Annotated in this window: 56 protein-coding genes (2 of these 56 running past the window's edge); 40 read left to right on the top strand and 16 right to left on the bottom strand. The window is 70.9% G+C overall.

Going from position 1 to position 54637, the window contains the following annotated elements; translation table 11 throughout:
- Together D7D94_RS14295 and D7D94_RS11370 are read left to right on the top strand one after the other, a co-directional pair.
- A protein-coding gene (locus D7D94_RS14295; RefSeq protein WP_173024315.1) for a hypothetical protein crosses the window boundary here: on the top strand, nt 1-517 show its 3' portion. 425 nt of this gene lie to the left of the window's left edge; the window shows 517 of its 942 coding nt (coding positions 426-942); the start codon falls outside the window, past its left edge; it ends in the stop codon at nt 515-517.
- Nucleotides 474-869 carry a hypothetical protein gene (locus tag D7D94_RS11370; protein ID WP_156242712.1) on the top strand — a complete coding sequence of 132 codons (396 nt, stop codon included), beginning with the start codon at nt 474-476 and terminating at the stop codon, nt 867-869. The genes D7D94_RS14295 and D7D94_RS11370 overlap by 44 nt, the downstream gene beginning before the upstream one ends.
- A 247-nt stretch (nt 870-1116) precedes the next feature.
- On the opposite strand, the gene D7D94_RS11375 is transcribed toward D7D94_RS11370, so the two are convergent.
- From D7D94_RS11375 to D7D94_RS11390, 4 genes are all read right to left on the bottom strand, one after another.
- Nucleotides 1117-2781 (bottom strand): thiamine pyrophosphate-binding protein, encoded by a 1665-nt coding sequence (locus D7D94_RS11375; protein WP_156242713.1) that lies wholly within the window; start codon nt 2779-2781, stop codon nt 1117-1119.
- On the bottom strand, nt 2778-3575 hold the full coding sequence (locus D7D94_RS11380) for a cyclase family protein (RefSeq protein WP_156242714.1): 798 nt from the start codon (nt 3573-3575) through the stop codon (nt 2778-2780). The genes D7D94_RS11375 and D7D94_RS11380 overlap by 4 nt, the downstream gene beginning before the upstream one ends.
- 106 nt (nt 3576-3681) lie before the next feature.
- Nucleotides 3682-4146, bottom strand: a complete 465-nt coding sequence (locus D7D94_RS11385) for a hypothetical protein (protein ID WP_156242715.1) — start codon at nt 4144-4146, stop codon at nt 3682-3684.
- A 21-nt stretch (nt 4147-4167) separates the two neighbouring features.
- On the bottom strand, nt 4168-4338 hold the full coding sequence (locus tag D7D94_RS11390; RefSeq protein WP_156242716.1) for a hypothetical protein: 171 nt from the start codon (nt 4336-4338) through the stop codon (nt 4168-4170).
- Between the two features lie 362 nt (nt 4339-4700).
- On the opposite strand from D7D94_RS11390, the gene D7D94_RS11395 reads away from it, so the two are divergent.
- From D7D94_RS11395 to D7D94_RS11475, 17 genes are all read left to right on the top strand, one after another.
- A complete protein-coding gene (locus D7D94_RS11395) occupies nt 4701-6398 on the top strand; it encodes an ABC transporter substrate-binding protein (RefSeq protein ID WP_246171781.1) in 1698 nt (565 codons plus the stop codon).
- Between the two features lies 1 nt (nt 6399).
- Complete coding sequence (locus tag D7D94_RS11400; RefSeq protein ID WP_156242717.1) at nt 6400-7371, top strand: ABC transporter permease; 972 nt, start codon at nt 6400-6402, stop codon at nt 7369-7371.
- Nucleotides 7368-8366 (top strand): ABC transporter permease, encoded by a 999-nt coding sequence (locus tag D7D94_RS11405; RefSeq protein ID WP_246171782.1) that lies wholly within the window; start codon nt 7368-7370, stop codon nt 8364-8366. The genes D7D94_RS11400 and D7D94_RS11405 overlap by 4 nt, the downstream gene beginning before the upstream one ends.
- On the top strand, nt 8363-9229 hold the full coding sequence (locus D7D94_RS11410) for an ABC transporter ATP-binding protein (protein WP_156242718.1): 867 nt from the start codon (nt 8363-8365) through the stop codon (nt 9227-9229). Before D7D94_RS11405 ends, D7D94_RS11410 begins: the two co-directional genes overlap by 4 nt.
- Nucleotides 9226-10125, top strand: coding sequence for an ATP-binding cassette domain-containing protein (locus tag D7D94_RS11415; RefSeq protein WP_156242719.1), 900 nt, complete (start codon nt 9226-9228; stop codon nt 10123-10125). The genes D7D94_RS11410 and D7D94_RS11415 overlap by 4 nt, the downstream gene beginning before the upstream one ends.
- Nucleotides 10122-11408 (top strand): alpha/beta fold hydrolase, encoded by a 1287-nt coding sequence (locus D7D94_RS11420; protein ID WP_156242720.1) that lies wholly within the window; start codon nt 10122-10124, stop codon nt 11406-11408. The genes D7D94_RS11415 and D7D94_RS11420 overlap by 4 nt, the downstream gene beginning before the upstream one ends.
- Nucleotides 11405-12835 (top strand): aminopeptidase P family protein, encoded by a 1431-nt coding sequence (locus tag D7D94_RS11425; RefSeq protein ID WP_156242721.1) that lies wholly within the window; start codon nt 11405-11407, stop codon nt 12833-12835. Before D7D94_RS11420 ends, D7D94_RS11425 begins: the two co-directional genes overlap by 4 nt.
- Complete coding sequence (locus D7D94_RS11430) at nt 12832-15588, top strand: beta-L-arabinofuranosidase domain-containing protein (protein WP_246171783.1); 2757 nt, start codon at nt 12832-12834, stop codon at nt 15586-15588. Before D7D94_RS11425 ends, D7D94_RS11430 begins: the two co-directional genes overlap by 4 nt.
- Nucleotides 15589-15679: 91 nt before the next feature.
- The gene (locus tag D7D94_RS11435; RefSeq protein ID WP_156242722.1) at nt 15680-16588 is read left to right on the top strand and encodes a dihydrodipicolinate synthase family protein; all 909 of its coding nucleotides are present in this window, start codon (nt 15680-15682) and stop codon (nt 16586-16588) included.
- Between the two features lie 26 nt (nt 16589-16614).
- Nucleotides 16615-17616 (top strand): proline racemase family protein, encoded by a 1002-nt coding sequence (locus D7D94_RS11440; protein WP_156242723.1) that lies wholly within the window; start codon nt 16615-16617, stop codon nt 17614-17616.
- The gene (locus tag D7D94_RS11445) at nt 17613-18596 is read left to right on the top strand and encodes an ornithine cyclodeaminase family protein (protein WP_156242724.1); all 984 of its coding nucleotides are present in this window, start codon (nt 17613-17615) and stop codon (nt 18594-18596) included. Before D7D94_RS11440 ends, D7D94_RS11445 begins: the two co-directional genes overlap by 4 nt.
- Nucleotides 18593-19300: a GntR family transcriptional regulator gene (locus D7D94_RS11450; RefSeq protein WP_246171784.1), complete on the top strand. Its 708-nt coding sequence runs from the start codon at nt 18593-18595 to the stop codon at nt 19298-19300. The genes D7D94_RS11445 and D7D94_RS11450 overlap by 4 nt, the downstream gene beginning before the upstream one ends.
- Nucleotides 19297-20463 (top strand): NAD(P)/FAD-dependent oxidoreductase, encoded by a 1167-nt coding sequence (locus D7D94_RS11455; protein ID WP_281349289.1) that lies wholly within the window; start codon nt 19297-19299, stop codon nt 20461-20463. The genes D7D94_RS11450 and D7D94_RS11455 overlap by 4 nt, the downstream gene beginning before the upstream one ends.
- Nucleotides 20460-20759 carry a (2Fe-2S)-binding protein gene (locus tag D7D94_RS11460; RefSeq protein ID WP_156242726.1) on the top strand — a complete coding sequence of 100 codons (300 nt, stop codon included), beginning with the start codon at nt 20460-20462 and terminating at the stop codon, nt 20757-20759. Before D7D94_RS11455 ends, D7D94_RS11460 begins: the two co-directional genes overlap by 4 nt.
- Nucleotides 20756-22237, top strand: a complete 1482-nt coding sequence (locus D7D94_RS14535) for an NAD(P)/FAD-dependent oxidoreductase (RefSeq protein ID WP_156242727.1) — start codon at nt 20756-20758, stop codon at nt 22235-22237. Before D7D94_RS11460 ends, D7D94_RS14535 begins: the two co-directional genes overlap by 4 nt.
- Nucleotides 22234-23685, top strand: a complete 1452-nt coding sequence (locus tag D7D94_RS11470) for an aldehyde dehydrogenase (NADP(+)) (RefSeq protein WP_156242728.1) — start codon at nt 22234-22236, stop codon at nt 23683-23685. Before D7D94_RS14535 ends, D7D94_RS11470 begins: the two co-directional genes overlap by 4 nt.
- Nucleotides 23682-24740, top strand: a complete 1059-nt coding sequence (locus tag D7D94_RS11475) for an aminotransferase class V-fold PLP-dependent enzyme (RefSeq protein ID WP_156242729.1) — start codon at nt 23682-23684, stop codon at nt 24738-24740. The genes D7D94_RS11470 and D7D94_RS11475 overlap by 4 nt, the downstream gene beginning before the upstream one ends.
- 104 nt (nt 24741-24844) lie before the next feature.
- Here the strand turns inward: D7D94_RS11475 and D7D94_RS11480 are convergent, their stop codons facing one another.
- The 3 genes from D7D94_RS11480 to D7D94_RS11490 are packed head-to-tail and all read right to left on the bottom strand — an operon-like array spanning nt 24845 to nt 25830.
- Nucleotides 24845-25018, bottom strand: coding sequence for a hypothetical protein (locus D7D94_RS11480; RefSeq protein ID WP_156242730.1), 174 nt, complete (start codon nt 25016-25018; stop codon nt 24845-24847).
- 57 nt (nt 25019-25075) lie between these two features.
- Nucleotides 25076-25579: a 2'-5' RNA ligase family protein gene (locus D7D94_RS11485; RefSeq protein ID WP_156242731.1), complete on the bottom strand. Its 504-nt coding sequence runs from the start codon at nt 25577-25579 to the stop codon at nt 25076-25078.
- Nucleotides 25580-25599: 20 nt separating this feature from the next.
- Complete coding sequence (locus D7D94_RS11490; RefSeq protein WP_156242732.1) at nt 25600-25830, bottom strand: hypothetical protein; 231 nt, start codon at nt 25828-25830, stop codon at nt 25600-25602.
- Between the two features lie 222 nt (nt 25831-26052).
- Here D7D94_RS11490 and D7D94_RS11495 point away from each other — a divergent pair, with 222 nt between their 5' ends.
- Nucleotides 26053-27090, top strand: a complete 1038-nt coding sequence (locus D7D94_RS11495; protein WP_156242733.1) for a hypothetical protein — start codon at nt 26053-26055, stop codon at nt 27088-27090.
- A 21-nt stretch (nt 27091-27111) separates the two neighbouring features.
- Here D7D94_RS11495 and D7D94_RS11500 read toward each other — a convergent pair whose 3' ends face one another.
- Nucleotides 27112-28485 carry a plasmid pRiA4b ORF-3 family protein gene (locus D7D94_RS11500; protein ID WP_156242734.1) on the bottom strand — a complete coding sequence of 458 codons (1374 nt, stop codon included), beginning with the start codon at nt 28483-28485 and terminating at the stop codon, nt 27112-27114.
- Nucleotides 28486-28641: 156 nt separating this feature from the next.
- Here D7D94_RS11500 and D7D94_RS11505 point away from each other — a divergent pair, with 156 nt between their 5' ends.
- The 4 genes from D7D94_RS11505 to D7D94_RS11520 all read left to right on the top strand — a co-directional run bounded on the left by D7D94_RS11505 (nt 28642) and on the right by D7D94_RS11520 (nt 33099).
- On the top strand, nt 28642-29361 hold the full coding sequence (locus D7D94_RS11505) for a GNAT family N-acetyltransferase (RefSeq protein ID WP_156242735.1): 720 nt from the start codon (nt 28642-28644) through the stop codon (nt 29359-29361).
- A 60-nt stretch (nt 29362-29421) separates the two neighbouring features.
- A complete protein-coding gene (locus D7D94_RS11510) occupies nt 29422-30753 on the top strand; it encodes a GAF domain-containing protein (protein ID WP_156242736.1) in 1332 nt (443 codons plus the stop codon).
- A gap of 257 nt (nt 30754-31010) precedes the next feature.
- Nucleotides 31011-32558: an acetaldehyde dehydrogenase ExaC gene (gene exaC, locus D7D94_RS11515; protein ID WP_156242737.1), complete on the top strand. Its 1548-nt coding sequence runs from the start codon at nt 31011-31013 to the stop codon at nt 32556-32558.
- 148 nt (nt 32559-32706) lie between these two features.
- Nucleotides 32707-33099, top strand: a complete 393-nt coding sequence (locus D7D94_RS11520) for a DUF779 domain-containing protein (protein ID WP_156242738.1) — start codon at nt 32707-32709, stop codon at nt 33097-33099.
- Between the two features lie 343 nt (nt 33100-33442).
- Here D7D94_RS11520 and D7D94_RS11525 read toward each other — a convergent pair whose 3' ends face one another.
- Both D7D94_RS11525 and D7D94_RS11530 read right to left on the bottom strand, forming a co-directional pair.
- Entirely contained in the window at nt 33443-33979 is a 537-nt protein-coding gene (locus tag D7D94_RS11525; RefSeq protein WP_246171785.1) for a hypothetical protein, read from the bottom strand.
- 11 nt (nt 33980-33990) lie between these two features.
- On the bottom strand, nt 33991-35139 hold the full coding sequence (locus D7D94_RS11530; RefSeq protein ID WP_156242740.1) for a zinc-dependent alcohol dehydrogenase: 1149 nt from the start codon (nt 35137-35139) through the stop codon (nt 33991-33993).
- 154 nt (nt 35140-35293) lie between these two features.
- On the opposite strand from D7D94_RS11530, the gene D7D94_RS11535 reads away from it, so the two are divergent.
- Complete coding sequence (locus D7D94_RS11535) at nt 35294-35761, top strand: DUF2243 domain-containing protein (RefSeq protein ID WP_156242741.1); 468 nt, start codon at nt 35294-35296, stop codon at nt 35759-35761.
- Nucleotides 35758-36591, top strand: a complete 834-nt coding sequence (locus tag D7D94_RS11540) for a cytochrome c oxidase assembly protein (protein WP_156242742.1) — start codon at nt 35758-35760, stop codon at nt 36589-36591. The genes D7D94_RS11535 and D7D94_RS11540 overlap by 4 nt, the downstream gene beginning before the upstream one ends.
- 8 nt (nt 36592-36599) lie before the next feature.
- Here the strand turns inward: D7D94_RS11540 and D7D94_RS11545 are convergent, their stop codons facing one another.
- Nucleotides 36600-37700: a hypothetical protein gene (locus D7D94_RS11545; protein ID WP_156242743.1), complete on the bottom strand. Its 1101-nt coding sequence runs from the start codon at nt 37698-37700 to the stop codon at nt 36600-36602.
- A gap of 77 nt (nt 37701-37777) precedes the next feature.
- Here D7D94_RS11545 and D7D94_RS11550 point away from each other — a divergent pair, with 77 nt between their 5' ends.
- From D7D94_RS11550 to D7D94_RS11595, 10 genes are all read left to right on the top strand, one after another.
- A complete protein-coding gene (locus D7D94_RS11550; protein ID WP_156242744.1) occupies nt 37778-38497 on the top strand; it encodes a tyrosine-protein phosphatase in 720 nt (239 codons plus the stop codon).
- A gap of 113 nt (nt 38498-38610) precedes the next feature.
- Nucleotides 38611-39519: a cation diffusion facilitator family transporter gene (locus tag D7D94_RS11555; RefSeq protein ID WP_156242745.1), complete on the top strand. Its 909-nt coding sequence runs from the start codon at nt 38611-38613 to the stop codon at nt 39517-39519.
- Nucleotides 39520-39693: 174 nt separating this feature from the next.
- Nucleotides 39694-40056 carry a 30S ribosomal protein S6 gene (gene rpsF, locus D7D94_RS11560; protein WP_156242746.1) on the top strand — a complete coding sequence of 121 codons (363 nt, stop codon included), beginning with the start codon at nt 39694-39696 and terminating at the stop codon, nt 40054-40056.
- 6 nt (nt 40057-40062) lie between these two features.
- Nucleotides 40063-40629 (top strand): single-stranded DNA-binding protein, encoded by a 567-nt coding sequence (locus D7D94_RS11565; RefSeq protein ID WP_156242747.1) that lies wholly within the window; start codon nt 40063-40065, stop codon nt 40627-40629.
- A gap of 31 nt (nt 40630-40660) precedes the next feature.
- Nucleotides 40661-40915, top strand: coding sequence for a 30S ribosomal protein S18 (gene rpsR / locus D7D94_RS11570; protein ID WP_029146075.1), 255 nt, complete (start codon nt 40661-40663; stop codon nt 40913-40915).
- 9 nt (nt 40916-40924) lie between these two features.
- Nucleotides 40925-41380, top strand: a complete 456-nt coding sequence (gene rplI, locus D7D94_RS11575) for a 50S ribosomal protein L9 (protein ID WP_156242748.1) — start codon at nt 40925-40927, stop codon at nt 41378-41380.
- A gap of 418 nt (nt 41381-41798) precedes the next feature.
- On the top strand, nt 41799-43181 hold the full coding sequence (dnaB, locus tag D7D94_RS11580; RefSeq protein ID WP_156242749.1) for a replicative DNA helicase: 1383 nt from the start codon (nt 41799-41801) through the stop codon (nt 43179-43181).
- Between the two features lie 522 nt (nt 43182-43703).
- Nucleotides 43704-44717 carry a TerC family protein gene (locus tag D7D94_RS11585; RefSeq protein WP_156242750.1) on the top strand — a complete coding sequence of 338 codons (1014 nt, stop codon included), beginning with the start codon at nt 43704-43706 and terminating at the stop codon, nt 44715-44717.
- 97 nt (nt 44718-44814) lie between these two features.
- Entirely contained in the window at nt 44815-46110 is a 1296-nt protein-coding gene (locus tag D7D94_RS11590; protein ID WP_156242751.1) for a hemolysin family protein, read from the top strand.
- Between the two features lie 37 nt (nt 46111-46147).
- Nucleotides 46148-46987, top strand: coding sequence for a hypothetical protein (locus D7D94_RS11595; RefSeq protein ID WP_156242752.1), 840 nt, complete (start codon nt 46148-46150; stop codon nt 46985-46987).
- 20 nt (nt 46988-47007) lie between these two features.
- Here the strand turns inward: D7D94_RS11595 and D7D94_RS11600 are convergent, their stop codons facing one another.
- The gene (locus D7D94_RS11600) at nt 47008-47532 is read right to left on the bottom strand and encodes a hypothetical protein (RefSeq protein WP_156242753.1); all 525 of its coding nucleotides are present in this window, start codon (nt 47530-47532) and stop codon (nt 47008-47010) included.
- A gap of 89 nt (nt 47533-47621) precedes the next feature.
- Nucleotides 47622-48320, bottom strand: coding sequence for a fasciclin domain-containing protein (locus D7D94_RS11605; protein ID WP_156242754.1), 699 nt, complete (start codon nt 48318-48320; stop codon nt 47622-47624).
- 162 nt (nt 48321-48482) lie between these two features.
- Between D7D94_RS11605 and sigK the strand changes: the two genes are divergently transcribed.
- Together sigK and D7D94_RS11615 are read left to right on the top strand one after the other, a co-directional pair.
- Nucleotides 48483-49085: an ECF RNA polymerase sigma factor SigK gene (sigK, locus tag D7D94_RS11610; RefSeq protein ID WP_173024316.1), complete on the top strand. Its 603-nt coding sequence runs from the start codon at nt 48483-48485 to the stop codon at nt 49083-49085.
- Entirely contained in the window at nt 49082-49870 is a 789-nt protein-coding gene (locus D7D94_RS11615) for an anti-sigma factor (RefSeq protein ID WP_156242755.1), read from the top strand. The genes sigK and D7D94_RS11615 overlap by 4 nt, the downstream gene beginning before the upstream one ends.
- Before the next feature lie 70 nt (nt 49871-49940).
- Here D7D94_RS11615 and D7D94_RS11620 read toward each other — a convergent pair whose 3' ends face one another.
- Nucleotides 49941-51656 (bottom strand): cytochrome c biogenesis protein DipZ, encoded by a 1716-nt coding sequence (locus tag D7D94_RS11620; protein WP_156242756.1) that lies wholly within the window; start codon nt 51654-51656, stop codon nt 49941-49943.
- A 125-nt stretch (nt 51657-51781) separates the two neighbouring features.
- Here D7D94_RS11620 and D7D94_RS11625 point away from each other — a divergent pair, with 125 nt between their 5' ends.
- Nucleotides 51782-52798 carry a class I mannose-6-phosphate isomerase gene (locus tag D7D94_RS11625; protein WP_156242757.1) on the top strand — a complete coding sequence of 339 codons (1017 nt, stop codon included), beginning with the start codon at nt 51782-51784 and terminating at the stop codon, nt 52796-52798.
- An 18-nt stretch (nt 52799-52816) separates the two neighbouring features.
- Here the strand turns inward: D7D94_RS11625 and D7D94_RS11630 are convergent, their stop codons facing one another.
- Entirely contained in the window at nt 52817-53434 is a 618-nt protein-coding gene (locus tag D7D94_RS11630) for a TetR/AcrR family transcriptional regulator (RefSeq protein WP_173024317.1), read from the bottom strand.
- 57 nt (nt 53435-53491) lie between these two features.
- Here D7D94_RS11630 and D7D94_RS11635 point away from each other — a divergent pair, with 57 nt between their 5' ends.
- Nucleotides 53492-53812, top strand: coding sequence for a DUF952 domain-containing protein (locus D7D94_RS11635; RefSeq protein WP_156242759.1), 321 nt, complete (start codon nt 53492-53494; stop codon nt 53810-53812).
- 65 nt (nt 53813-53877) lie between these two features.
- On the opposite strand, the gene D7D94_RS11640 is transcribed toward D7D94_RS11635, so the two are convergent.
- Nucleotides 53878-54637, bottom strand: the 3' end of a protein-coding gene (locus D7D94_RS11640; RefSeq protein ID WP_173024318.1) for an HNH endonuclease signature motif containing protein. 869 nt of this gene lie beyond the right edge of the window; 760 of the gene's 1629 nt are visible here — the last part of the coding sequence; its start codon lies beyond the right edge, outside the window — the gene reads right to left on this strand; it ends in the stop codon at nt 53878-53880.

Below are 54637 nucleotides of genomic sequence, written 5' to 3' on the forward strand. Positions count from 1 at the left end.
TCGGAGAAACGGCGCATTGCGCATCACGGGTGACGCTCCTACGATCACGCGCATGATCATAAAACCGTCGGGCGACACGAACAGCTCGGGCTTCACTAGGGATGAGCTCACCTCCCTGGAGGAACAAGAAAAGATGAGCGACCTCGCTGACGAGGAGCTTCAGATGTTCCGCCGTGAGCGTATGTGGATTACTAGTGGTACCGTCGCCGTCGTCTCGATTTTCGCCGTTATCGCCTGCATGTGGGGAGTTCTTGAAGTTCTGCTCGAGACTGCCCTCCCAGTTTCCTCGACGGAGGCTTTGGTTGCTCTCCTCCTTGGATTAGTTCTCGGCGGGATCTTTCGCTCTATGTTGCTGGCCAACCTTGCGAGGCGAGAAGACCGTCTTGCAGACCAGCTGGAGCGCCAAATGCGCGAGCTGAGGCGTATTCGACTTACTCGCTCTCACGAGCATTCCATGCCGGAGGGCCAGCCCGATGGGCGAGCAGAAGACGGGCGGTGGGGCGATGACACGCCGTGAGGAAGTCGCCCGTTTGCAAGAGGCGGCAGCTGCTCGACGCGCGGCAGAATTGGCTGAGGTGCGAGCGGAAGCGCGCGCCAACCGAAGGTCCGCTTCGGTGACGGCGATCGTGGTCGCCGCCATCGGCGCAGTGCCCCTGCTGGTAGGCGTGATCCCGCAACTTGTCACTCCGTCGCTCACCACGACTTACGACTGTATGGAGACGTACGAAGACGTGATCGAAATTTACGAGAAGCACAGGATGATAGTGACCCTGCCCGAATCGCATCCGGAAGAACAGTCGTGCGATACCAGTGGTCGTTTTGAGGAGCTTCCTCAGCTCGAGCCTCTTGCACCCGATTCGACTGACTGAGCAGGCACGACTGCTACTCCTTGATCCCCCTGACTCATCACGCCGACGCGGTGCTAGCTCGTCGCGGATTATGAGTCTCGGCGGAGCGTTATTCTCGGCGATTGAGTGGGGAAAAACGAGCACGCTGGCGTGATCTACGCGAAGGACGGGGAACAAATCTGCGTTCCCTTCGAAGGAACTGCGGCCGAGCCCAGTGTTGTGAAGCGGCCTCCAAAGGGGGATTGATCCCCATCGGATGACGGCTGCCTCAGTGCACGGCGAAGGCCTCCTGCAGCCACCAGGATCCGCCATCCGAGATGATCTTCGCGTCGATGACGAGCGGCGCCGACGGCCCTGACGCGACCCACTCGGCGACCGCGTCGAGGTCGTCGACCGTCTGCACGGTCAAGCCCGTCGCTCCGTACCCGCGGGCGATGGCGGCGAAGTCCGTGTCGGGGAACTCGACCGTCGCGAGGTCCGCATCGGCGCCGAAGTGGTGGATCTCCGCGCCGTATGCGGCGTCGTTGTAGACGATGACGACGAGCGGCAGCCCGAGCCGGCAGGCGGTCTCGAACTCGCTCATCGCCATCAGCAGGCCGCCGTCGCCGGTGCCGAGCACGGCCATCCGGTCGGGTCGGGCGAGCGCGGCGCCGATCGCGGTCGAGAGCCCGAGCCCGATGGACTGGAACGCCTGCGTCATGCAGTACCCGAACTCGTCGGGCACCTCGAGGTACTGGCTCGGGTAGCCCATGAAGTTGCCCGAGTCGATCGACACGATCCGCTCGCGCGGCAGCAGGTCATCCAGCCGTGCGGTGAGCACGCGCGGGTCGATGCGAGCGGATGTCGACAGATCGTCGATCGGAACGTCGCGCCACCGCGACGCGGTCGCGATCCGTGCGGCGACCTCCTCGGTGCGGTAGCCGGTGCGGCGGGCGGTGCCGCGGGCGCGCAGCTCGGCGGTGAGCGCGCGGCCGGTCGCCGTCGAGTCGCCCAGCACTCCGAGCGTGATCGGGCGGATGGCCCCGAGCGCGCCGGGCTCGACGTCGACCTGCACGAGAGCGGCGGATGGCCCGATGAGGGTTCCGCGGCGAGTGGTCCAGTTGTTGAGGGCGGAGCCGAATGCGATCACGAGGTCGGCGTCCTGCAGCAGCTCGGCGGTGAGGGGCGAGGAGAATCCGCCGGAGATGCCGAGGTCGAACGGGTCGCCCGCGAAGAGGCCCTTCGCGACCGCGCCGACGGCGAGGAGCGCACCGGCCTCGAGCCCGAGCTCGCGCAGCTCGGCGCCGGCGGAGCGTCCGCCGCGTCCGGCGAGGATGACCGGGCGCTCCGACCGCTCGACGAGATCCGCGAGCACCGACACCGCGGTGGCATCGGGCGCGACGGGCAGGGGAGCGTCCGCGTGCAGCGGCGCCTCGAGCAGCTCGGCCGGAACCCGCCGCGCCTGGATGTCGATGGGCAGGCTGAGGACGACCGTGCGCCGCTCGTCACGGGCCGTCCGGAACGCACGGACGACATCCCGGAGCGCCGTCTCGGCCGAGTGGACGCGCTCGGCGACCGCTCCTACGCTGCGGGCGAGTCCATCCTGATCCATCGCGAAGTTGTTCGTGACGTCGCCCGTGCTGGCCTCCGCCGCGAGCACGAGGAGTGGCGTGCGGCTCTTCGCCGCCTCGGCGATGCCGGTCGTCGCGTTCGTCAGCCCGCACCCCTGATGCACGGTGACGGCGGCGACCGTCGACGACATCCGCGCGAAGGCGTCGGCGGCGGTCGCGGCGGCCATCTCGTGGCGCATCGCGGTGAACGGAACGCCCGCGTCGCGGAGTGCGTTCGTCACGTGGAAGTTGCCGCTGCCCACGACGCCGAACACGCGGCCGACGCCGAGCCGGGCGAGCGTGCGCCCGACGAGCTCGGCGACCGTGACGTCGCCGGCTGTCACCGGGCGGCCGCGGCCGCGGCGGCGTCCTCGACGAGAGCCCACACGCGGGCCGGGCTGCCGGTGCCGCCGACGATCGGCAGCGGCGAGACGATGAGCACCGCGCCGGTCGGCGGCAGCTCGGCGAGGTTCTGCAGCGACGTGATGCCGTACTTGTCGTTGCCGAGCAGGTGGTAGTGGGCGGGGAAGGGCGGGTCGAGCTCCGCGCCGCGGCCCGCGTCGATGCCGACGGTCTCCACGCCGAAGCCCGAGATCGGGCGCTCGGTCGCGAGCCACTCCGCCGCCCGCGCGGTGATGCCCGGCGTGTGCGAGCCGGTGTCGTCCGCGTTCAGGAACGCCTCCTGCGAATCGGCGTACTGATCCCATCCGGTGCGGAACAGCAGCCATCCGTTCTCGGGCAGGCGACCGTGCTCGGCCTCCCACGCCTCGATGTCGGCGATGTCGAGGAGGTAGTCCGGGTCGGCCTCGGCCTCGGCGCGCTTGTCGATCACGACGGCGGGCCCGATGAGCCGCGCGGGCGGGATCTGCGACACGTCGTGCCCCTCGCGGCCTGAGATCCAGTGCACGGGAGCGTCGATGTGCGTGCCGATGTGCTCGCCGGTGGTGACGTTGTGGTGCTTCCAGAACGGGCCCGGCTCGTCGTACGCGCTCACCTGCTCGAGGCGGAAGTCGACGAGGTTCGCGAACGGCTCCGGCAGGCGCAGGGTCGGCGTCTCGGCCGAGAGCGGGTTCGTGAGGTCGATGAAGCGGATGGCGCCGCCCGCGAGAGCGGACGTCAGCGAGTCGAGCAGGGACAAGGGATGCTCCTTCCGGGCCGCGTCGTCGCGGCGATGCAGCAGTGCTGCGTCCAGTGAAGCGCATCCGCGCGGGGGAGCGGAAACCGGGGCGTCGCCTGGCGCGCGTTCAGCTCGACGGCAGGCGCTCGAGGATGTGCTCGGGCTCGCGCAGCATCGCGCGCGCGGCGGCGGTGCGGTGGAGGTACTCGACCGTGCGCTTCATGAGGTCGGCGCTCCGGCGGCTGTAGCCGACGACGTGGTGCGAGCCGACCTCCCACTCGTGCTCGACGCCCGGCACGCGGACCGTGACGTAGAAGGGGCGCACCTCGGGCGGATCGATGATGCTCACGAAGACGCCGGAGAGCAGCGGCATCACGACATCCCCAACAGCCGGCACACGCCATCCGGTCGTCGGGATGTCGAGCTCGATGCTGCGCACGTCATGCCAGGCGGCCGACGCGCTCTCGCGGCCGTCCTTCATGTAGCTGAGGCGATCGGGGCGCAGCAGCACGTGGGTGCCGCCGACATCCCCGAGAGCGAGGCCCTGGCCGTCCACCGGGGTCATGCCGGCGCGGTGTCGTCGCTTGGTCATCCCCCGATTGTCGCGGATGGCTCAGGCCGGCTCGTCGGGAGCGATGCCCATCCCGTCGAGGTGCGCCTGGCTGTCGTCGACGGACTCGGCGGAGGCCTCGTTCGTGCCGTTCGACGCCTCCTCCAGGTCGCTCGGCTGTCCGTCGTGGCTTGTGAGGGACTTGCTGTGCTCGTCTTTGTCGTCGTGGCTCATGGCACCATCCGATCGCGGCTGGGCCCTGGTGTCACCGCCCTTGACAGGGTCGTGCGGCGTGGCGCTGGGCACTCGGGAGGAGAAGTGCACGGCGAAGGAGGAACTGCGCGGAATTCATCCTCCCGAGCGCACATCCCCTCCCGGATGCCGGCCGTCGGCTCCCAGGCGTCGGCCGTCAGCCCGCGCCCGCCCATGTTGCGCGCGCGTTACATCTGGGGCGCGGCTCGTGACGTTCTCGTTTCCCTGCTTCCGACGCGCCAAGAGGTCCGCTAGAAAGAGTGCAGTTGTACATTGCACTCGCGTATTGCTCGCTGTAGTCTCCCCATCATGCGATGGGGCACAAGGAAGGTAGGACCGACGCTGTGACTACGAAGATGAGGAAGGGCGCGCTCGCGCTGGGCGTGATCGGCGCTCTGCTTCTCACCGGCTGCGCCGGTGGCGGCGGTGGCGAAGAGCCGGCCGCCAACCAGGAGACGACGGGGCCCCAGTCCGGCGGCACCGTGCACATGCTGCAGAACGCGGACTTCTCGTACCTCGACCCCGCGCGGGGCTGGGACGGCGGCGTCAACGCGTTCTACCGCCTGCTCTACCGCGGGCTCACGATGCAGACCTCGGGTGACGCCGAAGACCCGAACGCGATCGTCCCCGACATGGCGACGGGGCTGGGCGAGGCGTCCGATGACGGCCTGACCTGGACCTACACGCTGAAGGACGGACTCAAGTTCGACAACGGCGACCCGATCACCTCGGCCGAGGTGAAGTTCGGCATCTCGCGTGCCTGGGACCCCGACATCGGCATCGGCTCGCCGTACCTGAAGATGGTCATCGACGCTCCGGAGGACTACCAGGGCCCGTACGTCTCCGGTGACCTCCCGACGATCGAGACGCCGGACGAGAAGACCATCGTCTTCCACCTGAAGGCGCCGTTCCCCGAGTTCGACAACGTGCTCTCGCAGGCCAACGCCGTGCCGTTCCCGGAGGGCACCGGCGCGGGCGACGAGTTCATCAGCGACGTGATCGCCTCGGGCCCGTACACGCTCGACAGCTACACGCCGGGCAGCTCGATCCGCCTCGTGCGCAACGAGAACTGGGACCCCGAGACCGACGAGGTGCGCAAGGCGTACCCCGACGCGTGGGAGTTCGAGATCGGCATCGACCCCGCCACGATCGACGAGCGGATGATCGCCGGCCAGGGCAGCGACGCCAGCGCGATCGCCTCCAAGATCAGCGGCTCGTCGCTCCCGCGTCTGCAGACGCCGGAGCTGCAGGAGCGCACCATCTCGGCGGACGCGTACTGCACGACCTACATGTCGATGAACACGTCGAAGGCGCCGTTCGACGACGTGAAGGTCCGCCAGGCCGTGAACTGGGCGATCGACCGGGCCACCGTGCAGAACGCCTCGGGCGGTAACCAGCTGGCGGATGTCGCGACCGCGATCATCCCGCCGGCCGTCACCGGCCACAAGGAGTTCGACCTCTACCCGAGCGAAGGCCACGCGGGCGACCCCGAGAAGGCCAAGGAGCTGCTCGCCGAGGCCGGCATGCCGGATGGGTTCGAGTTCACCCTCGACATCCGCTCGCAGCCGACCGCGCAGGCGCAGGCCGAGGCCATCCAGCAGTCGCTCGAGAAGATCGGCGTGACGGCGAACCTCAACGTCATCGACACCTCGATCTACTACGAGACGATCGCGACGCCGGCGAAGCAGAACGACGCCGCCATCACCGGCTGGTGCCCGGACTGGGCGTCCAGCGCGAGCACGTTCATCCCGCCGCTCTTCGACGGTCGCAACATCGTCGACCGCGGCAACCAGAACCTCGCTCAGCTGAACGACCCCGAGATCAACCAGCGCATCGACGAGATCCGCGCCATGGAGGACCCGCAGGAGGCTGCGACCGCCTGGGGCGAGCTCGACGAGCAGATCATGGAGCTCTCGCCGATCGCACCGCTCGTGCTCGAGAAGGGCATCTTCCTCCCGGGCGAGAACATCACGAACTACTACCCCAGCACGAACATGACCGATCTCACGATCGTCGGGCTCAAGGACCCCGCGAAGAGCTGAGATGACCGTCACCTCGACTGGAATCGAGGCTGAGACCCCGGCCGTCGGCGACCCCGCGCACATGCGCACGGAGTCGCCGACGGCCCCGGGCCGTCGCCTGCTCCGCGCCTTCGCCACCGATGTGCCCGCCGTGCTCTCCACGGGCTACATCGTCGTCATGGTCCTCGCGGCCATCTTCGCTCCGCTCATCGTCGCCGTCAGCGGCTGGGGACCGTACGAGTTCGACCAGACCGCCATCGACCCGAACCTCGGCGCCATCCCGGTCGGCCCGCTCGGCGGCATCAGCGCACAGCACTGGTTCGGGGTGGAGCCCGGCAGCGGACGCGACATCTTCGCGCGCATCGTCTACGGCGCGCGCGTCTCCCTCACCGTCGCACTCAGCGCGACGGTCCTCACGACCATCCTCGGCGTGGTCTTCGGACTGCTCGCCGGCTACCTCGGCGGCTTCGTCGACACCGTCATCTCACGCGTCATGGAGTTCCTCATGGCGTTCCCCGCGCTGATCTTCATGATCGCCATCCTCTCCGCGCTCCCCGCGGACAACCGCGTGCTGCTGCTGGTGCTCGTCATCTCGCTGTTCGGATGGCCGTACCTCGCGCGCATCGTGCGCTCGCAGACGCTCTCCCTCAAGGAGCGCGAGTTCGTCGAGTCCGCCAAGGCCTCCGGAGCGACGCACGTGCAGATCATCTTCCGGGAGATCCTCCCGAACCTGCAGTCGACCATCATCGTCATGGCGACCCTGGCCGTGCCCGGCTACGTCGGAACGGAGGCGGGCCTGTCGTTCCTCGGCGTCGGCGTCGTGCCGCCCACCCCGAGCTGGGGCCAGATGATCGCGTCGGCCGCCCCCTGGTACGCGGTCGACCCGATGTACTTCGTCATCCCCGGCGCCTTCCTGTTCCTGCTCGTGATGTCGTTCACGACGCTCGGAGACCGGGTGCGCGTCATCGTCGGCAGCGGAGAGGTGCGCGCGTGACCCGTCTGATCATCTCGCGTCTGCTCGGGATGGCCCTGGTGCTGTTCCTGGTGACGCTGTTCACCTACGTCATCTTCTTCGTGCTGTCGCCGGACCCGGCCGTGCAGATCTGCGGCAAGAACTGCACACCCGACCGCATCGACCAGATCCGGACGAGCCTCGGACTCGACGAGCCGTTCTGGACGCAGTTCTTCACGTACGTCGGCGGGCTCTTCGCGGGCCGCACGTTCGTCGTCGCCGGCGCGGACGTCGCCTGCTCCGCGCCGTGCCTCGGCTACTCGTTCCAGACCAGTCAGCTCGTCGGCGACATGATCGTGCAGCGCCTCCCGATCTCCGCGACGATCGCCATCGGCGCCGCGGTGCTGTGGGTGCTCGGCGGCGTGACCTCGGGCGTGCTGAGCGCCGTGAAGGAGGGGCGCTTCCTCGACCGCTTCTTCGCCGGCCTCACCCTCGGCTCGATGTCCATCCCGAACTACGTCCTCGCGCTCGCGCTGCAGTTCGTCCTCGTCGTCGCGCTGGGATGGCTGCCGTTTCCGCAGGCCGTGCGCTTCGGCGACGACCCGGGGCGCTGGTTCTTGAACTTCATCATGCCGTGGATCGTGCTCGCGATCGGATACGCCGCGGTCTACACGCGGCTCACCCGCGCCAACGTCATCGAGACGATGCAGGAGAACTTCGTGCGCACCGCGCGGGCGAAGGGCCTGGCGCCGAGCCTCGTCTGGCGGCGCCACGCGCTGCGCCCCGCCCTCACCCCGATCGTCACGATCTTCGGCATGGACATCGCAGGCCTCCTCGGCGGTGCGGTCATCACCGAGACCGTGTTCGGCCTCAACGGCGTGGGCAAGCTCACCGCCGACTCGATCTCGAGCAACGACCAGCCCGTCATCATGGCGGTCACGCTGCTGTCGGCCTTCTTCGTGATCGTCGGCAACCTCGTCGTCGATCTGCTCTACTCCGCGATCGACCCGCGCGTCCGGACAGGAGCGAAGGCATGAACGCCGCGACCACGAACCAGGGCCCACTCCTCACGGTCGACGACCTCACCGTCTCGTTCACCACGGCCAAGGGGCGCGCCGACGTCGTGAAGAACCTGAGCTTCTCGGTGCCCCGCGGTGGCGCCCTCGGCATCGTGGGGGAGTCGGGGTCGGGCAAGTCGATGACGAGCCTCGCGGTGATGGGCCTGCTGCCGAAGGGCGGCAGCGCCACCGGCCGCATCTCCTTCGACGGCCGTGAGCTGACCTCGCTCCCCGAGCGCGAGATGCGCGGCGTGCGCGGCGACCGGATCGCGATGATCTTCCAGGACCCGCTGTCGTCGCTCAACCCGTACTACAAGGTCGGCACGCAGATCGTCGAGGCGTACCTCTCCCACCGCAGCGGGGTGTCCCGGCGGGAGGCGCGGCGCGTGGCGATCGAGGCGCTCGAGCGCGTGCACATCCGCGACGCCGCCCAGCGCATCGACCACTACCCGCACCAGTTCTCCGGCGGCATGCGCCAGCGCATCATGATCGCCATGGCGCTGAGCATGGAGCCCGACCTCATCATCGCCGACGAGCCCACGACCGCACTCGACGTCACGGTGCAGGCGCAGATCCTCGACCTCCTGTCGGAGATCCGGAAGGACACCGGCGCGAGCCTCATCCTCATCACCCACGACCTCGCGGTCGTGAGCGAGGTCACCGACGACATCGTCGTCATGCGCGAGGGCGCGGTGGTCGAGCAGGGGACGACCGAGCAGGTGTTCAGCGATCCGCAGGCCGACTACACCCGCCGGCTGCTCGATGCCGTGCCGCGCATCGACGACGAGATCGGGACGCTGCGGACCACGGCCATCCCGACCGTGACAGGAGGAACCCGATGAGCGCCGCTCCGCTGTCGACCGAGACCCCGCTGTGCCGCGCCACGGGGCTCGTGAAGGACTTCGCCACCGGCCGGGCAACCGTGCTCGGCACGAAGAAGTCGTTCCGCGCCGTCGATGACGTGTCGCTGGAGATCCGCCGCGGCGAGACGATGGCGCTCGTGGGGGAGTCCGGGTCGGGCAAGTCGACGACGGCCCGCCTGGTCGCGCGCCTCATGGAGGTCGACGGCGGCACGATCGAGTTCGAGGGGCAGGATGTGACGGCGCTCCGCGGACGCGAGCTGCACGACTTCCGCGGGAAGGTGCAGGTCATCTTCCAGGACCCGTTCTCGTCGCTGAACCCGCGGCACTCGGTCGAGCGCCTCGTGACCGCGCCCCTTGTCTACCAGGGGCGGAAGATCCCCGGCGGCGCGCGGGCGTTCACGCGCTCGCTCATGGAGCGCGTGGGGCTCAACCCCGACTTCTCCGACCGCCTCCCCTCGCAGTTCTCCGGCGGTCAGGCGCAGCGCATCGGCATCGCCCGCGCGCTGGCCGTCGGCCCGAAGCTCGTCATCTGCGATGAGGCCGTCTCCGCGCTCGACGTGTCGGTGCAGGCGCAGGTCATCAACCTGCTGCGCGATCTGCAGGCCGACGAGGGCTTCGGCTACCTCTTCATCGCGCATGACCTCGCCGTCGTCCGGCAGATCGCCACGCGCGTCGCCGTGATGAGCCAGGGCCGGATCGTCGAGACCGGCGAGCGCGACGCGATCTTCGAGTCGCCGCAGCACGAGTACACGCGCACGCTGCTGAGCGCTGTGCCGCGGATCAACCCCGAGTGGGACCGCCGACGCCGCGAGGCGGAGCGGCGGCGCGAGGAGAGCGCGGCGCACGGCGTGCCCGCGGCGGAGGGAGCCCGATGACCACCTCTTACCTGCTGCGCGGGATGCGCGCGCGCGAGCAGCGTGTGACGGTGCCCCTCGACTGGACCCAGCCCGACGGCGAGAGCATCGAGCTGCTCGTCCGCGAGCTCGTCGACCCCGAGCGCGACCATCCCGAGACGCCGTTGCTCACCTACCTGCAGGGCGGCCCGGGCGGCGCGAACCCGCGCCCGCTCGCGCGCGACGGCTGGATCGCCGAGGCGCTCGACACCTACCGCGTCGTGCTCGTCGACCAGCGGGGCACCGGCGGATCCACTCCGCTCGACGCCCGCGTCGTGGCCGAGCGGGGGGATGGCCGCGCCGGCGCGGACTTCCTCGCCCACTTCCGCGCGGACTCCATCGTGCGGGACCTCGAGCACGTGCGGCAGGAGCTGTACGAGGGCCGGCGCTGGGCGACGCTCGCGCAGAGCTACGGCGGCTGGATCACGCTGACGTACCTGTCGTTCGCTCCGGAGGGCCTGGCCGCGAGCTACATCTGCGGGGGCGTCCCCGGCACGCCGCCGCGGGCGAGCGAGGTCTACCGGCGCACGTTCGACCGCGTCGCGACGAAGACGGCGGAGCTCTACCGGCGCTACCCCGACGACGTCGGGCGGGTGGCGGAGATCGCCGACGCGCTCGCCGCGGGCGACGTGCTGCTGCCCGACGGCGACGTCCTCACCGTCCGCCGCTTCCAGGCGCTCGGCATCGACATGGGGATGAAGCCCGGTCACGAGCGTCTGCACTGGCTCATCGAGAAGGCGTTCGTGCGCCCTGGCCGGTTCTCCGACGCGTTCCTGCAGGATGTCATGGCGCTCAGCTCGACCGCGGGCAACCCGCTGTTCTGGACGCTGCAGGAGACGCTCTACGGCGATCCCTCGAGCGGTGCCACCGGCTGGGCCGCTCAGGCCGAGCGCGACCGCCGCCCCGCCTTCGACGAGGATCGGCGGCCGCTGCTGTTCACGGGCGAGATGGCCTTCCCGTGGATGTTCGACGAGATCCGCGTGCTGCGCGGCTTCGCACCGGCCGTGCACGAGCTCGCCGCGCGCACGGACTGGGGTCCTCTGTACGACCTCGACCGGCTCGCGGCCAACGAGGTGCCGGTCGCCGCCGCCGTGTACTTCGACGACATGTACGTCGATGCGGGGCTGCAGCTCGACACCCTCGGCCGGCTCGGCAACGCCGGCTGGTGGGTCACCAACGAATACGAACACGACGGCATCGGCTCGGGGCGCACCTTCACGCACCTCCGGGAGATCGTCCGCGACCGCGGAGGAGAGACAGCATGACCGAGACGACCTCGCGCCCGCCCTATGCGGGCACGCGCTACCCGCGCCTGGCCGACATCCCCGCCTTCACCGAGTGGATCGGCGGCGGATGGGCCGACGTCCAGACCCGTCCCGACCTGCCCGTCGGCGCGGCCGCCGCGAGCGCCGCTCACCGCGACCGGCTGAGCGCCGCGCTGCCGGGGCAGACGCTCGTCGTCGCCGCGGGAACCGCGCCCATCCGCAACGACGACGCGGCATACGGCTTCCGCGCCGACAGCAGCTTCGTGTGGCTCACCTCCTGTCAGGTCGAGGACGCCGTGCTCGTGATGTGGGCTCGCGACGGCGGACACGACGCGGTCCTCTACATGCCACCGCCCTTCCGGCCGGGCGACGCCGGGTTCTTCTCGAACGCCCTGCACGGCGAGCTCTGGGTCGGCCCGTCGGCCGGACTCCCGGAATGGGCGGACGCCCTCGGCGTCGAGGTGCGCCCGCTCGCCGACCTCGGCACCGCGACCGCGCGCCTGGGAGGCGCTCTCACCGCGCGGTCGGCCGTCGCCGTCGTCCCCGGTGCAGAGGCGTCGACCGAGCTCGAGCGCACGCTGTCGAACCTGCGGATGGTCAAGGACGCCTGGGAGATCGGGCAGCTCCGCGAGGCCATCGACGCCACCGTCAGCGGCTTCGGGGCCACCGTCGCCGAGATCCCCCGCGCGATCGCCGAGGGCCTCGGCGAGCGCTGGCTGCAGGGCACGTTCGACCGTCATGCCCGCACCCTCGGCAACGGACCCGGCTACTCCACGATCGTCGGGTCCGGTGCGCACGCGCCGATCCTCCACTGGGTGCGCTGCGACGGGCCGGTGCACGACGACGCGCTCCTCCTGCTCGACATGGGCGTCGAGGCGCGCTCGCTCTACACGGCGGACGTCACCCGCACCTTCCCCGCGAGCGGCTCCTTCGACGCCACGCAGCGCGAGGTGCACGATCTCGTCGAGAAGGCCCACCGCGCGGGGCTCGCCCAGATCCGCCCCGGCACGCCCTACCTCGACTTCCATTTCGCGGCGATGGAGGTCATCGCGACGGGGCTGCACGACTGGGGTCTGCTGCCGGTCTCCGTCGACGAGGCGCTGTCCCCGCAGGGTCAGCAGCACCGCCGGTACCTCGCGTGCGGCATCGGGCACCACCTTGGTCTCGACGTGCACGACTGCAGCCAGGCGCACTACGAGGACTACATGGGCGCGGATCTCGTTCCCGGCGTCGTCATGACGGTGGAGCCCGGCCTCTACTTCCACGCGCACGACCTCACCCTGCCGCCCGAGCTGCGCGGCATCGGCGTGCGCCTGGAGGACGACATCCTCGTCACCGAGACGGGGTCGGAGGTCCTCTCCGACGCCCTCCCCATCGACGCCGCGGGCATCGAGCTCTGGGTCGGCGAGCGGATGGCCGGACGGTGACGGATATCGCGCCGCGCCTCGAGCCGTTCCCGCTCGGCGACGTCGCCCTCGGCGGGGGCAGCGTCTACCTCCGTGCGCGCGACGCCATGCTGGAGCTCGCTCGCGCCTACCCGGTCGACCGCCTGCTCGCGGTGTTCCGCGCGAATGCCGGAATCGACACGCGCAGGGCCGAGCCGCCCGGCGCCTGGGAGGGCTTCGGCCATCCGAGCGAGCAGGCGTGGGGCGAGGACGACTACCCCGGGAAGGACCGTGCGCAGACGGCGAATCTGCTGCGCGGGCACTACGCCGGGCACTTCCTGTCGATGCTGGCGCTGGCCGCCGCGAGCGAGCGCGACGAGACGCTGCGCGCCAAGGTCGAGGAGATGGTCGACGGTCTCGGCGAGGTGCAGGAGGCGCTCGCCGCGACGGGCCGCTTCTCCCACCCCGGCTTCCTCGCCGCCTACGGCGAATGGCAGTTCGCGCGCCTGGAGCACTTCGCCCCGTACGGCGAGATCTGGGCGCCGTACTACACGTGCCACAAGATCATGGCCGGCCTGCTCGACGCCTATGAGCTCGTCGGCAGCGAGCGCGCGCTGGAGATCGTCGTCGCGATGGGCCGGTGGGTCGCGCAGCGACTCGGGCGGCTCGACCACGACCGCATCCAGCGGATGTGGTCGCTCTACATCGCGGGCGAGTACGGCGGCATGAACGAGACGCTCGCGCGGCTCAGCCGCGTCGCCGGCATCCCCGAGTTCCTCGACACCGCGCGGCTGTTCGACATGGACCGGCTCATCGACGCCGGGGTGGACGGCGTCGACGTCCTCACCGGGATGCACGCCAACCAGCACCTGCCGCAGCTCATCGGATACGTGCACGAGTACGAGATCACCGGCGAGCGCCGGTATCTCGATGCCGTGATCGGTCTGTGGGAGCAGATCGTGCCCGGCCGGGTCTTCGCGCACGGCGGCACCGGCGAGAGCGAGCTCTGGGGCCCGCCGCAGACGGTCGCCGGCCACATCGGGCGCCGGAACGCCGAGACCTGCGCGACGTACAACCTCCTGAAGATCGCGCGGCTGCTCTTCCTGCACACCGAGGACCCGCGGTACATGGCGTACTACGAGCGGGCGTCGCTCAACCACGTGCTCGCTTCACGGCGTGCGGCTCGCTCGACGACGAGCCCCGAGGTCGCGTACATGTTCCCGGTCGACCCCGGCGCGCTGCCCGAGTTCGACAACATCGGCACGTGCTGCGGCGGCACCGGCCTGGAGAACCACGTCAAGCACCAGGACACCGTCTTCTTCCGCGCGGCCGACGGCGGCCCCGAGCTGTGGGTCAATCTGCTCGTGCCCGCCCGGCTCTCCTGGTGGGAGCAGGCCGTCGACGTCGTGCTCGACAGCGGCCATCCCTGGAGCGGGCGCACCACGCTGCGCGTCGAGCCGGAGGCGGACGCCGTCGAGCTCACGCTTCACGTGCGCATCCCCGCCTGGGCGTCCGGGCCCGCCACGCTGCGGGTGGGTGAGGAGGTGCTCGTCGGCGAGCCGGGAACGTACGTCGCCCTCACCCGTGGGTGGCGCCGCGGCGAGGTCCTCGACATCGACGTGCCGATGACCCTGCAGGCGCAGGGCGCCATCGACGACCCCGCGCTCCGCAGCGTGCACCTCGGGCCGAGCGTGCTCGTCGCGCGGGACGACGCGACGACGACGCGCGAGCTGCCGCTCGACGGCCTGCGCCGGCTCGACGGCACCCTCCTCGACGACCGCGGCGTCGAGAGCAGTTCCGCCGCGGACGCGGGCGTGCGGCTGCAGGCGGATGGCCATCTCGCGATCTCGGGGATGCGCTTCGAGCCGGTCTGGACCGGGTCCGACGCGCGCTATCACATGTATGTGCGCGCGCGAGCGACGGAGGTCGCCTTCGCCAGCACCCCGACGGGTGTCCCCGCTCGCGTGCGTGCCGACGGGCGGACGCTTCTCGACGACGTCTGGGCCGAGCCCCTTCCGCGCACCCGCGACGAGTTCCTCGAGCGCGTGCAGGAGAGCGCGCTCGCCGCTCGACGCGACGGCCTGCTCACGCGCGCCGAACTCGAGCGCGTGCTCGTGGGTGCCGGCGCCGCGGACATCGACGGCTCCGGCGTGACCCGCCGTGCGCGCATCGCCGCCGCCGGCGACGCGGGAGTGGGCTGGGAGCTCCGCGAGACCGGCGATGTCGTCTGGACGCTGCCGGGCGGCCTCGACGACGCGCCGCTTCCCCCGCACGTCACCATCGAGACCGACGCACCTCCCGCCGGGTCGGGCTGGTTCACGGCGACGCCGGTCGTCACGATCACGGCCGTGGACGTGTCGGAGGGCGAGCATGATCCGCTCGTCGTGGAGGTGCGGACCGGCGAGGAGCCGTGGCGCAGCTACGACGGCCCCGTGCCGGTCGAGGCCGAGGGCGTCGTCCGGGTCGAGGCGCGCGCCACGAGCGCAGCCGGACTCACCGGGTACACCGCCCGCGAGCTGGCGGTGGACACCGCAGCTCCCGCCGTCGAGGCGCGCGTGCGGTTCCTCGGCGCGAGCGTCGAGATCACCCTCATCGCGCAGGACGAGACGTCCGGGGTCGAGCGGATCCAGTGGGGTGGCGAGGGCACGTTCTGGGCGACGTTCCAGGAGGCGTTCGTCCGCACGCTGACCGATCGGGAGCAGGTGATCGAGTTCTCCGCCACCGACCGTGCGGGGAACGAGGGCGTCCGCCAGCGGCTCGTGCTCCCGGCGCTCGAACCCGCGGGATCCGCGTGATCTCGCCATAGACACGGACGTATCCCGCCGACTAGCATTGCAATTGTACTCATCCGATGACGCGCGTTGAGCGTCCGCCAGAAAGACGACTATGACTGAGAAGAAGCCCTGGCACGGCGTCAACCTCGCCACCACCCTCCCCTTCCACGAAGACCTCTCCGTGGCCTACGACGCGTACGCCGAGCACGTGCGCTTCACGACCGCGAACGGCGTCACGGGGATCATCCCCAACGGCTCGCTCGGCGAGTACCAGACCCTCACCGAGGACGAGCGCAAGCAGGTGTTCCTGACCGCCGTCGAGGCGGCCCCGGAAGGCGTCGCGGTCATCCCCGGCGTCGGCGCGTACGGCGCCCTCGAGAGCGTGCGCCTCACCGAGCACGCCGCGGAGAACGGCGCTCCCGCCGTCATGCTCCTGCCCCCGAACGCGTACCGCGCGAGTGACGACGAGGTCGTCGAGCACTTCCGCCGCGTCGCCGCCGTCGGCCTGCCGGTGCTGGCATACAACAACCCGATCGACACCAAGGTCGACCTCCGCCCCGACCTGCTCGCGCGCATGTTCGACGAGGGCCTCATCGTCTCGGTCAAGGAGTTCTCGGGCGACGTCCGCCACGCGTACGAGATCCGCGAGCTCGCTCCGGGCCTCGACATCTCCATCGGCTCCGACGACGTCGTGCTCGAGCTCGGCATCAACGGCGCCGTCGGCTGGGTCGCCGGCTACCCGAACGCGATCCCGGCCGCCACCGTCGAGCTGTACGACCTCTCGACCTCGAACGACCCCGAGAAGTGGGCGCGCGCTCGCGAGATCTACCGCGACCTGCACCCGCTGCTCCGCTGGGACTCGAAGACCTGGTTCGTCCAGGCCATCAAGCTCTCGCAGCAGGTCGCGGGCGTCGCGCCCGTCGGCATCACGACGCGCCCGCCGCGCCTGCCGCTTCCCGAGGCCATCCGCGACCAGATCATCGCCGACACCGAGGCCGTCCTGGCCAAGGGATACCGTTGATCCGCTGACCGGAGAGGGGGAAGACCGTGCGAACGAGGCATCTGTACCACGCCGTGGACTCGCACACGGAGGGCATGCCCACCCGTGTGATCGTCGGGGGAGTCGGCACCCTTCCCGGCGCGACCATGGAGGAGCGCCGGCTGTGGTTCATGGCGAACCGGGATGACCTCCGCACGCTCCTCATGACCGAGCCGCGCGGGCACAGCGCGATGAGCGGTGCGATCCTGCAGCCGCCCACGCGCCCCGACGCGGATTACGGCGTGCTCTACATCGAGGTGTCCGGCTGCCTGCCGATGTGCGGGCACGGGACGATCGGCGTCGCGACCGTGCTCGTCGAGACGGGCATGGTCGCCGTCGAGGAGCCGATCACGACCATCCGCCTCGACACCCCGGCGGGGCTCGTCATCGCCGAGGTGGCCGTCACGGACGGGCACGCCGACAGCGTGACCATCCGCAACGTGCCGTCGTTCGTGGTGGGGCTCGACCGCTCGGTCGAGGTGCCCGGCTACGGCACGGTCGGATACGACCTCGCCTTCGGCGGCAACTTCTATGCGATCGTCAAGCTCGACTCCCTCGGGCTCCCGTTCGACCGCGCGCACAAGGACGAGCTGCTGCAGGCAGGGCTCGCGATCATGGCGGCCGTCGAGGCCGCCGACGCGCCCGTGCACCCGGTCGACCCCTCCATCCGCGGGTGCCATCACGTGTACCTGGAGGCACCGGGTTCGACCGCGCAGCACTCGCGGCACGCCATGGCGATCTACCCGGGCTGGTTCGATCGCTCCCCCTGCGGGACGGGGACGAGCGCGCGGATGGCGCAGCTGCATGCGCGAGGGGAGCTCGCGCTGGGTGCGGACTTCGTCAACGAGTCGTTCATCGGCACGTCGTTCACGGGCCGGCTCGTCGAGGAGACGACGGTGGCCGGAGTCCCGGCGGTCGTGCCCACGGTCACCGGCCGCGCCTGGGTGACCGGCACGGCGCAGTACATGCTCGATCCGAGCGACCCGTTCCCGCACGGTTTCGTGCTGTGAGCGTTCCGGTCATCGACGCCGCGGCGATCGCGTCCGCCCTCACCCGGGCGGACGCGGTGGCCGCGATCGAGGAGGCGCTGCGCGCGGGGCAGGACGTCGAGGCCGACACCCCGCGCCTGTTCCGCCAGCTGGAGGCGGGGGAGTTCCTCCTCATGCCCGCCGAGTCGCCCGCGCACGCCGGCGTGAAGGTGGCCACCGTCGCGCCCGGCAATCCCGCGCGCGGGCTGCCGAAGATCCATGCCTGGTACCTCCTCTTCGACGCGCAGACGCTGCAGCCGGCCGCGCTCCTGGAGGGGACGTTCCTCACCATCCTCCGCACCCCCGCGGTGACCGCCGCCGCCATCCGCGCTCTGCTGCGCGCGCACCCCTCGAGCGCGCGCGAGCGCATCGACCGTCTGCTCGTGATGGGGACCGGGCCGCAGGCCGAGGCGCACGTGCGTACGCTCGCCGACATCCTCCCCGTCGGCCGCGTCGACGTGGTCGGGCGGAACGCCGAGCGCGCGGCGGCGCTGGCCGACCGGCTCGCGGCCGACGGCATCGCGGCCCGCCCGAGTTCGCGTGAGGCCACGCGGGAAGCGGACGTCGTCGTGACGGCGACGTCGTCCTCCGAGCCGGTCCTCGACCTCGCCGACGTGTCGCCGGACGCCGTCGTCGCCGCGATCGGCGCCCATGGCCCCGGCCACCGTGAGCTGGGGGCCGACCTCGTGCGTGCCGCCGATCTCGTCGTGGAGGCCCGCTCATCGGCCTTCCGTGAGAGCGGCAACCTCCTGCAGGCGCGCTCGGTCGACGGCTGGAAGGCGGGACTGCAGCCGGTGGCGAACCTGCGCGAGCTCGTCGGCGCGGGCATCGAGCGCCGAGCGGGACGCCCCGCCGTGTACGCGGGGGTGGGCATGTCCTGGGAGGATCTCGCCATCGCCGAGAAGATCATGAGGAGGCTCGCACCGCACCGGTCGGGCCACTCGGAGGAGGGGGCATCGTGACCACACCCGCGACGCGCAATGTCGTCCGGCTGCAGAAGCAGCCGAGCATTCGGGAGACGGTGAAGAAGGCGCTCCGCTCCGCCATCATCAGCGGCGAGATGCAGCCGGGGCAGGTGTACTCGGGCCCGAGCCTCGCCGAGCAGTTCGGCGTCTCGGCGACGCCCATCCGCGAGGCCATGCTCGACCTCGTGCGGGAGGGTCTCGTGGTGGCGATGCCCAACCGCGGCTTCCAGGTGACGGAGGTCGCGGAGAAGGACCTCGTCGAGGTCACGCAGATCCGCCTGCTTCTGGAGCCCCCCGCGGTCGAGATCGCCACGCCGCTCGTCCCTGCGGACGCGCTCCCCGGATTGCGCGCGCAGTGCGACCTCATCGTCCGGCATGCCGAGGAGGGCGACCTCGTCAGCTACCTCTCCGCCGACAGCGACTTCCATCTGGCGCTGCTGCAGCATGCGGGCAACGACCGGCTGACCGAGCTCGTGGCATCGCTGCGCTCGCAGACGCGCCTGTTCGGCCTCGCCGCCCTCTTCCGGCAGGGGCGCCTCGCGGCGTCCGCACGGGAGCATCACGCCATGGTGGATGCGATCGAGCAGGGCGACGCGGCCCTCGCGCGCGAGCTCGTGCACGCGCACATCGAGCACGTGCTCACGGATTGGTCCGACCCCGCCGCGGGCGAAGCCGCCGGCGAGGCCGTGGGCGCTTCGTGATCCGCGCCGCCGAGCCCGCGGATCTCGTCATCATCGGCGCGGGCATCATGGGCGCGGCCACCGCTTGCTTCGCGGCGGCAGCAGGACTCAGCGTCGTCGTCGTGGAGCGCGGATCCATCGCGTCGGGAACCAGCAGCCGCTGCGAGGGCAATCTCCTCGTCTCCGACAAGGAGCTCGGCCCCGAGCTCGAGCTCGCCCGCTACGCGCAGAACGTCTGGCGGCAGGACCTCGCCGAGCACGCGGGGGTGTGGGAGTTCGAGTCCAAGGGCGGCATCATCGTCGCGGAGAACGAGGCCAGCGCCACCGCCCTCACCGCGCTCGCGGAGCACCAGCGCGGCCTCGGCATCGAGGTCGAGCTGCTGCCGGACATCGCCGACGTGCGGCGGCTCGAGCCGTACATCAACCCCGCGCTCGCGGGCGGCGCGTTCTACCCCGAGGACGCCCAGGTGCAGCCGGTGCTCGCCACCCATCACCTCCTGAAGCTCGCACGCGAGAACGGCGCGCGAGTGCTCACCCGCACCCCCGTGCTCGCGATCGAGACCGCCGGCGGTCGTGTCTCCGGGGTGCGGACGCCCGACGGCGTCATCGGTGCGGGCGCCGTGATCAACTGCGCGGGCGCCTGGGCGAGCGACGTCGCCGCACTGGCGGACCTCGATCTCCCCGTGCTCCCGCGCCGGGGCTTCGTGCTCGTCACCGAGCCCGTGCCCGTGACGATCCACCACAAGGTGTACTCCGCCGGTTACGTCGGCGACGTGGCGAGCTCGGATGCCGGCCTGCAGGTCTCGCCGGTCGTCGAGGGCACCCCGAGCGGGACCATCCTGCTCGGCGCGAGCCGCGAGCGGGTCGGCTTCGACGAGCGGTTCTCGATGGAGGCCGTCTCGCGCATCGCGCGGGCGGGGATCGGCCTCTTCCCCGCGCTCGCCGACCTCCGCCTGCTGCGCACCTACTCGGGCTTCCGCCCCTACTGCCCCGACCACCTGCCCGTCATCGGCCCCGACGCACGCCTCCCCGGTCTGTGGCATTCGGCCGGCCAGGAGGGCGCCGGGATCGGGCTGTCCGTCGGGATCGCGAAGCTCCTCACGCAGGCGCTCCAGGGTGAGGAGACCGACCTCGATCTCGCGCCGTTCCGACCCGAACGATTCGAAGGGAAGCTCGCCGCATGACCGAAGACGCGCCTGCCGGAGCGACCCTGACGTTCGACGGCCGCCCCATCCCGTTCCGCCCCGGACAGACCGTCGGCGCCGCCCTCACGGCGCAGGGCATCGTGTCGTGGCGGACGACCCGTCGCGAGCACACCGAGCGCGGGCTGTTCTGCGGCATCGGCGTGTGCTTCGACTGCCTCGTCACCGTCGACGGCCAGCGTGTGCAGCGAGCGTGCATCACTCCCGCCTGCGACGGGCAGGATGTGCGCAGCGAGCACCCGGACACCGCACTGCCGATCCCGGGGGAGCAGGCATGACCGCCACGACGACCGCCGACCTCGTCGTCGTCGGCGCCGGGCCCGCCGGACTGTCGGCGGCTGTGGCGGCCGCCGACCTCGGCCTGCAGGTCACGCTCGTCGACGCGGGAGCGCAGACCGGCGGCCAGTACTGGCGCCATCCCGACGAGCGGCACCGCGACGGCTTCGACCGGCCGGAATCCACGGGACACCACCACTGGGACCGCTTCACCGACCTGCGCGCGCGGCTCGCCGCCGCGGTCCGGGATGGCCGCATCCGGCACGTCGCGGAGCGTCAGGTGTGGCGCGTGGACGCGTCGCCGGACGAGGATCTCGTGCTGCACACCACGGCCGCGGTCGGCGCAGACGCGTGGCGCCCCGCGGAGCGGTCGGTGCGCGGTCGCCGGCTGCTCATCGCCACCGGCGCCTACGACCGGCAGCTCCCCGTTCCGGGATGGACGCTGCCCGGCGTGATGGCGGCCGGCGGCGTGCAGGCCCTCCTCAAGGCGCATCAGGTCACCGCCGGACGCCGCGCGGTCGTCGCCGGCACCGGGCCGTTCCTGCTCTCCGTGGCCGCCGGCCTCGCCGAAGCCGGTGTGGAGGTGGTCGCCGTGTGCGATGCGAACGCCCTCTCCCGGTGGGCCGCGACGCCGCTGCGCGCGGTGCAGGAGCCCGGGAAGCTGCTCGAGGGCGTCGGCTACGCCGCCACCTTCCTGCGCCACCGCATCCCGCTCCGCACGCGGACGGTCGTGAGCGAGGTGCGCGGTGCATCGCGCGTCTCGGAGGTCGTGCTGCAGCGCGTGGACGCCCGGGGCCGAGCGATCGCGGGCAGCGAGCGCTCTGTCGACGTGGACCTCGTCGCCTTCGGCTGGGGCTTCACGCCGCAGCTCGAGCTCGCCGTCGGGCTGGGGCTCCGCACGCGCGTCGACGTGGACGAATCGCTGATCGTCGACGTGGACGACGACCTGCGCACCTCCGACCCCCGCGTCTTCGCCGCCGGCGAGGCCACCGGCATCGGCGGGGCCATCCAGTCGTGTGCCGAGGGAGAGCTCGCCGCGCGGGCGATCGCCGCGGACCTGGGCCGTCCCGCCTCCCCGCGGGAGATGACGCGCCTGCGACGCCGGATCGGCCGTGGGCGCCGGTTCGCGGTCGGGATGCATCGCGCGAGCCCGGTGCCGGCGGAGTGGTCCGGATGGCTGCGGCCGGAGACCCTGGTCTGCCGCTGCGAGGAGGTGACGGCCGCCGAGGTGGGCGACACCGTCTCGTGCCTCGGCGCCGACGACTCCCGGGACGTGCGCGTGACCGCGCGGCCCGGCATGGGCTGGTGCCAGGGACGCGTGTGCGGCTTCGCGGTGTCGAAGCTCGTGAGCGAGCGCACCGGCATCCCCTCGACCGAACGCGACCTGGAGCCCCTGGCCAAGCGCCCGGTGGGCGTGCCGATCCGCCTCGGCGAGATCGCCGATCTGATGAACACCCCGCACAAGGAGGACGCCCGATGAGCACCGACAGCACCCCGGCCGAGGAGGTCGATGCGATCGTCGCACGGGCGGCCGAGGCTTCCGCGACGTGGAAGCACGCGTCGATCGCGGACCGCGTCCGGGCCCTGGCCGCGGCCGCCGACGCCCTGGACGCGCACGCGGATGAGCTGGTGGCACTCGCGCAGCGGGAGACCCACCTGGCCGAGGGGCGCCTCCGCGGCGAGCTCGCGCGCACGACGTTCCAGCTGCGGCTGTTCGGCGAGGTGCTGGAGGAGGGCAGCTGGGTCGATGCCCGCATCGACCACGCCGACCCGGAGTGGCCGATGGGCGCACCGCGCCCCGACCTGCGCCGCCAGCTCGAGCCGATCGGCCCCGTGCTGGTCTTCGCCGCGAGCAACTTCCCGTTCGCGTTCTCGGTCGCCGGGGGCGACACCGCGAGTGCGCTCGCCGCGGGATGCGCGGTCGTGCTCAAGGCCCACCCCGGCCATCCCGAGCTCTCCGCCGCCACCACGCGGGTGCTGGTCGACGCTCTCAGCGCGGCAGGCGCTCCCGAGGGCCTCTTCCAGACGATCTACGGATCGGATGCGGGCGTGCGCGCGCTGCGTGCGCCCGCCATCAAGGCCGCGTCCTTCACGGGATCGATCGCCGGTGGCCGGGCGCTGTTCGACATCGCCAACCAGCGCGACGAGCCCATCCCGTTCTACGGCGAGCTCGGCAGCGTGAATCCCGCCTTCGTCACTCGCCATGCGGCCGACGCCGACGCGGAGTCGATCGCCGACGGCTTCCTCGCCTCGGTCATGGGCAGCGCCGGCCAGCTCTGCACGAAGCCCGGAGTCCTGCTGGCGCCCCGGGGCTCGGCCGTGGTGGAGCGTCTCACGCAGGTCTCGGTGCCCGACGGCTCGCCGCTGCTCAACGACGCCATCGCCTCCGGCTTCGCGTCGTCGTTCGCCGACATCAGCGGGCGCGACGGCGTGACGCCCCTCGTGTCCGGTGCCGGCGACCCGGCGCCGACGCTGCTGCAGACCACCGCGGCCACCGTCCTCGCCGATGCCGACGGGCTGGTGTCGGAGATGTTCGGGCCGGCCGCGCTCGTGGTGACCTACGAGGACGAGAGCGAGATGCTGGAGATCGCCCGATGCCTCGACGGCCAGCTGACCGCGACGATCGTCGCCCAGGAGGACGACGAGACGGCGCGGGAGCTGATTCCGCTCCTCGCGGAGAAGGCCGGGCGCGTGCTGTGGAACCAGTGGCCCACCGGTGTCTCGGTGACCTGGGCCCAGCAGCACGGCGGTCCGTATCCTGCCACGACGGCGGTCGGCACGACCTCGGTCGGCACGGCGGCGATGAGCCGGTTCCTGCGACCGGTCGCGTACCAGAACGTGCCCGACGCGCTGCTCCCCCCGGCGCTGCAGGAGGCGAACCCGCTCGGTCTGCCACGCCGCGTCGACGGGGTCGCGCAGCTCCGATGACGGAGCGGTACCTCAACTTCGCGAGCTTCGGTCCGCCGACACGAGCGGTGCTCGACGCCGCGCATCGGGTCGACGAGCGCGCGGCGGCGGGCGTGCCGGCGGCCGAGCTGCACCGGGAGGACGAGCGGGCGATCGCCGCCGTCTCGCGCGTCACCGGCTTCGCAGCCGAGGGCATCGCGCTGATGCCGAACACCTCCACCGGGCTGCTGCACGCCGCCTTCGCCGTGCCGTCGGGACGCGTCCTCGTCTCGCGGGCGGAGTTCCCGGCGAACCTCTACCCCTGGTGGCGCGCGGCCGAGGCGGGCCGGCTCGAGGTGGAGGTGGTGGAACCGGCGCTGCCCGAGCGGCCCATGTCGCCGGACGACGTCGCCGCCGCCCTCACCGCCGACACCGTCGCGGTGGCGGTGAGCGCGGTGAGCTTCCGGACGGGATACCGGGTGGATCTCGATGCGGTGAGGGACGTCATCGGCGATCGCCTGCTCGTCGTGGACGCCATCCAGGCGATGGGCGTCGTGCAGCAGGACTGGCGCGTCGCCGACGTCGTCGCCGTCGGCGGCCAGAAGTGGCTGCGCGCGGGGTGGGGGACGGGCTTCCTCGCGCTCTCGCCGCGCGCGCTCGACCGGCTCCGGCCGCTCCTCACCGGATGGGCCGGGGTGGAGGATGCGGGGATCTACTCCGGCGACGAGCACCCTCGCCGCGCTGACGCCCGGCGGTTCACGGTGACCAACGGCGCACCCTCCGCGGCCGCGGCGCTGACCGCCGCGCTCGAGGGGATCGAGAGCGCGGGCGCGGTGGCCGAGCAGGTGTCCGACCGCGCGAGCCACCTTACGGAGGGACTCGCGGAACAGGGGGTCTCGGTCGTCTCGCCCACCTCGGCCGCCGACCGCGCGGGGATCGTGGTCGCACGGTTCTCGGATGCGCCGCGCCGGCACGCGGAGCTCGCCCGCGCCGGCGTGCAGACCACGCTCATCGGGGATGACCTCATCCGGTTCTCCCCGCACACGACGACCCCGTTCGAGGTCCTCGACGAGGTCATGGCGCTGCTCGCGGCCTGAGAGCGCGCGCATTCGGGATGGGAAGTGCGCAGTGGAGGAGGAACTGCGCGGAATTCATCCTCCCGAGCGCACTTCTCCTCTCGAACTGCGCGCGTGACCGCGGCTCAGACGCGGTCGGGGAGGTCGCTGTCGTCGTCGACGCCCGCGATGCGCTTCTCCTCCTCCTCGACGGGGTCCGCGCCGAGGTCGGGGACGACCGAGGTGTCCTCGCGGTCGGTCTGCTGCGTCGCGGGGTCGGGGATCGAGTAGTGCTCGCTGTTGCTGTTCGTGTCGCTCATGCCGCCATCCCAACAGAAGGCCTTCTCGACAGCCCAGCCCTTGACATCCGCTGGCGCTCAGCCCAGCAGGGTCACCGTGCGCGTGCCCGCATCCCAGCGCCGCATGCCGACGGCCTGCCCGTGCAGCTCCGCTCCGAGGATGGCCGTCGCCGCGTCGAGATCGGCCAGACGGAGGCGACGCGCGAGCGTCACATGCGGCGTCCACTCGCCCGGTCGCGTGTGCGGCTTGTCGTCGCCGGGCCCGGCCTCGCGATGCACCTCGCGGTGCAGGTCGGCGAGCTCAGGGGTGACGACGACGCGCCGGACCAGCACGCCGCGGTCGCCGTGCGCGAACACCGACGGCGGTTCGAGCGTGAGGGGGAGCGGAAGGTGCGCCACGGGCGCGGCGAACGTGCGCTGCGCCACCTCCTCGCGCACGAGCAGCGTCACGTGCGGGCGGTTGCTCGCGGACGTGTGCGCGGCGAGGCTGGAGAGGCGCGCGTCGGCGAGCACCTGCCACTCGCTTCGCACCGCCGCCTCGAGGCTCGCGTCGAGCAGCAGCTCGATGCTCGTGATCCGCATGACGGCACCCTACGTCGAGCTCAGCTGCGCCGTCGACGCACGAGCCACCCGGCGACGGCGAGGATCACGACGCTCAGAGCGAGCCAGGCCCAGAGGCTCGTCGACAGTCCGATGAGGGACGTCGTGGTGATGTCGCAGAAGGACGCACCCGACAGGGGCGAGTCCGCACAGTAGCCGGCCGTGCGCACGGGGGCGAGGGCGACCGCGGCGAGGATCAGCGCCGCGACGGTTCCGAGGGCGATGCGGCGCATGCCTCCACCCTGCCAGCTGCGCGGCGATCCATGCTCTGCGCCTGGCGAGGAAGCCCCCAGAACTCCACCGCCAGGCGCAGAGTCGGGCGGCGCTCGCGCGTCGCCCGATGCTTGAAGCTATCTCGATTCGATGCGCGGGAATGGGCAGTTCCGCCTTCCCGGACGGAACCCGAACAGCCGCGTGACGTCCGGGGGCGTCGCTACAGTGATCGGAGGGAGGCGATGGTGGGGGAAGACAGCGGGCCGAGCGGCCGCACCGAGACGTTCGACGACATCGCGGATGGCCTGCGCCGGCTTCGCGAGGAAGCGGGCGCCATCTCGTATGCCGAGATCGCGCGGCGCATCGCCGAGCGCCGGCTCGCCGCAGGGGTGCCGGAAGCCGCCGCGCAACCCGCGCGCACCACGATCTACGACGCCTTCGCGCGGGGCCGGTCACGGCTGTCTCCGCAGCTCGTCCGGGAGATCGTCCTCGCTCTCGAGGTGAGCGATGAGGAAGCCGACCGGTGGCAGGAGCGATGCCGTCGAGCGCGCAAGATCGCGCCGATGGCCGCGTCGGCGGGCGACGAGGCGCCGCCGTCGGCTGATGCGTCGTCGGCCGTCCCCCTCTCGGCTCCGACCACCGCATCATCGAGCCTCTCGCCCGCCTTCCGACGCCGGCTGACCTGGCAGCAGCTCACGGTGCTGATGCTCGTATGCCTGATCGGGAATCTTCTCGGTCACGGGGTCGTGCACTGGTTCGGACTGCCGCTCTACCTCGACATGGTCGGCACCGCGGTCGTCTCCCTCGTGGCCGGTCCCTGGTGGGGAGCGGCCGTCGCAATCGCCTCCCAGGGCGCCGCGGTGGGCGTCAACAGCGCCGCGGCCATCCCGTTCGTCCTCGTCACGATCGCGGGCGCTCTCATCTGGGGTTTCGGTGCACGGCGGGTGCGTTCGCTGCCGCAGTTCTTCCTGCTCAACGTCGTCGCCGGGTGCGTCTGCACGGCGGTGGCCGTGCCGATCCTCGTCGTCCTCTTCGACGGGCTGACCGGACATTCCGCAGACAGCATGACCCTGAACTTCATGAGAGCGGGTGAGAACCCCCTCGCGGCCGTGCTGACGTCGAACCTCATCACCTCGCTCGCCGACAAGGTGATCACCGGCTTCATCGCGCTCACGGTGATCGGCTCGCTGCGCCCGTGGATGCCGGTGCCGAACATGCCGATCTTCGACGGCGCGTCGTCGGACGCCGAGTTCCTGCCCGCGTCGCCCGCGCGCCGGTAGCGCTCAGCCGCGGCCATCCCTCTATCGCAGCGCCTCGCGCGCGAACAGCTCGCGGTCCCCGCTCGTCTCCTCGTCGTCGCCCGCACGGCGATCGAAGAGGACCGATAGCAGTCCGTCGGTCTCCGCCGTGGCCATCCGCATGTCGATCCCGGTGAAGGCGCCGGTCGGCTGCTCCCAGCCGACCATCCGCATGCCGAAGGCGACCGCGCGCCAGCGCTCGGGGGCCGGCGTGCCGTCCGCGATCGCGAGGAGGAGCAGCACCGCCGCGTCGACCTCCGCGTCTCGCAGCCTGCGGTAGAGGCCGCGCGCGACGAGCCGCAGCAGTGCGCGGCTGTCACCGCGTGCCTTCTTCGCGGCGGCGCCGAGCAGGAGGCGCCCCTTCTGCACGCGCACGAGGCCCATCCGCTGCGCCGCCTCGCGGAGGTTCGCGATGGGCGGGGTGAGGTCCTCCCGGTTGCCCTTGCCGAACCATCCGTCGAGCCATCCGAGCCGGGTCATCCCGTCGAGGACGACGTCGGGCGGCAGCCATCCCGCGGGCGTCAGATCGAGGCCGTCGGCGCCGACCGCGTCGACGAGCCACGCGAACGGGCGGACGATGCGCGCCGCCGTCTCCTCATCGATCTCGGTGGGCGCCAGCACGCCGGTGCGATAGAGGTGCTGTCGCAGCTCCGATCGGATGGCCGGGGGCAGGTTCGACGCGAACATCACGATCGGGGAGGCCTCGTCCACATCGCCCGCCGGACGCAGCTCCTCCACCTTCACGAGGCCCGACAGGTCGCCCTGCTCGATGCCGGATCCCCGCGGATTGAAGAGGAGGTTCAGCTCGGCCTGGATCGAGGCCGCATCGAACGCCGTGGGATCGATCGGCGCCCACGGCCCGACGGTCTCGTCGAGCCACTGCTTCACCGCGCGGTGCTCGGGATGGTTCGGATCGGCGAGCGCCTCGCGCTTGCGGGCGTACCCCTCCGGGCCGCCCGAGTCCTCCCACGGCGCCCGGTTCCTCCCCCGGACGATCCGCACGGGCGGCGTCGTCGTGTCCGGCTCCCTCTCCGGATGGACCTGGACGATGTGACGCCAGCCGTCGCCGAAGTCGTACGCGTACTCCAGCGCGAACTCCTCGAGCGCGCCCGTGATCGTCCACTCGGTCTCATCGAGCAGATCCGGATCGTCGGGCGACGGACTGCCCCAGCGCAGCTGCTTCTGCGTGGCCTTCAGGGCGGGTGGGATGTCCTCGCGCAGCTCGTGCAAATGCATCTCGCGCCAGCCCATGATCACCTGCAGGGCCATGTGCAGCTGCCGCACGCTGAGACCGCCGTCGATCTCGAACTCCCGCCACACCTCCGGCCGCACGTCACGCAGCGTGACGAGGAGGGAGAGGCGCTCGCCCGGTTCCATCCTCCGATGGTACGGATGGCGGGGGCACTCCCGGACGTTGAGCGAGGGAGCGCAGCGACTGAGACGAAACACGGTGAGTCGTCCGGGAGGGAATGCCCGTTCGACGTCGGCTGTTGGAGAACCGAGTCGCCCCCACCGCACGACCGAAAGGCGCTCATGACCACGGCCATCCCGCTCGAACCCGACACCGCTCTTGACGAGGCGATCCTCGACAACCCGGCCTGGTCATCCCTCACCGGCGCGCACGCGCACTTCGCGATCGGCAACGAGCTCGTGAAGCGCTACCCCGACGACGTGTCGCCGTTCACCGGCGTGCGCTCGTGGAGCGACCCGGACGTGTGGGACGCGGTGATCGACGTGTTCGGCACCGGTGCGGTCGTCAGCGTCTCGAACGCCGACCCCGAGCTCCCCGAGGGATGGGTCGAGGTCAGTCGCGGCGCGGGCGTGCAGCTCATCGAGACGGATCGGCTGCAGCCGGCGCCGCTCGACGAGGCCGTCGAGCTGGGCGCCGACGACGTCGAGGAGATGCTCGCGATCGTCGCGCGCAATCAGCCGGGGCCGTTCCGTCCGCGCACGCATGAGCTCGGGCGCTACATCGGCATCCGGCGGGATGGCCGACTGGTCGCGATGGCGGGGGAGCGGCTGCACCCGGACGGCTGGACGGAGATCAGCGCGGTGTCGGTCGACGCAGAGCACCGGCGGCAGGGGCTCGCGTCGCGCCTCGTGCTCGACGTGGCGTTCCACATCCGCGAGCGGGGTTCGCGGGCGATGATGCACGCGTCGGCATCGAACGTGAACGCGATCGTCGGCTACGAGAAGCTCGGGTTCCACCTGCGCAAGCGGACGGCGTTCCTCGGGGTGCGCACCCCGCAGTAGCGGGCGCGCCGCGGCGCTCTACACTGGTCGCATCCGCTCCCTCGACGAGGAAGGAGCGACATGTCGTCGCCGTGGCTCACGAGCGAGGCCGCACCGGCCCCGCGCCTGATCGTCGAGCGCGCGCACGACGAGCTGCTCGCGGGCAATGCGTCCGATCCGCGGCTCGCGCAGGTGCGCTCGATCGTCCGCGACTCGTGGGGGCGCTCGGTCGTCAGCGCGGTGGGCGCCGAGGCGCTGCCGGTGCTCGAGCTGCAGGGCGACGACCTCGAGACGTACCGGCGCGGCCATCCGCTCGCCGGAGCGCTCGAGCTCATCCGCGGTCTGCTGCTGCCGGGGCACGCGGAGGAGGCCGGGGTGGCCGTCGCGGTCGGCGATGCCGCGGGGCGCCTGCTCTGGGTCGAGGGCGACCGCCATGTGCGGAACCTCACCGGGGACATGGGCTTCGTTGCCGGGGCGAACTGGGCGGAGGACCGCGTCGGCACGGCGGCGCCTGGCACCGCGCTCGCGCTCGGGCGCTCGGTGCAGGTGCGCGGGGCCGAGCACTTCAACCGCTTCGTGCAGGCGTGGTCGTGCACGGCGGCGCCGGTGCGGGACCCGGAGACGGGGCGGCTGCTCGGCGTCATCGACGTCACCGGTCGCGACGAGGCGGCGAGCCCGCAGGCGCAGCTGCTCGTCGACGCGACGGCGCGCGCGGTCGAGGGCGAGCTGATGGTGGCCCGGCTGCGGGCTGCGGGGCAGTCGGCGGCGGGGCGGTCTGCGGGGCGGTCGATCGAGCCGCGGCCGGGGCGCATCGCCTCGCGCGCGACGCTCACCGTGCTCGGGCGGGACCGCGCGCTGCTCACGCTGTCGGGCGAGGGGATGGAGCGGGTCGTCGAACTCGGAACGCGTCACGCCGAGATCGTGCTCATGCTCGCGACGCACCGCCAGGGCGTCACCGCCGAGCGGCTCGCGGAGCTCGTGTACGGGGATCCCGCGGCGACCGGGACGCTGCGGCCGGAGATGGTGCGGCTGCGGAAGCTCCTCGAGCAGACCGCGCCCGCGCTGGTGCCGGAGTCGCGTCCGTATCGGATGGCGGGCGAGGTCGAGACCGATGCGCAGCAGGTGCTGTCGCTCCTCGGACGCGGCGCCCACCGCGTCGCGCTCGCCGCGTATCGCGGGGACGTGCTCCCCGCCTCGACCGCACCCGGTGTCGAGGAGCTGCGCGAGACCATCCGCACGTCTCTGCGGGAGGCGCTGCTGGCGGAGGCCCGCGTCGACGTGCTGCTGTCGTACGTGGACACCGACGCCGGCGCGGACGACGACGAGGCGCTGCGCCAGGTGCTGCGGATGCTCCCGCCCCGCTCGCCGCGGCGCGCGGGCATCGTCGCGCGGCTGGAGCTGCTCGAGCGCTGAGGCGGCCCTCCACCCGTCAGACGATGTCGTCTCACCCGCGCGACATGGAAAACCGCGGAATACCGTGTCCCGGCGGTGAGACGACATCGTCTGGCGCGCCCGGCGTCTGACGCGCCCACGCACCCCCGCGCGCCCGCGCGCACCCGGCCCCCGCCATCCGCCCCCCGTGCAACCCGATGCAACCTGCCCCGACGTAGCGTGGCGGCACACCCGCGCGGGGGAGACCCCGCAACGTCACGCAGTCGAAGGAGACAGCAATGACCATCGTGGAAGAGGGCGTCTCGAGCATCTACGCCGCACCCGGCGACAAGGGCTCGGTCGCGCAGTACCGCTCGCGGTACGGCCACTACATCGGCGGCGAGTTCGTCGAGCCGATCAAGGGCGAGTACTTCGAGGACATCACCCCCGTCACCGGAAAGCCGTTCTGCGAGGTCGGCCGCGGCACCGCCGAGGACATCAACCGCGCCGTGGAGACGGCCTGGAAGGCGTTCGCCTCCTGGCGCCACACCAGCCCGGCCGAGCGCGGCGTGATCCTCAACAAGATCGCCGACCGCATCGAGCAGAACCTCGAGATGATCGCCGTCGCGGAGACGTGGGAGAACGGCAAGCCCGTCCGCGAGACGCTCGCCGCGGACATCCCCCTCGCCGTCGATCACTTCCGGTACTTCGCCGGCGTCCTGCGCGCGCAAGAGGGCGGCATCAGCCAGATCGACGAGAACACCGTCGCGTACCACTTCAACGAGCCGCTCGGCGTGGTGGGCCAGATCATCCCGTGGAACTTCCCCATCCTCATGGCCACGTGGAAGCTGGCACCCGCGCTCGCCGCGGGCAACTGCGTCGTGCTGAAGCCGGCCGAGCAGACGCCGGCGTCGATCCTGCTGCTCTTCGACCTCATCGGCGACCTGCTGCCGCCCGGCGTCGTGAACATCGTCAATGGCTTCGGCATCGAGGCGGGCGCGCCGCTCGCGTCGCACAAGCGCATCCGCAAGATCGCGTTCACGGGCGAGACCACGACCGGGCGCCTCATCATGCAGTACGCGTCGCAGAACCTCATCCCGGTGACGCTCGAGCTCGGAGGCAAGAGCCCGAACATCTTCTTCGAGGACGTCGCCGCCGCCCAGGACTCGTACTACGAGAAGGCCAAGGAGGGCTTCGCGATGTTCGCCCTCAACCAGGGCGAGGTGTGCACGTGTCCGTCGCGGGCGCTCATCCAGCGGTCGATCTACGACTCGTTCCTCGCGGATGGCCTGGACCGCGTCTCGAGGATCAAGCAGGGCAACCCGCTCGACCCCGAGACGATGATCGGCGCCCAGGCGTCGAACGACCAGCTCGAGAAGATCCTGTCGTACATCCAGATCGGCAAGGAGGAGGGCGCCAAGGTGCTCACCGGCGGCGAGCGGGTCGACCTCGGCGGCGACCTGACCGACGGCTACTACGTCGCGCCGACGGTGTTCGAGGGCCAGAACAGCATGCGGATCTTCCAGGAGGAGATCTTCGGCCCCGTCCTCTCGGTCACGAGCTTCGACGGCTACGACGACGCGATCACCACGGCGAACGACACCCTCTACGGACTGGGCGCGGGGCTCTGGAGCCGCAGCGCGGACATCTGCTATCGCGCCGGCCGCGCGATCGAGGCCGGCCGCGTGTGGACGAACACGTATCACCAGTACCCCGCGCACGCGGCGTTCGGCGGATACAAGCAGTCGGGCATCGGCCGCGAGAACCACCTGCAGATGCTCGCGCACTACCAGCAGACGAAGAACCTCCTCGTCTCCTATGCGGAAGGGCCCATGGGCTTCTTCTGATCCGGATCGGATCCGCTCGGGCGGGGCGCACCCAGGCCCCCGCCCGAGCGTCGGTCCCTCTTTTCCGCGAGACCTCATCCCCGCCGCGAGACCGCGTGCGGTGACCGAGGTCTCGCGACGAGGATGAGGTCTCACGAAAGGCGAGCGGATGGCCGAGAACTTCACCCGGGTGGCGGTCACGGATGACGCCGCCGGGCTTCTGCGCACGCTGACGGCGCAGCACGGGCGACTGATGTTCCACCAGTCCGGGGGGTGCTGCGATGGGTCGTCGCCCATGTGCTATCCCGTCGGGATGTTCCTCACCGGGCCGGGCGACGTGCTGCTCGGCGCCATCGACGCGGGACTCGACGACCCGATCGAGGTCTACATGTCGGAGTCGCAGTTCGAGTACTGGAAGTACACGCACCTCACGATCGACGTCGTGCCCGGCCGTGGCGCCGGGTTCAGCGTCGAGAGCCCGACCGGCATGCGGTTCCTCATCCGCTCGCGGATGCTCACTGAGGAGGAGCTCCAGCACTTCGGGCTGACGCGCGCGTCGTAGCAATGGGGGGCCGCGCGTCAGCCCGAGGGCCGGGCGGTGCGGTCGCCGCGGCCGGTGCCGACGCGCGTGCTCGCAGCCGTGAGGCTAGCGTTCGTCGTCGAGACTAGCGCTCCCGGCGCTAGCCTCGACGCCGGGCGCTAGCACTAGCGTTCGGAGCGCTAGCCATCGTGCGGCGCGCGCTCGTCGACCGCCCCCGGCGCTAGTCTCGCGGTCGGCAAGAGCTGCTCGCGCCGGTCCGTATGAGCCGCGCGCCCGCCCTCCGCGTCCCGCGCCCCGCCCCCCGCCCCCCGCGCACGAGCAGGGGCCGAGCCCGGAGGCCCGGCCCCGCTTCACCCCATGGGCGTCAGCGCTTGCTGCCGCCGAACACCTTCCCGAGCACCTTCACGGACAGGACCGCGGTCAGCACCCACGGCCCCACGATGAGGATCGGGTCGAGCCAGGCGTGCTTGTGGTCGATCCGTCCGCGCCCGACGCGCGAGCCGATCGGATGGCGGCTGAACTCGCCCAGCACACCCGTCTGCGTGATCGGGTTGTCGGGTCGCAGCGTGAAGAGCGACCGGGCATGTGCGCCGAACGACTCCACGCGGTCGCCCGCGACCAGCAGCAGCCAGTGCCGCAGCGTGTTCTCGCTGTAGCGCCCGTAGGCGTACCGGCGGATGGCGCCGGAGACTCCCTGCAGCGGCTGCGCCGAGCCGTAGACCGGGGTCACATCCGGGTACTCGATCGAGCGCTCGCGGCCGCGGCCATCCATCCGGTCCTCCAGCGCCCAGGGCGCGGCGAACTCGCTCGGGTCGGGCGTATGCGCCTCGAGCCATCCCTCTTCCCGCTCGATGCCCCGGCCGGGGATGCGGGGTCGGAGTGCGTCGACGTGTGCGGACATGTGCATCCTCCTCAGCTGTCCGAGACTTCGATGACCGTCTTCACACAGTCGTCGAGCTTCGCCGAGACCATGTGATAGCCCTCGACGATGTCGTCGAGGGGGATCCGGTGCGTGATCATCTCGCGCGGCGAGATCCGCCCGGCGCGGATGTGATCCAGGATGGCCGGCCACATCATGCGGATCGGCGTCTGGTTCGCGCGGATCGTCAGGCCCTTGTTCATCGCGTCGCCGAAGCGCACCGCGCTGTGGATGGGCCCGTACGCACCGACGACCGAGACGTTGCCGCCCTTGCGGACGGAGTCGATCGCCCAGTTCAGCGCGACGGGCGAGCCGCCCTGCAGCTTCAGCTTCGCGGCGGTGACGTGCTGCATGACCGTGCCGTCGGCCTCCGCGCCCACCGCGTCGATGACGACGTCGGCGCCGAGGTGGTCGGTCTCGCGCTTCATATGCAGCACGGGGTCGCCGATCTCGGACAGTGCATGCGTCTCGGCGTATGCGAACGAGCGCGCCTTCTCGAGCCGGTAGTCGAGGTGGTCGAGAACCATCACGCGGCCGGCGCCCATCAGCCACGCCGAGCGGGCGGCCGCCAGTCCCACCGGCCCTGCACCGAAGACGGCGACCGTGTCGCCCTCCTTGATGTGCCCGAGCCGGGCGCCGAAGTACCCGGTCGAGAAGGCGTCGGTGATCATCAGCGCATCCTCGTCGTGCAGCCATTCCGGGATGATCATGGGTCCGACATCCGCGAACGGCACGCGCACGCGCTCGGCCTGGCCGCCGTCGTAGCCGCCCGCGGTGTGCGAGTAGCCGTAGATGCCGCCGACCGCCGTTGCGTTCGCGTTCACGTTGTGGCAGTTCGAGAACAGCCCCTGCTGGCAGAACACGCACGAGCCGCAGAAGATGTTGAACGGCACCATGACCTTGTCGCCCACGGAGAGCCGCTGCACCGACGGGCCGACCTTCTCCACGATGCCGATGAACTCGTGCCCGAATGTGTGCCCGATGCGGGTGTCGGGGAGCATGCCGTGCAGCAGGTGCAGGTCCGAACCGCAGATCGCGGCGCGCGTCACGCGCACGATCGCGTCGTTCGGATGCTCGATGCGCGGATCGGGCTTCTCCTCGACGCGGATCTTGTACGGGCCTCGATACGTCAACGCCTTCATATGTCCTCCTCGTCCCCTGCGAGTTTGCGAAGCGCCGCCGGAAGTCGGGAGGGGGTTGCGGATGGCCGGGGGCTGTGTCAGACGCGAGCTAGCAGGGGCGGGGTGGGATGTCCACGCTCTTCACCTGGGCGACGGATCGCGCCAGGGTGGACCCATGGTCGACGACACCCGTGACATCCGCAGCGCGCAGAACGCGTGGTCGGGCGTGCTGTTCGGCATCGGCCTCGTCGCGTTCGTCGACGAGGCCGTGTTCCACCAGCTGCTGCACTGGCACCACTTCTACGACCGCGGCACGCCCGCCGCGGGTCTCGTGTCGGATGGCCTCTTCCATGCCGTGAGCTGGTTCGGCACGGTCGCGGGGCTGTTCCTCCTCGCCGACCTGCGGCGCCGGAACGCCCTGCGGTGGCCGCGCTGGTGGGGCGGCGTGCTCCTCGGCGCGGGCGCGTTCCAGCTCTACGACGGCCTCGTGCAGCACAAGGTCCTTCGGCTGCACCAGGTCCGCTACGTCGAGAACCTGCTGCCCTATGACATCGCGTGGAACGCGCCGGCCGTCGTGCTCCTCGCCGCGGGCATCCTGCTCATCGTGAAGACGCGCGACGCCCGCGCCGGGCGGGTCGCATGACCGCCGCAACGGCCGCGGCCGACACGCTTGCCGCAACGGCCGGCGCGCACGAGCACGGCGCGGCCGCCGGCCTCGACACGATCATCCTCATCCCCGCGACGCTCCTTCTCGTGGTCTACATCGGCGGCGCGCTGTCCTCGCGCCGCAACGGACGCCCCTGGCCCTGGCACCGGGTCGCGCTCTGGTGCGCGGGCGTGGTCGCGGCGGCCGCCCCGATCCTCGGGCCGTTCGCGGCCGCGGCGCATGAGAGCTTCGTCGCCCACGCGCTGGGACATGTCGTCGGCGGCATGCTCGCCCCGCTCCTCCTCGTGCTCGCGGCTCCCGTCACCCTCGCGCTGCGGACGCTCGACACCACGCCCGCCCGGCGTCTCTCCCGCCTTCTCGGAAGCCTTCCCGTGCGGCTGCTCGTCCATCCCGTGACGATGGGCATCGTGTCGACCGCGAGCCTCTGGCTCGTCTACGCGACCTGGATCTACGACGCCGCGCACGGGAGCGCGCTCGTGCACGTCTTCGTCCACGTGCACACCGTGATCGTCGGCTACCTCTTCACGGCCGCGATCGTCGGCGTCGACCCCGATCCGCATCCGACCAGCCGCATCCTGCGCGCCGTGGTGCTCGTGCTGACGATGGCCGCCCATGCGGTGCTCGCGAAGCACCTCTTCGCCAATCCGCCCGCGTCCGCGGGGCTGGCGGATGGCCAGCTCGGCGCGCAGACGATGTACTACGTCGGCGGGGTGGTCGAGCTGGCGATCGTCATCGTGTTCTGTGCCCAGTGGTACCGGGCCTCGGGCCGACGGCTCGAGCGCGACGCCGCCCGCGCGACGGCCTGAGCTGCGCGTCAGTCGACGTTGCCCATCACCTCGAGCAGGAAGACGACCACGGCGATCCCGATGCCGACGACCCCGGCCCAGGAGAAGCGGCGCTTCAGACGACGCCCGGGAGCGGCCACGCCCTGCTCCGGCGGCGCGACCGCGGCGGACGCGGTGAAGGCGCGGGCGACACCGCCCGCCACGGGGCGCGGGCCGACGGCCATCCGGTCGTCGCGCCAGCGCCCCCACTGGTCGAGCTTGCCGATGAGCGCGCCGACGACGGAGAACAGCCACGCCCACGTGGCCGGGTCGAGCGTGCTGATTCGGCGGCGCGTGTAGAGGAACATCCAGTCGTCGACGATCTCGACGTCGAGCTGCCCGGCGTTGTCGAGGAAGCGCGCCATGATGTCGGGCGTGAAGAGGTAGAGCGCATCGGCCTCGTAGCCCTCGGGGCAGTACAGCGCGAAGTGCCGGTCGAAGTCGCCCTCGAGGGAGAGCCGCTGATCGGCGTCGAAGCCGACCGGCAGGTTGGATCCGAAGATGCTGTTGTTGCCGAGCGCGTCGAGCACGATGTGCGGCAGCGGCGCGTCGAGGCGGATGGCGACGTACGCCCAGGTGTGGGTCGTCTTGTGCTTGCCGGATCCGGTCGTGTACTGGTAGTTCGCGAACTCCACGAACCGCGGCGCATCCCCGCGGACGAGGTCCCACGCGCGGCGCTCCCGGCCGACGCCGAAGATCATCCCGGGGAGCGGCGGCGCTTTCACGACGGGGACGTAGCTCATGCCGTTCGCCCGCGCGAAGCGGTCCAGGCGGTACTGGCGCTCGCGCTGTCTGCGCCGGTGGGTGCGGAATGCCCAGAGGATGACGCCGGCGATCGCCGCCGCGACGACGAGGGCGAGCAGGTTGGCACCGTTCGGTTCACCGCCGCCGAATGCCGCGGCGAAGGCGAAGGTGATGATGGCGCCGGTGACGGCGAGCCCGAGCATGATCACGATGATCACGAAGGCCCCCGCGTTCATCCGCGGATACCGCTTCGCGAGCTCGCGGGCGAACCGCTCGCTGTCGGCCGGGTCGACGGGCTCGGTGAGAGCTCGCGCGTCGAACGGCACCCCCTGTGTCGTGTCGGACATGCGCTCAACGCTACGTGAGCGCGCGGGGCTACCGTGGTCGCAGGCGCCGCTCCCGCCGGCCCCGGGAAGGAGGACCGATGAACGCGATCCCCTCGGGGCTGGCCAACCTGCGCGACGTGGCCGAGGCCATCCCGCAGCTGCGCTCGGGCGCCCTGCTGCGCAGCGACGCCCCGCACTCGGGGGATGCCGCGCCCGACATCGCGCCGTGGCCGCCGCCGGTGGTCGTCGATCTGCGCGACGAGGCGGAGAAGAGCGAGCGGCATCCGTTCCTCGGGCGCAGCCGCGTCGTCGACCTACCGCTCCTCGGCGGGCGGGCCTCCGTCGAAGCCGAGGCGAGCGACCGGAACGGCCTGCTGCGCGCGGGGCTCGCCGGCATGTACGCCTCGATGCTCGAGGGCGAGGCGGCGGCGCTCCTCGTGCGGGCGATCGAGGAGATCGCCGAGGCGGATGGCGCGGTGCTCGTCCACTGCACGGCCGGGAAGGATCGCACGGGCGTCACGGTCGCGGTCGCCCTCGCGCTCGTCGGAGTCGCGCGGGAGGACATCGTCGCCGACTACGTGCGGACGGGGGCGAACATGCCCCGGGTGCTCGCGCGCGCTCGCCGCACGGTGGCGGCGTGGACCGTCGGCGCGAAGCTCGCGCTCGACATCCCGCGGGAGATCTTCGCGGCGCCCGCCCCCGCGATGGAGGGCTTCCTCGATCGGCTGGACGCCCGCGGCGGCGCGGAGGCGTGGTTCCTGGGAGTCGGCGGCAGTCCGGAGACGGTGGCGGCGCTGCAGCAGCGGCTGCGCGCCTGACGCGGCGCCCCCTCCTTCCTGCGATTCGCCCGTGCGGGGGAGCCGGTTCTCGGCCGCGAAGCGTGTCGCCCGCACTGGCGAACCGGGTGTCGGGGCGGGGGTAGCCTGACCGGGTGACGGTGCTCATCGCTTTCCTGGCCAACGTGCTCGTCGCCATCGCGAAGACCGTGGCCGCCGTCATGACCTCCTCGGCGTCGATGGTGGCCGAGGCCGCGCACTCCTGGGCCGACGCGGGCAACGAGGTGTTCCTGCTGATCGCCGACCGCCGCGGCTCCCGCAAGAAGGACGCCCGGCATCCGCTGGGCTACGGGCGGAGCGCCTTCGTGTGGTCGCTCATCGCGGCGTTCGGCATCTTCACCGCCGGCTCGATCGTGTCGATCATGCACGGCATCCAGGAGCTCGCGGCGAACGAGCCGGTCGAGAGCCCCGTCGTCGCCTACGTCGTGCTCGCGATCGCCTTCGTCCTGGAGGGCGCCTCATTCGTGCAGGCCCTCGTGCGGTCGCGTCGGCTGGCGCGGGAGCGCGGGTCGTCGACCTGGGACTTCGTGATCGACACGAGCGACACCACCCTGCGCGCGGTGTTCTTCGAGGATGCCGCCGCGCTCGTCGGCCTCGTGATCGCCGGCGGCTCGATCGCCCTGCATCAGATCACCGGCGTGGCCGCCTGGGACGCGATCGGCTCGATCCTCGTCGGCGTGCTGCTCGGGATCGTCGCGATCATCCTCATCGGACGGAACATGGCGTTCCTCGTGGGGACGAACGTCTCCGCGCAGCTGCGGGCCCGAGTGGGGCGCGCGCTGCTGGAGTCGCCCGACATCGAGCGCGTCACCTACCTGCACATCGAGTACGTCGGACCCAACCGCCTGTTCCTCGTGGCCGAGGTCGACCTCGCCGGCGACGCCCGCGAGCACGACGCCGCGCGGCGCCTGCGCGAGGTCGAGCGGCGGATCGAAGCGCACGACATCGTGGAGACGGTGGTGCTCTCGCTCTCCGTCGACGACGAGGCGTCACTGGCCTTCTGACCCGGCCTCGGCCATCCGTCTTCGTCTCGGCTTGGGTCAAGCGCCCCTCATCGGGTACGCTATGAAGGTTGTGCGGCCGCAGCAGCCCTGTCTGCAGCAAGCCGCCGACATGCACACACCCTCCTGATGCCGGGAAATGCCCGGCATCCGTTCAAGTCCGAAGGAGGTGGGTAAGTGACGCACCAGTACGAACTCATGGTCATCATCCAGCCAGAGGTCGACGAGCGCCAGGTTCCCGCACACCTCGACAAGTTCCTGTCGGTCATCACCACCAGCGGTGGATCGATCGAGAACGTCGACATCTGGGGCAAGCGCCGTCTGGCATACGAGATCCAGAAGAAGAACGAGGGCATCTACGCCGTCGTCAACTTCACCGCGACGAGCGAGGCGACGGTCGAGCTCGACCGCCAGCTCAAGCTCAACGAGCTGATCATGCGCACCAAGGTGCTGCGTGCCGAGGAGGCCATCGCTCTGGTGGCGGCCGAGGCCAAGCGCGCCGAGGACAAGGCAGCTCGCAAGACGGCGGCGAAGGCCTAACGCACCATGGCAGGCGAAACCGTCATCACCGTCGTGGGGAACCTCACGGCTGACCCCGAGCTGCGTTACACGCAGAACGGCCTGCCGGTGGCGAACTTCACGATCGCTTCGACGCCGCGCAACTTCGATCGCGCGTCCGGCGAGTGGAAGGACGGCGAAGCCCTGTTCCTCCGTGCCAGCGTGTGGCGCGAGTTCGCCGAGCACGTCGCCGGATCGCTGACCAAGGGCATGCGCGTCATCGCGCAGGGCCGTCTGCGTCAGCGCTCCTACGAGACGAAGGAGGGCGAACGTCGCACCTCCATCGAGCTCGAGATCGACGAGATCGGCCCCTCGCTGCGCTACGCGACGGCACAGGTGACCCGCGCTGCCGGTGGCGGCGGCGGGAACAACTACGGCGGCGGCAACGCCGGCGGCGGGAACTACGGCGGCGGCAACGCGGGTGGTGGTGGCTACGGCCAGCAGCAGCAGCGTCCGCAGCAGCAGGTCTCGGAGGAGCCTTGGGCGACACCCGGCCAGTCCGGCGCCGACGCATGGAGCACCCCGGGGTCGTTCTCGGACGACACCCCGTTCTGATTCAGGACTCAATCTCTCTAAAGGACCCAACATGGCTGGAAAGTCGAGCGGCGACCGCCGCAAGCCGCGGAAGGGCGCGAAGAACGCCGCTCCCGCGAAGTCGATCCGGGTCGGCGTCATTGACTACAAGGACGTCGCGACCCTTCGCAAGTTCATCTCGGAGCGTGGGAAGATCCGCGCCCGTCGTATCACCGGTGTCTCGGTGCAGGAGCAGCGCCTGATCGCCCGTGCGATCAAGAACGCGCGCGAGATGGCGCTCCTGCCCTACGCAGGCGCTGGCCGCTAAGGAGCACCCATGTCGAAGCTGATTCTCACGAACGAGGTCGACGGCCTGGGCAGCGCCGGAGACGTGATCGAGGTCAAGGACGGCTACGCCCGTAACTACCTCATCCCCCAGGGCTTCGCCGTGGCGTGGAGCCGCGGTGGCGAGAAGCAGGTCGCGGACATCCGCGCATCCCGCGAAGCTCGCGCCATCGCGTCGCACGACGACGCGGTCGCCCTGAAGAACACCCTCGAGAACGCCCGCGTGCGTCTGGCCGTCAAGGCCGGCGCCGAGGGCCGTCTGTTCGGCTCGGTCAAGCCGGCCGACATCGCCGCTGCGGTGGCGGACGCCGGCCTCGGCCAGCTGGACAAGCGCACCATCACGGTGCCGTCGCCCATCAAGGTCGTCGGCGACCACGAGGCGCTCGTGCGTCTGCACGACGAGGTGACCGCGGTCATCCCGCTGCAGGTCATCGCGCTCAAGAAGTAAGTTCTCGCGAACGCCGGAAGCGGCGCGGATCCCTCGGATCCGCGCCGCTTCTCCGTGTCTGGGGGAGCGCTCCCAGGAGCGGGATATCAGAGTGCTGGCGAGGTTGTTGTACACAGTCTCGGTGGACTACCACAAACCTTCAAGTACACGTTTAACCACACATCTCTCCACAGGCTGTGCGAAAAGAAAAGCCCTGGTGCCACGGAGTTTCGCTGGCGTGGATCGCCGGGCGAGTCCTTTCTGTCCACAGGTTGATTCCACACGTATCACGGCGTTTTGCAGAACTCCTCCACAGAGATATCCACAGGCGGCTTTGGTGGGGGAGAAGCAGGCCCTTACTCTCGTCCAGGCGGGTGTCGGTGGTCGCTGCTGTCATGGAGATGATCACCCCCGCGAGGGGCCGAGAGAAGGAGCGCGCGTGTCGATCGCTGAAATCGGGGAAGACCGTCTCGCAGGGCCTCGCGAGCGGGATCGAACGCCCCCGCACGACGTGATCGCCGAGCAGAGCACGCTGGGCGGCATGCTCCTGTCGAAGGACGCGGTGGCCGACGTCATCGAGACCCTCCGCGGGCCCGACTTCTACGTGCCCAAGCACGAGGTCATCTTCGAGGCCATCCTGTCGCTGTACTCGCACGGCGAGCCGACCGACGTCGTCGCCGTCACCGACGAGCTCATCAAGACCGGCGACCTGCAGCGCGCGGGCGGCGCGGACTACCTCCACTCGCTGACGTCGATCGTGCCGACGGCCGCCAACGCCGGGTACTACGCGAGCATCGTCGCCGAGCGCGCGCTGCTGCGTCGCCTGGTCGACGCCGGCACGAAGATCGCGCAGATGGGCTACCAGGGCCAGGGCGAGGCCGTGGAGCTCGTCAACGCCGCACAGGCGGAGATCTACAACGTCACCGGCACCGAGCAGACCGAGGACTACGTCCCGCTGACCGTGGCCGTGGATGCGGCCGTGGACGAGATCGAGGCCGCGCGCGGCCGCGACGGGCAGATGACGGGCATCCCCACCGGGTTCACCGAGCTCGACCAGCTCACGAACGGCCTGCACGGCGGGCAGATGATCATCATCGCCGCCCGTCCCGCGATGGGAAAGTCCACGCTCGCGCTCGATTTCGCCCGCGCCGCGGCGATCAAGAACGACATGCCGACGATCTTCTTCTCCCTCGAGATGGGGCGCAGCGAGATCGCGATGCGCCTGCTCAGCGCGGAAGGGGCGATCCCGCTGCAGTCGATGCGCAAGGGGACGCTGGACTCCCGGGACTGGACGACGGTCGCATCCACCCGAGGCCGCATCAACGACGCGCCGCTCTACATCGACGACAGCCCGAACATGACCCTCGTCGAGATCCGCGCGAAGTGCCGTCGCCTCAAGCAGCGCGTGGGGCTGAAGATGGTCATCATCGACTACCTCCAGCTGATGACGAGCGGCAAGAAGGTCGAGTCGCGTCAGCAGGAGGTCTCGGAGTTCTCGCGTGCGCTGAAGCTGCTCGCGAAGGAGATCCAGGTTCCGGTCATCGCGCTGTCGCAGCTGAACCGTGGCCCCGAGCAGCGTCAGGACAAGCGCCCCCAGGTGAGCGACCTGCGCGAGTCGGGATCGATCGAGCAGGACGCCGACATGGTCATGCTGCTGCACCGCCCGTCGGTGTACGACAAGAACGACAACCCCGGCGGCGCCGAGATCATCGTCGCCAAGCACCGCAACGGCCCGACCGCGAACCTCGAGGTCGCGTTCCAGGGTCACTACTCCCGGTTCGCCGACATGGCGCCGGTGAGCGAGTTCGGCGGGGGCGACTGAGGCCGAGGCAGGGGCTCGACCGCTTCTGACGATACAGCGGCTCTTCGGATGGCAGTGGGTCGATGCTGTCGCCGGTCTCGTCATCGCCGGCTTCGCCATCCGCGAGTTCCGCACCACCGAAACCAGCGCCATCCGCTTCGGTGGTGCCCTCCTCGCGGTATGAGCGCGCATTCAGCCGGATCCGCACCACCGGAACCGGTGGCATCCGCTTCGGTGGTGCCGTTCTGCTGCTTTGAGCGCGCATTCCGCGAGTTCCGCACCACCGACGCCATCGCCATCCGACTCGGTGGTGCCCTCCTCGCGGTATGAGCGCGCATTCCGCGAGTTCCGCACCACCGAAGCCACGCACCGCCTCCGCTCACAGCCCACGCATAACCGGCGGCCCTAATCTCGCAACCACAAGGGGAGTACTCCGACACGGTCGGCTCGTCATTACGGATGCATCGCATCCCGGGCCACCGGTCCTTCGGGATGGAGAAGACCTTGACGCAGAATCCGTTCGCGCCAGGTCTGGAGCCGCTCATGAACATCACCCCCCTCGTCTGGATCATCACGATCGCGGTCACCATCGCGTTCTTCGTCTACGAGTTCTTCGCGCACGTGCGGAAGCCGCACGAGCCGTCGATCGGCGAGTCCGCTCGCTGGTCGGCCTTCTACATCGGACTCGCGCTGCTGTTCGGCGTCGGCATCGGCGTCGTCTCGGGATGGACCTATGGCGGCGAGTACTTCGCCGGGTACCTCACGGAGAAGGCGCTGTCGATCGACAACCTCTTCGTCTTCCTCATCGTGATGACCGGCTTCGCGGTGCCGAAGAAGTACCAGCAGAAGGTGCTGATGATCGGCATCGTCATCGCGCTCATCCTGCGCGGCGCGTTCATCGCGGTGGGGGCTGCGCTCATCGAGAACTTCTCGTGGGTGTTCTACATCTTCGGCGCGCTGCTGCTGGTCCTCGCCTGGAAGCAGGCGTTCGGAGACCACGAGTCGGACCCCGCGAACGGGCGGTTCATGCGGTTCGTGCGCCGGGTCCTCCCCGTCGTGAACGAGTACCACGGCGACCGCCTCACCGTGAAGCAGGATGGCCGTCGCTACTTCACGCCGATGTTCCTGACGATCGTGGCGATCGGCTTCATCGACCTGATCTTCGCGGTCGACTCGATCCCGGCGATCTACGGCCTGACGAACGAGGCGTACATCGTCTTCACCGCGAACGCCTTCGCGCTCATGGGCCTGCGTCAGCTGTTCTTCCTCATCGGCGGACTGCTCGAGCGCCTCGTGTACCTCGCGCAGGGGCTCGCCGTCATCCTCGCCTTCATCGGCGTGAAGCTCGTGTTCCACGCGCTGCACGTGAACGAGCTGCCGTTCATCAACGGCGGCCAGCACATCGACTGGGCGCCCGAGATCCCGATCTGGTTCTCGCTGCTCTTCATCGGCGCGACGATCGCGGTGGCCACCGTCGCCAGCCTCGCGAAGACCCGGGCCGACCGCCGCACCCCCGACACCCACCCCGCCGACCACACCGAGAAGGAACTCTCTTGAGACGCGCGCACTGTCCTGAACCGTCCTCCGACTCCGACAGTCCCCGCGCCCGGGTGACCCCGGGCGCACCCCGCACGCGAGGGGAGGGACGGACGCGATGAACGACCTCCTCGTGAACATCGGCCTCGTCATCGCCTTCGTCCTCATCGGCGGCGTCTTCGCCGCCACCGAGATGGCGCTCGTCACCCTGCGCGAGAGCCAGCTCAACGGCCTCGCCGCTCGTGGCCGACGCGGCGCCAAGGTCGCCGCGCTCGCACGCAATCCCAACACGTTCCTCTCGGCGGTGCAGATCGGCGTGACCGTCGCCGGATTCGCCTCGGCGGCCTACGGCGCCACCTCGATCGCCCCGTCTGTCGCACCGCTGCTGGGCTTCCTCGGCGTCTCCGAGCAGGTGGCGCTCACCATCGCCACGGTGCTGCTGACCCTCGTCATCGCGTACCTGTCGCTCGTGCTGGGCGAGCTCGCGCCCAAGCGGCTGGCCATCCAGCGCAACGCGCAGTTCGCCTATGCGGTGGCGCCGGTGCTCGACGGCTTCGCGAAGGTCATGCGCCCGGTGATCTGGCTGCTGTCGGTCTCGACGAACGCGCTGGTCCGGCTGCTGGGTGGCGATCCGCACAAGACCGCCGACGAGATCAGCGACGAGGAGATCCGCGACATCGTCGCCACGCACCAGGGCCTGCCCGAGGACGAGCGCCGCATCCTCGACGACGTGCTCTCCCTGCGCGGACGCCAGATCAGCGAGGTGATGCGGCCGCGCCCCGAGGTCGTCGCCCTCGACGACACCGCGACGATCGGGGCGGCGGCCGCGCAGGTGCGCGACTTGCCGTTCTCGCGCTACCCGGTCGCCGACACCTCGATCGACGACATCACCGGCTTCGTGCACGTCCGCGACGTGTTCGAGGCGGCGGCGGAGGACCCCGAGCGGCCGCTGCGCCTCCTCGTCCGGCCGATTCCGTACATCCCGTCGACGGCCCGCCTGCTGCCGACCCTCACCCGCCTGCGGGCGGAGAGCCACCACATCGCGGTCGTGGTGGACGAGTACGGCGGCACCGACGGAATCGTCACGCTGGAGGACCTGGTGGAGGAGGTCGTCGGCGAGATCTTCGACGAGTACGACACCGCGACGGACCCGACGACCGCGGGCGGCGTGCTCGACGGCCGGCTCAACCTCCAGGAGTTCGAGGAGGCCACAGGTCTGGAGCTGCCGCGCGGGTCGTCCGACACGATCGCGGGCTTCGTAATGGAGCAGCTCGGCCGCCTGGCCGAGGTCGGCGACGCGGTGGACGTGCCCGGCGCGACCCTGCAGGTCGCGGGCGTCGACCGTCGGCGCATCTCCGCCATCCGAGTCGTGCCGCGGATGGCCGAGGAGGGCGAGCCGGTCATGTCCGGCTGACATGTCCGGCTGAGCGGCCGCTGCGTAGGCTGAACCCGTGGCCTGGCGAACGATCGAACTCCGCCTCGATCGCGACAGCGTGGCGATGGGCGACGACATGTCGTCGCACGCCCGGGTGACGACCGTCGCGCGCGGCACGCGGCTGAGCACGGCGATCGAGCAGAACACGCCCGAGATCAGATCGCGCGGATGGTCGTGGGTCGTCGTCGTGGACGGCCAGGTCTCGGCGGTGTGGTCGGTCGACGAGGGGGTCCGGCTGCTGGTCCCCGACCGGGCCCTGAGACGCGGCCCGGTCGAGATCCACTTCCGCTACTTCCTCCAGATGGATCCGGCCTGGCTCTTCGATCGCCTCGCGGGCGGAGCTCGGGCGGATCGGGAGCAGCTCCACCGCGAGTACGCGCCGATCGCCCGCGAGAGGTACGTCGCGGAGCTCCGACGCCGCGAGCGCGAGATCGATGCACGCCTGCTCAGCGCGGAGTGCGTCGAGGCCCTCCGACAGCTCGGGGCCGACATCACACTGCATGCGGACATCGCGTGCGACTTCACTCACCGGGGCGAGGCGTGGGCGGTCCGGCGCGCCGACACCATGTTCCAGGTGTTCGTCGGGGGAGGGGCGCCGACCGCCTCCATCCGGCCGCATGCCCTCGGGGAGGCGTGGCTCGTCGGGATGCTCGGTGCTTCTCAGCGTGCCGCGGCGGGGCTCCCCGATCTGCCCGCGTTCGACCCTCAGCCCGGGCTGGAGCTCACCCGACGCGGAGGACGGTGGATGTCGCAGGGAGCGACCGTCGTGCAGGTGTCGTCCGAGACCGCGGCCCTTGTCGCGACCCTCGCCTTCGGGCGCTCGATCGCCCAGGTGCGGGCGCTGCTCGAGGTCTGACCGCTGTCGGCGCGCCCGGTTCAGCGGCGCAGTGCGGCCGGGCGCGGCAGGCCCAGGTCCTCGAGGAGGTCACCGAGCGCGCGATCGAGCTCGGCGCCGGCCTGGGTGACCTTGTTGATGCCGAAGCCCGCGAGCTGGGTGCTCGGCACCTCGAAGCTCAGCGTCGTGCCGGGCTCGCGCGAGGTGTGCGCCTCGACGCGCAGCGGCGAGTAGAGCATGGTGCCGGGGTCGTGGCGGAACAGGCGCGCGGCGATCCCGTGATGCGCGATGAGCCACACGACGCTTAGCGCGGTGCTCCCCGCCTGCTGCAGGAGGTCGCTCGGCCGGGCGGTCGCGACGCGGACGAAGCCGCTGGGCGACTCCCACTGCAGGCCGCGGATGAAGCCCGCCCAGTCGCCCGACACCTGCGCGAGCGCCTCGGCGTCGGACAGGGTGGGAACGGCTTCCTCGAACGCCGACACGAGCGCCGCGAAGTGCGCGTTCGTGTGCAGCCGCACCCGTCGTGCCGGGTGCTCGGACGTCGTCTCCTCCACCTGGTAGCTCACCCCACCATCCTGCCCCGGCCGAGCGGACCCGGACATGAGGGAGGGGCGGCCGGGCTCATGCCCGACCGCCCCTCATCCATCCGCGCGGGTCACTCCGCGGGCATGAGCACCGTGTCGACGAGGTACACGGTGGCGTTGGCGGTCTGGACGCCGCCGCAAATCACGTTGGCGCCGTTGACCATGAGCTCATCGCCGGAGCCGGTGACCTCGAGGTCGGTGCCCTGCACGGTGGTGTGCATGCCGTCGATGTCATCCGGCGCGATCTGGCCGGGCACGACGTGGTACGTGAGGATCGACGTGAGCATGTCGGCGTCGGTGCTGAGCGTGTCGATCGTGGCCTGGTCGATCTTCGCGAACGCGTCGTCGACGGGCGCGAAGACCGTGAACTCGTCGCCGTTGAGCGTGTCGACGAGGTTCACGTCGGGGTTCAACTCGCCCGAGACAGCCGAGACGAGCGTGGTGAGCAGCGGGTTGTTCGAGGCGGCGACCGCGACGGGGTCGGCGGACATCCCCTCGACCGAGCCCGGGCCATCCGGAACCATCTCGGCGTAGTCGGCGCAGCCGGGGCCGACGAGGTTCGCGGCGGGGTCGGCCATCATGCCGTCCTCGGTCTCCGCGGGCGTCTCCTCGGGAGCGGTCGACTCCTCGGTCATGGTGCTGGAGTCGCTGGACGAGCTCGAGGGCTCCTCCTCCGACATGGTCGAGCCGCCGCTGCAGGCGGTGAGGCCGAAGACGGCGACGAGCGACAGGACAGCGGCGCCGGTGAACGTGGACTTCTTCGTGGACATTGCCTTCTCCTCTTGAACGGTGATCGCCCCGGTGACGGGACGTTGCCTCTCGGCTTTCAGGACGTATTCGGGCTCCTCCGCGAACCGGATTGGAAGATTCTCGAAATCCATCCGGAAGCCGCCGCACACCGAAGAGGAGACAGAGGAGGAGGTGCGTGCGGCATGCTTGAGGACATGGTGATCGACGGCGTCGAGGTGGATGAGTTCGCCGACGACCCCGCCGACCATGTCGGCGACCTCCTCGAGCGCATCGCCGCGGGCGACCAGGGCGCCTTCGCGCAGCTCTACGACATGATCTCCGGCCGCGTGTTCGGCCTCATCCTGCGGGTGCTCGTCGACCGCGCGCAGAGCGAGGAGGTGCTGCAGGAGGTGTTCCTCGAGATCTGGCAATCCGCCGCGCGGTTCGCTCCGAAGAGAGGGCAGGGGAGGACATGGGTCCTCACCATCGCGCACCGGCGGGCCGTCGACCGGGTGCGATCCGCGCAGGCGAGCACCGACCGGGATGTCCGGGTGGGCTTCCGCGATCTGGGTGTGCCCTTCGACGGGGTCGCCGAGGACGTGGAGCTGCGGTGGGAGGGGAGGCGCGTCGTGGAGGCGCTCCGCACCCTTCCCGAGAACCAGCGGGAAGCCCTGACCCTCGCGTACTACGGGGGATACTCGCAGAGCGAGATCGCGGCGCTCACGGCCACGCCGCTGGGCACGGTGAAGACGAGGATGCGCGACGGACTGTCGCGCCTGAGGACGCAGATGGGGGTGCCGGCATGACCGAGAAGGACATGGACGAGCTGCTCGCCGGCCGCGCCCTCCACGCGCTGAGCCCGGAGGACGCCGCCCGGCTCGCGGCCGCGCTCGCCGCGGATCCCGCACTTCGCGACCGCGCGGATCGCGACGAGGAGACCGCCGCGCTGCTGGCCGACGCGACGCCCGAGGTGGTCCCGCCCGCGCATCTGCGCGCCGCGCTCCTCGCGCGCATCGCCGAGCAGCCGCAGGCGGCGGATGGCCGGGCCCCAGCGGGCGCGGATCCTTCTGCTTCCGACGTGGTCGCCGAAGCGCCGGCGGATGGCCGTCCTGCTGTCGCGCCCGCGCCATCCGCTCGCCTCGGCCGACGCCGCTGGTTCACGCTGGCCGCCTCGATCGCGGGTCTCGCGGTCGTCGGCGTCGGAGCGGTGACCATCGCGCAGCTGCGGAGCGAGTCGGATGCCGTCGTCGCACTCGAGCAGATCGCCGAGGCCGACGACGCGCAGGTGCTCGCGGGCGAGCTGCCCGGCGGCGGCACGCTGGAGATGCACTGGTCGCACTCGGTGGGCGAGGTCGTCGTGCTCGCGGACGAGGCGCCCGAGCTCGACGACGGCCGCCAGTACGAGCTGTGGCTGGTCCGTGGCGACCAGCCGATTCCCGCGGGCGTCTTCGACGGCGGCGAGGACGAGCCGACCCTCCTCGAGGGCGAGCTCGCCCCGGGCGACGTCGTCGCGGTGACGATCGAGCAGGAGGGCGGCTCTCCCACCGGCCTCCCCACCGGCGACCCGATCGCCGCGATGCCGACCGACTGACCCACACGACCGACACACGAGAGCGGCGGATGGCCCAGGCCATCCGCCGCTCTCGTCTGCGCAGGGGGCGTCACCCGAAGGTGAAGGAGTACACCTCCACCCCCGGGTCGACCTCGACCTCGATGGTTCCGGAGCCGGGGTCGCCATCGCGGAGCTGGTAGGAGCGCGGGGTGCCGCCGACCTCGATGACCTCCGGGTCGCCGCCGTCCACGGTGGCGGTGATGGCGCCCTCGCCGGCCAGGACGATGCGCACCTCGCTCGCGGAGTAGTTCAGCCGGATCGTCGCGGGCTCGTCGGCCGGCGTCGCGTACTGCGTGTCGATCGTCCATCGTCCGTCGAGCGCGAACGAGTCGGCGGGCTGGTCGTCCGGCACCGTGAATTCCGCGGTGCCGTCGGTGTACGGCGTCGTGCCGGCGTAGTTGACGTCCTTCGTCCAGCCGAGGAACGTCTCCGGCGTCCGGTCGGCGTCGGTCGGCGTCTCGTCGTCCACGTCGGTCGCGTCGGGGAGGTCGGCCTCGGGATCGGCATCGACGAGGAGCTCGCGGATCATCTTCTCGGTGGCGGCGTAGTTGCCCTCGCCGAACGAGATGTGCCGGACCGTGCCCTCGGCGTCGATGAGGTAGTGGGCGGGCCAGTACCGGTTCCGGTAGTTCGTCCAGGTGGCGAGGTCGTTGTCGAGGGCGACGGGGTACTCGATGCCGAAGTCGGCCGCACCCGCTCGCACGTTACCGGCGTCCTTCTCGAACGCGTACTCGGGGGAGTGCACGCCGATCACCTGCAGGCCCGCGTTGCGGTAGGCCTCGTCCCACGCGACCACCTGGGGGATGCTCCGCTGGCAGTTGATGCAGGAGTAGGCCCAGAAGTCGATGAGGACCACCTGGCCGCGGAGATCCTCGAGATCGAGGCCCTGGCCATCCGGCGTGTTCAGCCACTGCTCGATGCCGCGGATGGCGGGGGCGGTGCCGCACGACTCCAGCTCGTCGGCGCCGTTCGTGCACTGATCGAGCTCGCGGTTCTCGTCGGTGACGATGCCGCCGAGGTCGAGGGCCTCCTGCACGTCCTCGTCCTCCGCGAGCTGCTGCTGCAGGTTCGCGGTGTAATCGGGGACGAGGCGCTGCAGCGCCGCCGGCACGTTGAAGACGAGGCCGACGGCGAGGGCGAGCATGGCGATGCCCGCCGCGATGCGCAGGCCGCGCTCGCGGCGGCGGAAGGCGCGGATCCGCTCGATGACGCCGCGGCCGGCGAGGGCGAACACGAGCAGCGGGATGGCCACGCCGATCGCGAACGAGATGGTGAGGAGCACGGTCTCGGGTCCGATCCGGCCGGTCGAGCCCGCGACGATGATGGCGGCGAGCACCGGCCCGGCGCAGGGCACGAACACGGTGCCGAGTGCGAGACCCACCGCGAAGCCGTTGCGGCGGTTCGACACCTCGCGCTGCGGCAGCCAGGAGAACGGCTTCTCCAGAAGGCGCTCGACCGCGGGGATGAGGAGGCCGACGCCGATGAGGGCGAGGAGCGCGATGCCGATCCAGCGGATCACGTCCTGCGGCAGGCCCAGTGCGCCGAGCGCGAGCGAGCCGAGGAGCGTCACGAGGGTGAAGCTCGTCATGAGGCCGAGCACCACGAGGTACGGGCGCCAGCGCGACACGCCCTCGGTGGGCTGGTCGCCCTGACTCCGGGCGGACTGCGCGCCGCCGGTGAGGAAGATGACGGGCAGCACGGGGAGGATGCACGGGGAGATCCCCGTGATGAGTCCCCCGAGGAACCCGATGATGGCGAGTGACATGAGTGCGTTTCCCTTCTCCGCTGCCACCTCTTCGAGGCGGGGAGCGCAGCGGATTGGGGCGCGCGGGGTGGGGGCGCGATGTCAAGGGCGTTCAGTCGATCTGGTGCGAACGCAAGACTGGCGGCATGACGACGGCCCGGAGCACGATCGCACCCCTTCTGCTCGGTCCGAACCAGCCGGAGGCGCGTCCGTACCGCGGCGGCGCCGGCATCCGGGCTCTCCGGGGCGAGGGCTCCACCAGCGGGTGGACGCCGGAGGACTTCGTCGGGTCGACCACCTGCATCCACGGCAGCGACTCGATCGGTCTGAGCACGCTGCCGGATGGCCGGCTCCTGCGGGATGCCGTCGCCGGCGACCCGACCGGATGGCTGGGGCCCGGCCATCCGCCGCGGCTCGGCACCGATACGGGTCTTCTCGTCAAGCTGCTGAGCACGGGGGAGCGGCTCTTCACGCACGTGCATCCCGACGCGGAGTTCGCCGCCGCGCACTTCGGCACCCACTACGGCAAGACCGAGGCGTGGCTGATCGTGGACACCGGCGACGCCCCGACGGGCGACGTCTGGCTCGGCTTCGCGCGGGACGTCGCGCGCGACCAGCTCGAGGACTGGTTCGAGCGTCAGGACATCGATGCGCTGCGCGAGGCGCTGAACCACGTCGAGGTGCGCGCGGGCGACTGGGTGTACGTGCCGGCGGGGACGGTCCACGCCATCGGGCCCGACATCACGCTGGTCGAGCTGCAGGAGCCGGTCGATCTGTCGATCGTGCTCGAGTATGCGCCGTTCCCCGCGCTCGATCGCGCGTCTGCGCTGCTCGGGCTGCCGCTCGCCAGCGCCCTCGACGCCGTGCCGCTCACGCGCCTGGATGCAGCCCGGCTCGACGCGCTGCACGGACGCGCGTCCGCGGGCCCGCTGCTGCCGACCGAGGCCGACGAGGCCTTTCGCGCGGAACTCGTCGAAGGGCGTGCCACCCTCGATGCCGCGTTCGCGGTGCTCGTCGTGCTCGAGGGCGAGGGCACCCTGCGCTGGGACGACGGCGAGCTCCCGCTCACGCGGGGCGCCACGGTGCTCGTGCCGCATGGCGCGGGGCAGGTGTCCCTGGAAGGCGAGGTCCGGGCCATCCGCTGCCTGCCGCCGTCTTCCTGAGGTCTTCCTGAGGCGGGGTCAGCCGGCGTCGACGAGCTGCCGTCGGCCGGACGCCACCGGCTGACCGTCGAGGGCGAGGCGGACCGCGCGCTCTGCCCGCATGCGGATCTCCTCGGGCGTCGGCGCCGGCGTGATGCCGATGAGGCGCCGCCGGTAGTACTCGCCGAACATCAGGGACAGCAGGGTCTCGGCCGCGTCCTCGCGCTCGCCCGCGGTCTCGTGCGGCATCCGCTCCGCGAGGAACAGCTGCGCCGCGCGCGGACCGGACGCGTAGAACTCCGTCGCCATCTGCGGGTGAAGCGGCGCGGCCGAGATGACCGCCCGCTGGAACGCGACGGCCTCCTCGCGCAGCAGCGACGTCGCCACGGCGATCGCCGCCGCGAGCACGTCTTCCGCGGACCCCGGCGCCGCGTCGAGATAGGCGTGCTGACGGCGGACGGCCGCGCGCAGCATGCCCGCTCGGCACTCGAAGTCGGAGTAGAGCGTGCGCTTCGCCACTCGGGCTTCACCCGCGACTCGGTCGAACGAGAGGGCGCCGTAGCCCTCTTCCACAATCACTCGTGAGATCACGCCGAGCACCCGCTGGTGGCGTTCCTCGCGCTCCTCGGCCGTCGGCCTACCCCGCTTCCCCGTCATGGTGACTATCATAGGGCAAAGCTACGACATCGTTTCATTTACGGGAGGTGCTGAGTAATGGCGGCTGAGATCCACCACGTCGCGATCGAGGACGACTGGGAGATGAGCCGGGTCTTCGGCGAGTACGAGGTCTCCACGCGAGGCGTCCCGTTCGACGATATCGGGTTCGTCCACGCCGTTGTCGCGGAGCGCGTGCCCGACGTGGTGAGCGCCCGGTACGCCGACATCTCGCTGCCCCTTCTCGACATCGCGCTGAGTGTGGCAGGCCTCGAGGCTGCGGGCGCCGCCGTGGAGTGGGTCAACGGCGAGCCGCGCGTCCGGGCGCCCATCCCCATGATTCCCGAGGTCGTCATCTCGGAGACTCCCATCCGTCGCTGACCCCCGCGCGGTGCCGGCGCTGGCACCCCTGCGGCGCTGGCACCCCTGCGGCGCTGGCTGCAGGGTCATATCCGCTGCCGGATCTTCGCGTGGAGTCGGGTGGTGGAGGTCGGCGCGGGCCGGTGGCGGTGGTGTCGGTCGATCCAGTTCGGGGCGGCGACGTAGGGGGTGCCGTTTCGCATCTGGATGTCCCATCCGGAGTGATCGAGGTGGTGGTGGTGCCACCAGCACAGCAGGACCCCGTTGTCGGTGTTGGTCGCGCCGCCGAGGGCGTGGTCCTGGACGTGGTGGATCTCGCACCATGCGGCGGGGATCGTGCATCCGGGGATGATGCAACCGCCGTCTCGGGCGACGATCGCTTTCCGCTGGGTGGCGGTGAAGATGCGCTGCACGCTGGTGAGGGACAGCAGCTTCCCTCTGGGGCTGAAGACTGCTCGGAGAATGTCGCCGCTGCACCCGGTCCGCCGGGCCACGGACACCGGCACCGCCCGGGAGGCCCCGTCGAGATGCGCGATGCCGTGGCCGGAGCGACTCGGCGGCGCCGGCGGCCATGGCTCCTCGTCCCCCACGGGCCCGTCGTCGGATGGGGCGGACGCAAGGTCCTGCTGCGTGACGTGAACCATCACGGTGGGGGCAGCGCCGCCGAGCGTGGGAGTCTCGGCTGCGCGAGAGGCCGCCTGCAGCATCGCCATGAGCGCGTCATGGCGTTTCTGAGTCGCGGTGCGGGGGTCGTGGACGATCTCGTCCGATGCCCAGGGTGCGTCGCCCTGATCCTCGGGGGCAGTTCCCTCGATGAGATCACCGCCGTCGGGTGCTCCTCTCGAC

It is taken from the genome of Microbacterium oryzae, assembly GCF_009735645.1.
Classification (GTDB): domain Bacteria; phylum Actinomycetota; class Actinomycetes; order Actinomycetales; family Microbacteriaceae; genus Microbacterium; species Microbacterium oryzae.

What these genes read in the sequence shown, in the direction of transcription:
- D7D94_RS11370 (WP_156242712.1), top strand. Translation starts at nt 474, where the DNA reads ATGGGCGAGCAGAAGACGGGCGGTGGGGCGATGACACGCCGTGAGGAA.
- D7D94_RS11385 (WP_156242715.1), bottom strand. Translation starts at nt 4,146, where the DNA reads ATGACCAAGCGACGACACCGCGCCGGCATGACCCCGGTGGACGGCCAG.
- D7D94_RS11390 (WP_156242716.1), bottom strand. Translation starts at nt 4,338, where the DNA reads ATGAGCCACGACGACAAAGACGAGCACAGCAAGTCCCTCACAAGCCAC.
- D7D94_RS11400 (WP_156242717.1), top strand. Translation starts at nt 6,400, where the DNA reads ATGACCGTCACCTCGACTGGAATCGAGGCTGAGACCCCGGCCGTCGGC.
- D7D94_RS11410 (WP_156242718.1), top strand. Translation starts at nt 8,363, where the DNA reads ATGAACGCCGCGACCACGAACCAGGGCCCACTCCTCACGGTCGACGAC.
- D7D94_RS11415 (WP_156242719.1), top strand. Translation starts at nt 9,226, where the DNA reads ATGAGCGCCGCTCCGCTGTCGACCGAGACCCCGCTGTGCCGCGCCACG.
- D7D94_RS11420 (WP_156242720.1), top strand. Translation starts at nt 10,122, where the DNA reads ATGACCACCTCTTACCTGCTGCGCGGGATGCGCGCGCGCGAGCAGCGT.
- D7D94_RS11425 (WP_156242721.1), top strand. Translation starts at nt 11,405, where the DNA reads ATGACCGAGACGACCTCGCGCCCGCCCTATGCGGGCACGCGCTACCCG.
- D7D94_RS11435 (WP_156242722.1), top strand. Translation starts at nt 15,680, where the DNA reads ATGACTGAGAAGAAGCCCTGGCACGGCGTCAACCTCGCCACCACCCTC.
- D7D94_RS11460 (WP_156242726.1), top strand. Translation starts at nt 20,460, where the DNA reads ATGACCGAAGACGCGCCTGCCGGAGCGACCCTGACGTTCGACGGCCGC.
- D7D94_RS14535 (WP_156242727.1), top strand. Translation starts at nt 20,756, where the DNA reads ATGACCGCCACGACGACCGCCGACCTCGTCGTCGTCGGCGCCGGGCCC.
- D7D94_RS11470 (WP_156242728.1), top strand. Translation starts at nt 22,234, where the DNA reads ATGAGCACCGACAGCACCCCGGCCGAGGAGGTCGATGCGATCGTCGCA.
- D7D94_RS11475 (WP_156242729.1), top strand. Translation starts at nt 23,682, where the DNA reads ATGACGGAGCGGTACCTCAACTTCGCGAGCTTCGGTCCGCCGACACGA.
- D7D94_RS11480 (WP_156242730.1), bottom strand. Translation starts at nt 25,018, where the DNA reads ATGAGCGACACGAACAGCAACAGCGAGCACTACTCGATCCCCGACCCC.
- D7D94_RS11485 (WP_156242731.1), bottom strand. Translation starts at nt 25,579, where the DNA reads ATGCGGATCACGAGCATCGAGCTGCTGCTCGACGCGAGCCTCGAGGCG.
- D7D94_RS11490 (WP_156242732.1), bottom strand. Translation starts at nt 25,830, where the DNA reads ATGCGCCGCATCGCCCTCGGAACCGTCGCGGCGCTGATCCTCGCCGCG.
- D7D94_RS11495 (WP_156242733.1), top strand. Translation starts at nt 26,053, where the DNA reads ATGGTGGGGGAAGACAGCGGGCCGAGCGGCCGCACCGAGACGTTCGAC.
- D7D94_RS11500 (WP_156242734.1), bottom strand. Translation starts at nt 28,485, where the DNA reads ATGGAACCGGGCGAGCGCCTCTCCCTCCTCGTCACGCTGCGTGACGTG.
- D7D94_RS11505 (WP_156242735.1), top strand. Translation starts at nt 28,642, where the DNA reads ATGACCACGGCCATCCCGCTCGAACCCGACACCGCTCTTGACGAGGCG.
- D7D94_RS11510 (WP_156242736.1), top strand. Translation starts at nt 29,422, where the DNA reads ATGTCGTCGCCGTGGCTCACGAGCGAGGCCGCACCGGCCCCGCGCCTG.
- exaC (WP_156242737.1), top strand. Translation starts at nt 31,011, where the DNA reads ATGACCATCGTGGAAGAGGGCGTCTCGAGCATCTACGCCGCACCCGGC.
- D7D94_RS11520 (WP_156242738.1), top strand. Translation starts at nt 32,707, where the DNA reads ATGGCCGAGAACTTCACCCGGGTGGCGGTCACGGATGACGCCGCCGGG.
- D7D94_RS11525 (WP_246171785.1), bottom strand. Translation starts at nt 33,979, where the DNA reads ATGTCCGCACACGTCGACGCACTCCGACCCCGCATCCCCGGCCGGGGC.
- D7D94_RS11530 (WP_156242740.1), bottom strand. Translation starts at nt 35,139, where the DNA reads ATGAAGGCGTTGACGTATCGAGGCCCGTACAAGATCCGCGTCGAGGAG.
- D7D94_RS11535 (WP_156242741.1), top strand. Translation starts at nt 35,294, where the DNA reads ATGGTCGACGACACCCGTGACATCCGCAGCGCGCAGAACGCGTGGTCG.
- D7D94_RS11540 (WP_156242742.1), top strand. Translation starts at nt 35,758, where the DNA reads ATGACCGCCGCAACGGCCGCGGCCGACACGCTTGCCGCAACGGCCGGC.
- D7D94_RS11545 (WP_156242743.1), bottom strand. Translation starts at nt 37,700, where the DNA reads ATGTCCGACACGACACAGGGGGTGCCGTTCGACGCGCGAGCTCTCACC.
- D7D94_RS11550 (WP_156242744.1), top strand. Translation starts at nt 37,778, where the DNA reads ATGAACGCGATCCCCTCGGGGCTGGCCAACCTGCGCGACGTGGCCGAG.
- D7D94_RS11565 (WP_156242747.1), top strand. Translation starts at nt 40,063, where the DNA reads ATGGCAGGCGAAACCGTCATCACCGTCGTGGGGAACCTCACGGCTGAC.
- rpsR (WP_029146075.1), top strand. Translation starts at nt 40,661, where the DNA reads ATGGCTGGAAAGTCGAGCGGCGACCGCCGCAAGCCGCGGAAGGGCGCG.
- rplI (WP_156242748.1), top strand. Translation starts at nt 40,925, where the DNA reads ATGTCGAAGCTGATTCTCACGAACGAGGTCGACGGCCTGGGCAGCGCC.
- D7D94_RS11585 (WP_156242750.1), top strand. Translation starts at nt 43,704, where the DNA reads ATGAACATCACCCCCCTCGTCTGGATCATCACGATCGCGGTCACCATC.
- D7D94_RS11590 (WP_156242751.1), top strand. Translation starts at nt 44,815, where the DNA reads ATGAACGACCTCCTCGTGAACATCGGCCTCGTCATCGCCTTCGTCCTC.
- D7D94_RS11605 (WP_156242754.1), bottom strand. Translation starts at nt 48,320, where the DNA reads ATGTCCACGAAGAAGTCCACGTTCACCGGCGCCGCTGTCCTGTCGCTC.
- sigK (WP_173024316.1), top strand. Translation starts at nt 48,483, where the DNA reads ATGCTTGAGGACATGGTGATCGACGGCGTCGAGGTGGATGAGTTCGCC.
- D7D94_RS11615 (WP_156242755.1), top strand. Translation starts at nt 49,082, where the DNA reads ATGACCGAGAAGGACATGGACGAGCTGCTCGCCGGCCGCGCCCTCCAC.
- D7D94_RS11620 (WP_156242756.1), bottom strand. Translation starts at nt 51,656, where the DNA reads ATGTCACTCGCCATCATCGGGTTCCTCGGGGGACTCATCACGGGGATC.
- D7D94_RS11625 (WP_156242757.1), top strand. Translation starts at nt 51,782, where the DNA reads ATGACGACGGCCCGGAGCACGATCGCACCCCTTCTGCTCGGTCCGAAC.
- D7D94_RS11630 (WP_173024317.1), bottom strand. Translation starts at nt 53,434, where the DNA reads ATGACGGGGAAGCGGGGTAGGCCGACGGCCGAGGAGCGCGAGGAACGC.
- D7D94_RS11635 (WP_156242759.1), top strand. Translation starts at nt 53,492, where the DNA reads ATGGCGGCTGAGATCCACCACGTCGCGATCGAGGACGACTGGGAGATG.